Here is a 45372-nt window from a genome sequence, read left to right on the forward strand (position 1 = left end):
CAGGTTGATAGGTCAGAGGTGGAAGCGTGGCGACATGTGTAGCTGACTGATACTAATCGATCGAGGACTTAACCAAACTTTAAAAGCGTAAGCTTTACTCAGCAAACTGTTATCTAGTTTTGAGAGAGCAATCTCTTGTCTGGTGGCGATAGCGAAGAGGTCACACCCGTTCCCATACCGAACACGGAAGTTAAGCTCTTTAGCGCCAATGGTAGTTGGGACTTTGTCCCTGTGAGAGTAGGACGTTGCCAGGCCAATAAAAAGACTAGTCATTCAATGACTAGTCTTTTTTGTTTCTAAAAATTACAGCGTGAATTTAACTTTTAAATTATGTTACACTATAGTGGATTCATTTAATTTTTTATTATAAAAGTTCTTTTTGACGTTGTAAGAAACTTCTTTCAAACTGGAGGCTGCATTTTGGGTAAGAAATCAAAAAAAGTACTATACGAATTACAGGAAAATGAAACAATCGCAAGTTGTTTAGATCGGATGAAAAAAGATGGGTATATGCCCGTTCGACGAATGGAAAAGCCTATCTTTGAAGAAAAAGAAATAAATGGTAAAAAAGAGTATGTTCCGGTAAAGCAACAGATTGTTTTCGAAGGGAAAAGTCTCTAAATACGAACATTTTAATGATAAAAATAGTAAACATTCGATTTTTGGGTTGACTTTTTTCTGGTTTGGCTGTTATTATTAAGTTGTCAATTGAGATATCCGAAACCTCATATAATAGTGGGAATATGGCCCACGAGTTTCTACCCGATGACCGTAAATCATTGGACTATGAGGAGAGTACAATTACTAAATAGGTAAACATGATTCCTTTTCAAAAGGAATGTTGATACATGAAACCTAGGGTAGTTGTGGCTTTCCTTTAGTGAGCCATAACATACCCTAGGTTTTTTTATAACGTGAAAAAGGAGCTTTTATTCATGAATGTAAAAGTTGCTGTTGTAATGGGCAGTCAGTCAGACTGGAGCACTATGAAATATGCGTGTGACATTTTAGATGAATTAAATATTGAATATGAAAAGAAAGTTGTATCAGCACATCGAACGCCGGATTATATGTTTGAGTATGCTGAAACTGCTAAAGAACGAGGGATTAAAGTTATTATTGCTGGCGCTGGTGGCGCTGCTCACTTACCTGGTATGATTGCTGCAAAAACAATTTTACCTGTAATAGGTGTACCAGTTAAATCAAGTAACTTAAACGGTTTAGATTCACTTTTATCGATTGTTCAAATGCCAGGCGGCGTACCGGTAGCTACAGTAGCTATTGGAAAAGCTGGTTCTACGAACGCTGGGTTGCTAGCAGCACAAATCTTAGCAACACAGGATCCAACGTTAAGTGATCAACTTGAAAATCGTAGAGAGTCTATTAAATCATCTGTGTTAGAAAGTAGTGATCAACTTGTCTAATTTACTTATACCTCCTGGTAAAACAATTGGAATCGTAGGCGGTGGACAGCTTGGGAGAATGATTGCACTATCTGCTAAAGAAATGGGTTATTACATTGCAGTGCTTGAACCAACAGAAGATTCTCCTTGCGGTCAAGTAGCAGATATTAAAGTCATTGGCAACTATGATGATAGAAAAGCGGTTGAAAAGCTTGCTGAAGTGTCAGATGTCATCACCTATGAATTTGAAAACGTTGATGTTGAGATGATGAAATGGCTAGAAACAAAATGCTACGTGCCACAGGGCAGTCATTTACTAGCCGTTACACAAAATCGCCGTTTAGAAAAAGAAATGATTACAAAGCTTAATCTAGACGTTCCTGACTATGCAATCGTTACGACTGAAGAAGAACTTTTAAAAGCTGTCGAAACAATTGGTTATCCTTGTGTTGTAAAAACTTGCCGAGGCGGATATGACGGTAAAGGGCAAGTTCTAGTGAAAAATGAAAATAATATTCGTGAAGCAGCTGAGCTATTAGCGCAATCAGAATGTATTGTAGAACAGTGGATGAATTTAGATAAAGAAGTATCAGTTATTGTGCACCGCAATGCAAAAGGCGAAACGGTATGTTTACCAGTAGCTGAGAACATTCATAAGCATCATATTTTACACCAAACAATTGTTCCAGCACGTATTACAGCAGATCAAGAAGCGAAAGCTCTTCAATATGCGCAGGAAATAGCAAAAGGATTAGATTTAGTTGGTACGTTAGCAGTTGAGATGTTTCTAACTAAAGAAGGTCAGATTTATATAAATGAAATGGCGCCTAGACCTCATAATTCAGGTCATTATTCAATCAATGCTTGTGATCTTTCTCAATTTCAACAGCACGTAAGAGCCATTTGTAACTGGACCCTAGCACAGCCGACTTTATTAAAACCTGCTGTTATGGTTAACCTATTAGGGGAACATATTGAGAACACAATGGCAAAAATCGAATGTTTAGATGATATGCACTTGCATTTGTACGGAAAAAAAGTTGCAAAAGAGAAGAGAAAAATGGGACATATCACGGTATTAGCTGATAAGATAGATGAGGCGATAGAAAAAGCCGAATCTCTAGGAATTTGGGAAAGAACGGAGGAAGTAACAACATGATTGAACGTTATACAAGACCAGAAATGGCAGCTATTTGGACAGAAGAAAATAAATTTAAAGCTTGGTTAGAAGTTGAAATTCTAGCTTGCGAAGCATGGTCAGAATTAGGACACATTCCGAAAGAAGATGTGAAGTTAATTCGTCAAAATGCATCTTTTGATATTAACCGCATCAATGAAATTGAACTAGAAACACGTCATGACGTAGTAGCTTTCACTCGTGCAGTATCTGAAACGCTTGGTGAAGAGCGCAAGTGGGTACACTACGGTTTGACTTCAACTGACGTAGTTGATACAGCACTATCTTATTTATTAAAGCAAGCTAATGAAATCTTGCTAAGTGACGTAGAGCGCTTTGTAGAAGTACTAAAGGAAAAAGCTCAAGAACATAAGTATACGGTTATGATGGGACGTACGCACGGTGTACACGCTGAGCCAACGACTTTTGGTTTGAAAATGGGGTTATGGTACGAAGAAATGAAGCGTAACCTAGAGCGTTTAAAACGTGCTGCAGCTGAAGTGGAATTCGGTAAAATGTCAGGAGCAGTTGGAACGTTTGCTAACATCGATCCTTTCGTTGAAAAATACGTATGTGAGAAGCTAGGGATTTCACCAGCACCAATCTCTACGCAAACATTACAGCGTGACCGTCATGCACACTATATGTCAGTCCTAGCGTTAATTGCGACATCTATTGAGAAATTTGCAGTAGAAGTTCGCGGTCTTCAAAAGAGTGAAACACGTGAGGTTGAAGAGTACTTTGCAAAAGGTCAAAAAGGATCATCTGCAATGCCTCATAAACGTAATCCAATCGGTTCTGAGAACGTAACGGGACTTGCTCGCTTAATTCGCGGCTATATGGTTACAGCTTATGATAATGTACCGCTTTGGCATGAGCGTGACATCTCTCATTCATCGGCAGAGCGTGTCATCTTACCTGATGCAACGATTGCTTTAAATTACATGTTAAATCGTTTTGCAAATATTGTTAAAAACTTAACAGTATTCCCTGACAACATGAAGCGCAACATGGATCGTACACTAGGGTTAATTTACTCACAGCGTGTACTGTTAACATTAATTAATAAAGGTATGGTACGTGAAGAAGCATACGACTTAGTACAGCCAAAAGCAATGGAAGCATGGGAAACTCAAGTTCCTTTCCGTTCTTTAATTGAAGGCGAAGAGCGTATTACTCGCCACTTATCACCAGAAGAGATTGAAGATTGCTTCGATCATAAGCACCATTTAAAAAATGTAGATATGATTTTTGAACGTTTAGGTCTTTAATAAAAAAGGCAAGGCACGTCCTTGCCTTTATCTAAGAAAGTGTATCTGAATATTCTGTATGTAGAGGTGACAGCATGGAAAAGCAAGAGTTACTTTATGAAGGAAAAGCGAAAAAAATTTACGCTACTGATGAGCAAGATGTATTGTGGGTTGCTTATAAAAACGAAGCTACAGCATTCAACGGTCAGAAAAAGGCAGAGATTAGCGGGAAAGCACAGCTGAACAACCAAATTAGTAGTTTACTATTTTCAATGTTACATGAGCAAGGGATTACAACTCACTTTGTGAAGCAGCTTTCAGATCATGAACAAGCGGTTAAGAAAGTAGAGATTGTTCCGCTTGAAGTTGTTGTACGAAATGCTACAGCAGGAAGCCTTGCGAAGCGAATTGGCGTAGAAGAAGGTATTCGCTTTGAACAGCCAATCGTTGAACTTTACTATAAAGATGACGCGCTTGGTGATCCGTTAATTCTTGCAGAACATGCAATTTTCCTTAAGGCTGCAACTCAAGAAGAGATTGATAGTTTAAAGGCACAAGCACTTCAAATCAACGAAGTATTATCGGAATTTTTCAAAGATAAAGACATTTTCTTGGTAGATTTTAAATTAGAATTCGGCCGTACTTCTCAAGGCGACATTATTTTAGCGGATGAAATTTCACCTGACACTTGCCGCTTCTGGGATGTTCATACGAACGAAAAATTAGATAAAGATGTATTCCGCAGAGACTTAGGCGGTTTAACAGAAGCATACGAAAAAATCTTACAGCGAATCGGAGGATAACCCAACCATGTATAAAGTAAAAGTATTTGTCACATTAAGAGAAAGTGTATTAGACCCTCAAGGAGTAGCCGTTAAAAATTCATTGCACCGTATGTCTTATGAAGAAGTTCAAGAAGTACGCATCGGTAAATTTTTAGAGCTAACAATCGACAGCACAGATTCATTAGATGAACGCGTAAAAGAAATGTGTGAAAAGCTTTTAGTTAATACAGTAATTGAAGATTACCGTTACGAGGTTGAGGAGGTTGTCGTACAGTGAAATTTGCTGTAATTGTTTTTCCAGGATCAAACTGTGACGTAGATATGTATCATGCTATCAAAGATGAGCTTGGTGAAGAAGTAGATTACGTTTGGCACGATACAGAATCATTAGATCAATATGATGGTATCTTGCTTCCAGGCGGTTTCTCATATGGAGATTACCTTCGTTCAGGTGCTATCGCTCGCTTCTCAAATGTAATGGACGCTGTAAAAAAAGCAGCAAGCCAAGGAAAGCCAGTACTAGGCGTATGTAATGGATTCCAAATTTTATTAGAAGCAGGATTACTACCAGGTGCTATGCGCCGTAATGAAAACTTAAAATTTATCTGTAAAACAGTGAATTTAAAAGTAGCTAATAACGAAACAATGTTTACAAATGCTTATGGCAAAGATGAAGCAATTGCTATTCCAGTGGCACACGGTGAAGGCAACTACTATTGTGATGAACACACGTTACAAAAATTGATTGAAAACAACCAGATTCTTTTCCAATACGCAGGTGATAATCCAAACGGAAGTCTTCAAGGTATTGCAGGGATTACGAACGAAACAGGCAACGTATTAGGAATGATGCCTCACCCAGAAAGAGCGGTAAGCGATCTTTTAGGAAGCGCGGACGGACTTAAATTATTTCAATCAATCGTAAAGCAGTGGAGGGAACAAAATGTCGTTACTTCTTGAACCAAATGTAGAGCAAATTAAAGAACAAAAGTTATATCGAGACATGGGATTAACAGACGAAGAGTTTGCAAATGTAGAGCAACTGCTTGGTCGTACTCCTAACTATACAGAAACAGGCTTATTCTCTGTTATGTGGTCAGAGCACTGCAGTTATAAAAACTCTAAGCCTGTACTGAAAAAATTCCCTATCACGGGTGAAAAAGTATTACAAGGTCCTGGTGAAGGAGCTGGTATCGTCGATATCGGTGACAACCAAGCCGTTGTATTTAAAATCGAAAGTCATAACCATCCATCAGCGATTGAGCCTTATCAAGGAGCAGCAACTGGCGTAGGTGGTATCATTCGTGACGTCTTTTCAATGGGAGCAAGACCGATTGCACTTTTAAACTCTTTACGTTTTGGTGAATTAACATCTCCAAAGGTTCGTCATTTGTTTGAGGAAGTAGTAGCGGGAATCGCAGGTTACGGTAACTGTGTAGGAATCCCAACAGTAGGAGGAGAAATTCAGTTTGAAGCTTCATATGAAGGAAATCCGCTTGTTAACGCTATGTGTGTTGGTTTAATTAACCACGAAGACATTCAAAAAGGTCAAGCTAAAGGCGTTGGCAACACGGTTATGTACGTAGGAGCAAAAACGGGACGCGACGGTATCCACGGCGCTACATTTGCTTCTGAAGAGCTATCTGATCAGTCAGATGAAAAACGTCCTGCTGTACAAGTAGGAGATCCATTTATGGAAAAACTTCTTCTTGAAGCTTGCTTAGAGCTTATCAAGTGTGACGCTTTAGTCGGCATTCAAGATATGGGTGCCGCGGGCTTAACAAGTTCTTCAGCAGAGATGGCAAGTAAAGCAGGTTCTGGTATTGAAATGAACCTTAATCTTGTACCTCAGCGTGAAACGGGCATGACACCATATGAAATGATGCTTTCAGAATCTCAAGAGCGCATGCTCATCGTTGTTGAAAAAGGCCGTGAAAATGAAATCGTAGAAATCGTTGAAAAATACGGATTAGAAGCTGTTTCAGTTGGTCACGTAACCGACGATAAGCGCCTTCGTTTAACTCACAACGGAGAAGTAGTAGCAGATGTTCCTGTAGATGCATTAGCAGAAGATGCACCGGTATACCACAAACCATCTCAAGAACCAGCATACTATCGTGAGTTCCAAGAGCAGTCAGCATATGCTCCTACTGTTGAAAATCACAGTGATATGTTAGTAACGCTTTTAAAACAGCCTACGATTGCAAACAAAGAGTGGGTTTACAACCAATATGACTACCAAGTACGTACAAACACAGTTGTATCTCCTGGATCTGACGCGGCGGTTGTTCGTGTACGTGATACAAATAAAGCATTAGCGATGACAACAGACTGTAACTCTCGCTATTTATACCTAGACCCGGAAGTAGGCGGCCGTATCGCAGTGGCAGAAGCTGCTCGTAACCTTGTATGTTCTGGTGCACAGCCTCTTGCGATTACAGACTGCTTAAACTTCGGTAACCCTGAAAAACCAGAAATCTTCTGGCAAATTGAAAAAGCAACAGACGGTATGAGCGACGCTTGCCGTGAGCTATCGACTCCGGTTATCGGTGGTAACGTATCTCTTTACAATGAAACAAAAGGTGAAGCAATTTACCCAACTCCTGTTATTGGAATGGTTGGTTTGATCGAGGATATCAACCATATTACAACTCAATATGCGAAGAAAAAAGATGACTTAATCTATGTTATTGGTAAAGCTGAAGCAGAATTCGCAGGTACTGAGCTTCAAAAAGTACTAGAAAACGGTACGGTATTCGGCCATTCACCTAAATTAGATTTAGCAATTGAAAAAACACGTCAAGATCAGCTTCTTCAAGCAATTCGTGAAGGTGCAGTTCAGTCTGCTCACGATATTGCAGAAGGAGGATTCGCGGTAGCTCTAGCTGAAAAAGTGATGAACGGCAGCGGATTAGGTGTAAACGTAACGGTAAACGGTGAAGCAACAGCAGAGCTATTCAGTGAAACACAATCACGCTTTATCGTAACGGTTTCACCAGAGAATAAAGAAAAATTCGAAATGCTTGTACAAGATGCAGCATTAGTAGGTCGCGTAACAGAAGATGCAACATTAACTGTTAAACATCAAGAAAGTGTTCTTGTTCAGTTATCAGTTGAAGAATTAACTACTGCTTGGAAAGGAGCGCTTCCATGCTTGCTGAAATCAAAGGCTTAAACGAAGAATGTGGCGTATTCGGTGTATGGGGACATGAAAACGCAAGCCAGATTGCTTATTACGGTTTGCATAGCTTGCAACACCGCGGACAAGAAGGCGCTGGTATTGCTGTAACAGACGGTGAAAAAGTAACAGTGATGAAAGGCGTCGGCCTTGTTAACGAAGTATTTGGCCACGGAGAGTTAGAGCAACTAAACGGTAAAGCAGCAATTGGACACGTTCGTTATGCAACAGCTGGAGGCGGAGGGTTTGAAAATGTTCAACCCCTTCACTTCCGCTCTCATAGCGGAAGCATTGCGTTAGCTCATAATGGAAACTTGGTTAATGCAAATGCATTAAAGCATCAGCTGGAAAACCAAGGGAGTATTTTTCAATCAACATCTGATACAGAAGTACTGGCTCATTTAATTAAACGAAGCGGCTATGAAGATATGAAAGATAAAGTGAAAAATGCTTTATCAATGGTTAAAGGCGCATACGCATTCGTTATTTTAACAGAAGATACAATGATGGTTGCACTTGATCCTCACGGACTGCGTCCATTATCGATTGGACGATTAGGTGATGCCTATGTAGTAGCTTCTGAAACGTGTGCGTTTGATATTGTTGGAGCGGTTCATGAGCGTGATGTAGAGCCTGGTGAATTACTTATTATTAATGATGAAGGTATTCAATCAGAGCGATTCACACTAAACGTAAACCGTGCTATTTGCAGTATGGAATATATTTATTTTTCAAGACCAGATAGCAATATTGATGGAATCAATGTTCACTCTGCTCGTAAAAACCTTGGGAAACAACTTGCAGTTGAGTCACCAATTGAAGCAGACGTTGTAACAGGCGTTCCGGATTCAAGTATTTCAGCAGCAATCGGCTTTGCAGAACAGTCCGGGATTCCATACGAATTAGGTTTAATTAAGAATCGATACGTAGGCCGTACATTCATTCAGCCTTCACAAGAACTGCGTGAACAAGGTGTAAAAATGAAGTTGTCTCCCGTACGTAAAATTGTAGAGGGTAAGCGTGTTGTTATGGTAGATGATTCTATCGTTCGCGGCACAACAAGCCGTCGCATTGTTCGTATGCTTCGAGAAGCAGGAGCAACTGAAGTACATGTACGCATCAGTTCACCTCCTATTAAAAATCCATGTTTTTATGGAATTGACACATCGTCATCCTCTGAGTTAATTGCTGCTACGCGCTCTGTTGAAGAAATTCGTGAATTGATTGAAGCTGATTCACTTGTTTTCTTAAGCAACGAAGGTTTAGTAGACGCAATCGGCAGACAGTATGAAGGCAACGGCGGACAGTGTATGGCATGTTTTACTGGAAAGTATCCAACTGAAATTTATCCAGATACTGTACACCCTCATGAAAAGGTAACTTGTTAGTTTTAACGTAAAAAAGGAGTGACAACATGTCATATTCATATAAACAAGCTGGAGTTGACTTAGAAGCAGGATATGAAGCTGTTTCACGTATTAAAAAGCACGTAGAACGAACTGCTCGTGCAGGTATTATGGGAACAGTCGGCGGCTTTGGCGGAATGTTCGATTTATCTACATTGAATTTAAAAGAGCCTGTTCTTGTTTCTGGTACAGATGGAGTAGGAACAAAATTGAAACTTGCTTTTCAAATGGATAAGCATGACACAATCGGTGTGGATGCAGTGGCCATGTGTGTAAACGACGTTTTAGCACAAGGAGCAGAGCCTCTCTACTTCTTAGATTATATTGCTTGCGGGAAAGCAGTTCCTGAAAAAATTGAATCGATTGTAAAAGGAATTGCAGACGGCTGTGAACAGTCCAACTGTGCGTTAATTGGCGGAGAAACAGCTGAAATGCCAGGTTTATACGAAGAAGATGAATATGATCTTGCAGGGTTTACAGTAGGAGCGGTAGAAAAGTCAGAAATTATTACTGGAGATGAGATTAAAGCTGGACAGCTGTTGATCGGTATCTCATCTAGCGGTATTCACAGCAACGGCTACTCTCTTGTACGTAAAATTGTTGATGATCAAGGGTTAAATCTTCACGAAACTTACGCTGGTTTTAATGAAAAGCTCGGAGTTGAGTTATTAACGCCAACAAAAATATACGTGAAGCCGGTCCTAAAAGCATTACATGCAGCTAAGATTGCAGGTATGGCTCATATTACTGGAGGCGGATTTGTTGAAAATATCCCTCGTATGCTTCCTGAAGGTTTAGGTGTAGAAATCGATTACGGTTCTTGGCCAATTCCATACGTGTTTGATTTCCTTGAAGAGCAAGGCAAGCTAGACCGTAAAGAAATGTTCGAAGTATTCAATATGGGAATCGGATTTGTTTTAGCTGTTGAACCTGAAGATATGAATAAAGTCATTGAAGCAATTGAAAACGAAGGCGAAAAAGCATTTGTTATCGGACGTGTCAAAGAAGGAACAGGTGTTGAATTTGCTGGAGGGACGTTTGCATGATAAATATTGCAGTGTTTGCTTCTGGAAACGGCAGTAACTTTCAATCCATCTACGAAGCAACTCAGTCAGGTCGATTAAAAGCAAATATTGCGCTTGTTGTTTGTAATAAACCGGATGCATACGTAATTGAACGAGCAAAAGCATGTGGAATACCATGCTTTGTTTGTTCGCCTAAAAACTATGAAAATAAAGAAGCGTATGAAGCAGCAATTCTTGCAGAGCTTACATCAGCTAAAGTAGAATTTCTTGTTTTAGCAGGATATATGCGATTAGTTGGTTCGACGTTGCTTAAGCCATACAAAAATCGTATTGTTAATATCCACCCTTCGCTTTTACCTGCATTTCCTGGGATTGATGCTATTGGTCAAGCTTTTGATGCAGGAGTAAAAGTGATTGGAATTACCGTGCATTTTGTAGATGAAGGCATGGATACAGGACCAATTATTGACCAGCAGGCTATTCGCATTGAAAAAGGCGATACAAGAGAAACAGTTGAGGCCCGTATTCATGAAATTGAACATCAATTTTATCCCGCGGTACTGAATGAATTATTTGAACAAGCCGCAGTTAAATAAATAGGATGTAACCTTGTCAAAAAAGTTTTAATCCTTTACTATGGTAGAGTAGTAGTGAAAGAAAGATTTTAAATGAGAGATCGGATCAGGAGGAGTTTACAAAATGACAGCAAAACGCGCGCTTATTAGCGTATCTGATAAAGAAGGTATTGTTTCATTTGCACAAGAATTAAAGGACTTAGGAGTAGAAATTATTTCAACTGGCGGTACAAAGCGTACCCTAGAAGAAAACGGCATTGACGTTATCGGAATCTCTGAAGTAACTGGTTTCCCAGAAATTTTAGACGGCCGTTTAAAAACATTGCATCCTAACGTTCACGGTGCTTTATTAGCGTTACGCGATAATGAAGAGCATCAAGCTCAAATGAAAGAGCATAATATCTCGCCAATCGACTTTGTAGTTGTAAACTTATATCCATTTAAAAAGACAATTGAAAAAGAGGATGTAACGCTTGCTGAAGCGATTGAGAATATTGACATCGGTGGACCTACAATGCTTCGTTCAGCTGCGAAAAACTATCGTTCTGTCTCAGTTGTAGTAGATCCAAGCGATTACGCAACCGTAGTAGAAGAGTTAAAAGCTGATGGCAATGTTTCATTTGAAACCAACCAACGATTAGCAGCAAAAGTATTCCGTCACACGGCAGCTTATGATGCATTAATCGCTGAATACTTAACAAACATTACAGGTGAAACAACTCCTGAGAAATTAACAGTAACGTATGAGCGTGTTCAAGGCTTACGATACGGAGAAAATCCGCACCAACAAGCTTCTTTCTATAAAAAGCCGTTAACACAAAAAGGTTCTATTGCAACAGCTACGCAGCTCCATGGAAAAGAGTTATCATACAATAATATCAACGATGCAAATGCAGCTCTTCAAATCGTAAAAGAATTCAAAGAGCCGGCTATCGTAGCGATCAAACATATGAATCCTTGCGGTGTAGGTGTGGGTGAAACAATTGCTCAAGCTTATCAAAAAGCATACGAAGCAGATCCTACATCTATCTTTGGCGGTATCGTAGCAGCTAACCGTCCTATCGACCGTGAAACGGCTATTCAGTTAAAAGAAATTTTCTTAGAAATTATCATTGCTCCTGCGTTCGATCAAGAAGCATTAGATGTATTAACAGCTAAGAAAAACCTTCGTTTACTAACGATCGAACTTGATGAAAAGGCAGAAAAAGAAGCTTTCTTAACATCTGTAAAAGGCGGCGTGCTTGTTCAGGATGAAGATGTATTCGGATTTGATGATGCAACGATTACTGTTCCAACGAAACGTGAGCCAACAGAAAAAGAGTGGGCAGATTTAAAATTAGCATGGAAAGTTGTTAAAAATGTTAAGTCTAATGCTATTGTACTTGCAAAAGATGACATGACAATTGGCGTAGGTGCTGGTCAAATGAATCGCGTAGGCGCTGCAAAAATTGCGATTGAACAAGCTGGTGAAAAAGCACAAGGTTCAGCTTTAGGTTCAGATGCGTTCTTCCCAATGGGCGATACAGTAGAAGCAGCAGCTAAAGCAGGAATCACAGCTATTATTCAGCCAGGCGGATCAATTCGTGATGAAGAGTCAATTGCAAAAGCAGATGAATACGGCATTGCAATGGTATTTACAGGCGTAAGACATTTTAAACATTAATGAGGTGAAGAACGTGAATGTTTTAGTTATTGGAAAAGGCGGAAGAGAGCATACAATTGCATGGAAAGCTTCAAAAAGTCCACTTGTTAACGAAGTGTTTGTAGCACCAGGAAACCCAGGCATGAGAGATGTGGCAACGATTGTACCAATCGATGAAAGCAGCCAAGAAGAGCTTGTGCTATTTGCAAAAGAAAATAAGATTGGATTAACAATTGTTGGACCAGAAAATCCGCTAATTGAAGGCATTGTTGATCGATTCGAACAAGAAGGTCTTCCGGTCTTTGGACCGCGCAAACAAGCAGCGATGATTGAAGGAAGCAAAAGCTTTGCAAAAGAGCTCATGAAAAAGTATGATATTCCAACCGCAGCGTATGAAACATTTACGTCTTACGAGGAAGCAAAAGCATATGTGGAAAAGCAAGGCGCTCCAATTGTTATTAAAGCAGACGGCTTAGCAGCTGGTAAAGGTGTAACTGTTGCTTTAACAGTAGAAGAAGCTGTAGATACATTACGTGATTTTCTAGTTGACCAAAAATTTAAAGAAGCAAGTGCCAAAGTAGTTGTAGAAGAATTTTTGGATGGTGAAGAATTTTCATTAATGGCATTCGTACGCGGGACAAATGTGTATCCAATGGTAATTGCACAAGATCATAAGCGTGCTTTTGACGGCGATCAAGGTCCGAACACAGGAGGCATGGGAGCTTACTCTCCTGTTCCGCAAATCAGTGATGCAGAAGTACAAGAGGCTGTAGAAAACATCTTACTTCCAATGGCTAAAGGATTAGCTGAAGAAGGCTGTGAGTATACGGGAATTCTATATGCTGGTCTGATTCAAACACAAAAAGGACCAAAAGTGATTGAATTTAATGCGCGTTTTGGAGATCCTGAAACACAGGTTGTACTGCCCCGTATGAAAAGCGATTTAGTCGATGTGCTTCTTCGCATTTTGAAAGAAGAAAAAGTAGAAATTGAATGGGATAACGAAGCAGCTATTGGAATTGTATTAGCAGCAGCGGGTTACCCAGAAGATTATCAAAAGGGTGCGCCAATTAACGGATTGGATGCGATCAGTGAAGACGCGCTTGTTTTCCACGCTGGTACGGCTTTAGAAAACGACACATACGTTTCGAACGGCGGCCGCGTTCTATTAGTAGGTGCCAAAGGAGCAACTCTTCAAGAAGCGCAGCAAGAAGTATACAAACAAATGGCTCATATCGATGTAGAAAAAGGCTTTTTCTATCGCAAAGACATCGGCCATCGTGCATTAGCAAAAGCAGCTTTAAAATAAAAAAGGAGAGCTCCGGCTCTCCTTTTTACCTTATGAAGGATTATACGTTTCTTCGTTTCCATTTGGATGGTGTTCATGTTCATCGTGTTTTTGACACGAATCATATGCGTACGTAAGGGGGCAAAAACGCGTGATGCCTTCTGCAACTTTTAAAGCTCCCATTAACCCTAAGAAGATGTATGAATCTTTGTACGGTCTGCGAGATAAACGAGATGTTGTCCAAGAAAGAAGGGTAAAGCCCAGTGTAAGTCGAATTAATGCGTTAACAATGCCGATATTTGGTTTCATGTTTTATCACCTTTATTCATAAAATTAATAACAGTTTCTGAATGCGTTTACATCACGGATGTGTTACGATAAAAATACATAGTAAATTAGGGGGAATTTAGCATGCCGGAACAGAGATACCGCTGGAAAAGCAAACATATTAGACAGCAGCTTTTAGTATTAAACGGTCAAAAAGCACCAACTATTGTCTTAAAAGATGCAACATATTTGAACGCTCGAATGAAGCAGTGGAAAAAAGCACATATTTGGGTTTACCAAGATCGTATTGTATACGTTGGCTCAGAGATGCCTAAGCACACAGACGCTTCTACAGAGATTATAGACTGCAGTGAGAAATATGTGGTTCCTGGGTATATTGAGCCGCATGTTCACCCGTTTCAGTTATATAATCCCCAGACTTTTTCCCAATATGCAGCCAAGCACGGAACAACCACTTTATTTAATGATAATTTAATTCTCGCTTTACAGCTTGAACAAAAAACGGCATTTTCGTTGATTGAAGAAATGAAAACGTTACCACAGTCACTGTATTGGTGGTGCAGATTTGATTCGCAGACAGAAATTGATGAAGAGGCTGATATCTTCTCACATACAAACATTACTTCTTGGCTACAAAATGAAGCTGTCTTACAAGGAGGCGAACTGACAAGTTGGCCGAAGCTTTTAGACGGAGATGATTTAATGCTTCACTGGGTTCAAGAGACAAAGCGGATGAGGAAGCATATTGAAGGACATTTCCCGGGGGCGTCAGCATTTACCTTAGCAAAAATGAAATTGCTCGGGGCAGACAGCGATCATGAGTCTATGACAGGGGAAGATGTTGTTGCTCGGTTAACGCAAGGCTATGACGTTGCTTTGCGCCACTCTTCCATTCGGCCAGATTTGCCAAAACTGCTGCAGGAGTTAAAAGAGCTGCAGGTAGATTATTTTGACCATATCACGATGAATACAGACGGTTCTCCGCCTTCTTTTTACCAAAACGGCGTGTCAGATATGTTAATTACATTAGCTATTTCAGAAGGAGTTCCCGTGTTAGATGCTTATAATATGGTGTCTGTAAATATTGCCCGCTATTACAACATGGAACATTTGCACGGGCATGTAGCAACAGGCTGTGTGGCTAATATTAATATTTTAGAAGATCCTATGCGGCCTACTCCGGTATCTGTCTTAGCAAAAGGAAAGTGGATGAAAAAAGAAGGCAAAGAACAAGCATTAGCCTCGGTAGAATTTCCTTGGGGAAAGTTTGGTTTTTCACCGTTAAAGTTAGACTTTGATTTAACGATGGACGATTTTCAATTTTCAATGCCAGTAGGCGTGAAAATGAAAAATGCTGTTATTATGGAGCCGTATTCAATTCACTTAAATGTGAGCGGAGATGTATTAGCCTCTGATCATGATGAAAGCTTTTTAGTGCTGGTGGACCGAGAAGGCAAGTGGCGCATCAATACGCTGTTAAAAGGATTTGCGACAAATGTATCGGGAATGGCGAGTTCGTTTTCAAATACAGGTGATTTTATTTTAATTGGAAAATCGAAAAAAGATATGATGTGTGCATTCAAACGTATGAAAGAAATTGGCGGCGGTATTGTTATTACAGAAGGTGAGAAAGTAGTATATGAACTGGATCTTCCGTTAAAAGGAGTCATGTCGAATCTGCCGATGGAAGAGCTAAGTAAACGAGAGGTGGAACTCAAGAAAGTGCTGGGTGAGCGAGGATACAAACACGATGATCCTGTCTATTCACTGCTGTTCTTTTCGTCTACACATTTGCCTTATATTCGTATCACGCCAGTAGGAATTTATGACGTTATGAATAAAAAAGTACTTTTTCCGTCTATAATGCGTTAAAATATAAAAGTATCAAAGGAATTTGAAATTTGTATGAAATTGGCTGTCTTCATACAGAATGAATGTATGTGCAAATAAATATAGAAACTGTATTTTATAGATAGAAACAACTAGTAAAGAAAGCCAATGATAAAGGAGTTCGATACGATGCAAATCAACAAACTACGAGGAAAAGAATTAGATCAGCTATTTCAAGCGATTTTATCATTAGAAAACATTGAAGAATGCTATCAATTTTTTGATGACCTATGTACAGTTAATGAAATTCAATCATTAGCACAGCGCTTAGAAGTAGCAAGAATGCTAAGAGAAGGCAACACGTACCATAAAATTGAGACGGAAACTGGAGCAAGCACAGCGACTATTTCCCGTGTTAAACGCTGCTTGAATTATGGAAGCGATGCGTATCAAATGGTGTTAGAACGCCTTCAAGAAGATTCAAATCAAAAGTAAAGCGTATGGCTGAAGCAGCCATACGCTTATTTTTTTAATTAAAATTGAGTTGCTTCTTCAATGATATTTTTCAGGTCGCTAATTGCTACACGTTTTTGTTCCATTGTGTCGCGGTTACGAATTGTTACTTGATTGTCTTCTAATGAATCGAAGTCGAATGTAATACAGAAAGGCGTACCGATTTCATCATGGCGACGGTAACGTTTACCGATTGAACCAGCATCATCGTAGTCAATCATAAAGTGTTTTGCTAAATCTTCAAAGACAGCGCGCGCTTCGTTAGAAAGCTTTTTAGAAAGTGGCAATACAGCAGCTTTAAATGGTGCTAAAGCAGGGTGAAGCTGCATTACTGTACGAGATGAGCCGTCTTCTAACGTTTCTTCTTCATATGCATCAATCATATAAGCCAATGTTACACGGTCAGCACCTAAAGAAGGCTCGATGCAGTAAGGTACATAGCGTTCGTTTGTTTCTTGATCAACGTATTGGAAGTCTTCTCCAGAGTGTTCCATATGCTGCTTTAAGTCATAGTCTGTACGAGAAGCTACGCCCCATAGTTCGCCCCAGCCGAATGGGAATTTGTATTCAAAGTCTGTTGTTGCATTACTGTAGTGAGAAAGTTCATCATCATCATGGTCGCGAAGACGAACGTTTTCTTCTTTCATGCCAAGAGAAAGAAGCCATTTGTTACATGTTTCTTTCCAGTAGTTAAACCATTCTAATTCAGTGCCTGGTTTACAGAAGAATTCAAGCTCCATTTGTTCAAATTCACGTGTACGGAATGTGAAGTTACCAGGTGTAATTTCGTTACGGAAGCTTTTACCCACTTGGCCGATACCGAATGGAAGCTTTTTACGCATTGAGCGCTGAACGTTTTTAAAGTTTACGAAAATACCTTGAGCTGTTTCAGGACGAAGGTAAATTTCATTTGTTGATGTTTCAGTTACACCTTGGTGCGTTTTGAACATTAAGTTAAATTGACGAATTTCAGTGAAGTTAGCTGAACCACACTCAGGACATGTAATTTCATGTTCTTTAATTAAGTCAGCCATTGCATCAAATGAAAGGCCGTCTACGATCATTTCAATGCCTTTTTCTTGAAGCTTTTCTTCAATTAATTTATCAGCACGGTGACGAGCTTTACAATCCTTACAGTCGATCATTGGGTCATTAAAGTTTCCTAAGTGACCAGAAGCTTCCCATGTTTTTGGATTCATTAAAATCGCAGCGTCTAAACCAACGTTATATGGAGATTCTTGAATGAATTTTTTCCACCATGCTTTTTTAATATTGTTTTTTAATTCTACGCCAAGCGGGCCGTAATCCCATGTATTTGCAAGACCGCCGTAAATTTCAGAACCTTGAAATACAAAGCCGCGATGTTTGGCGTGAGATACGATTTGATCCATTGTTTTTGACATTCTAATTCCTCCTGTAAATGGTAGTAATTCAAGCGAAACAAAAAGAGCGGGTACAAAAAAACTCTCGTCCCTGGGCATATCAACAATATGCCCAGGGACGAGAGTTTTTCCCGCGGTTCCACCCTGGTTGATACAAAATGTATCCACCTTCGTCTGTATATACTCCAGATTGCCTTTTCCTTAAACCATTCTCTAGGCTCCCACCATCCCTAGTTCGCTTTGTGAAGAGGATTTAAGTACTATTGATCCTTCAGCGTATATCATATGAATTTTAGTAGCTATATATTAGCATATCCTATGCAGAGAAACAATAACCTTGTGCAAAATGGGCTTTTTTTGTGATGTTTTCTTCCGGAATTTGAGGATGAAACCATATCTTTTATCCATATTTTTTGAAAACAAAAAACGTGATGAAAAGTTCGGTTTTCCTTTCATTTCACCCTCTTAGTTTTGTTATAATGAACAAATGGACGAGCGCGAACTTTTAAGTGTAAAGAAATGGAGGAACCTATATGTATGATATTAAAGAGTGGAGACATGTCTTTAAATTAGATCCTAATAAAGAAATTTCAGATGCAGATTTAGAAAAAATTTGCGAATCCGGCACGGATGCGGTTCTTGTTGGAGGATCAGACGGAGTAACTTTAGACAATGTGCTGCAGCTGTTAATGCGTATTCGCCGCTACACGGTGCCGTGTGCGCTAGAAGTATCAACAATTGACTCTGTAACGCCTGGTTTTGATTCTTATTTCATTCCGACCGTTTTAAACAGCAAGGATCCAAAGTGGATTGTTGACTTACATCATGCGGCGATGAAGGAATACGGTGAAATCATGGACTGGGATGAAATTTTTGTAGAAGGATACTGCGTACTTAACCCCGAAGCAAAAGTAGCTGCGCTAACGGAAGCGAAAACCGATTTGGATGCAGAAGATGTTGTAGCGTATGCTCGCATGGCTGAACGCATGTTTCATTTGCCCGTTTTCTATCTAGAATACAGTGGAACATATGGAGACCCTGCATTAGTGGCAGAAGTGAAAAATTCGCTAAATGAGACGAAGTTATTTTACGGCGGCGGTATTGAGACAAAAGAGCAAGCAAGTGAGATGGGAGAGCTAGCTGATACAGTTATTGTAGGAAATGTTATTTATACAAATTTATCGGAAGCATTAAAAACGGTAAAAGCGGTAAAAAAGAATATTGCACAGTGAAAAATAAATAAAGTAGAATAGAGAATATATGTTCGATATAGGCGGTGAAAACGTGAATTTTTTAAGTGAAAAATTATTAACAGGATTAAACCCTCAGCAGCAAGAGGCAGTTAAAACAACAGACGGACCATTATTACTTATGGCCGGTGCAGGAAGTGGGAAAACACGCGTATTAACGCATCGAATTGCGTTTTTAATGGCGGAAAAAGAAGTTGCACCTTGGAATATTTTAGCTATTACCTTCACAAACAAAGCAGCTCGTGAAATGAGAGAGCGTGTGGCAAGTATCGTTGGCGGAGTGGCAGAAGATATCTGGATTTCAACGTTCCACTCGATGTGCGTACGTATTTTACGAAGAGATATTGATCGTATTGGCTTTAATCGCAACTTTACGATTTTAGATTCAACGGATCAGCTGTCCGTTATTAAAAACATTTTAAAAGATCAAAACATCGACCCAAAAAAATTCGATCCGCGCTCGCTATTAGGAAGCATTAGTTCAGCTAAAAATGAACTGAAAGTAGCGGAAGAATTTGATAAAACAGCAGCAGGACCATATGAAGAAGTTGTAAGTAAAGTCTATAAAGAGTATGAAAAGCGTTTAAAGAAAAACCAAGCGCTCGATTTTGATGATTTGATTATGACAACGATTCAGTTATTTAAACGAGTTCCTGAAGTGTTAACGTACTATCAGCGCAAGTTTCAATATATTCATGTGGACGAGTATCAAGATACAAACCATGCACAATATATGCTGGTTCGCTTGCTAGCCGCACGATTTGAAAATGTATGCGTAGTAGGGGATTCAGATCAGTCTATTTACCGCTGGCGCGGGGCTGATATTACAAATATCTTGTCATTTGAAAAAGATTACCCAAAAGCCAAAACCATTTTGCTTGAACAAAATTATCGTTCAACGAAAACGATTTTGGCTGCGGCAAACGGCGTCATTGCAAACAATATGAATCGTAAAGTGAAAAACTTATGGACGGAAAACGATGAAGGCCAGAAGATTTATCATTACCAAGCAATGAGTGAGCATGATGAGGCACAGTTTGTAGCACGTAAAATCAAAGAAGCAGTAGACAGCGGCAAACGTAAATATAGCGATTTTGCCATTTTGTATCGTACAAATGCACAGTCGCGTGTAATGGAGGAAGTACTGCTAAAATCCAATATTAACTATACGATTGTCGGCGGGATTAAGTTCTACGACCGCAAAGAGATTAAAGATTTGCTTGCGTACTTGCGCTTAATTGCCAACCAAGATGATGACATTAGCTTAGCTCGTATTGTGAACGTTCCAAAACGCGGAGTTGGAGCTACTTCAGTCGATAAAGTAGCCAATTACGGAAACGTTCATGACATTTCTATTTTCAAAGCGCTTGATGAAGTAGAATTGATGGGGTTAACGGGTAAAGCAACAAAGGCACTGCGTGATTTCCAATCAATGATTTCAAACTTAGCTCAAATGCAAGACTATATGTCTGTAACAGAGCTTGTGGAACAAGTATTAGAAAGAACAGGATACCGTGAAGCGCTTAAAGTAGAAAAAACAATTGAAGCACAAAGTCGCTTAGAGAATATTGATGAGTTTTTATCTGTTACAAAAACGTTTGAAGAAGCAAGCGAAGATAAAAGCTTAGTAGCATTTTTAACCGATTTAGCACTTGTTGCTGATATCGATAAGCTTGATGATGAGGAAGAAGAAGAGAACGAACAAGTGATTCTGATGACGCTTCACTCAGCAAAAGGTCTAGAGTTCCCGGTTGTTTTCCTAATGGGTATGGAAGAAGGCGTATTCCCTCATAGCCGATCATTATTCGAAGATAATGAAATGGAAGAAGAACGACGCTTAGCCTACGTAGGGATTACACGTGCTGAACAAGAATTGTATTTATTAAATGCTCAAATGCGTACACTATTTGGTAAAACAAACGTCAATCCAAAATCGCGCTTCATTGGAGAAATCCCAAGCGAGCTTGTGGAATCTTTAAATGAAACGATGCGCAAGCCTGCTGCTGGTCGTTCAGGGTCTTCAGCTTCGCCGTTTGCAGCACGCCGACAAGCGGCCGTGGCAAAAACGAAGCTTGTATCAACGGGCAGTGAGTCAATTGGATGGAGCGTTGGAGATAAGGCCGAACACAAAAAATGGGGAATTGGTACAGTTGTAAGTGTAAAAGGAGAAGGAGACTCAAAAGAATTAGACATTGCTTTTCCTAGTCCTACAGGTGTAAAAAGACTGCTTGCTAAATTTGCCCCGGTTACGAAAGTGTAATCGTGAAAAGGAGCTAGAATATGGAGTTTGAGACAGCAAAATCACGCGTTCAAGAATTACGCGACTTATTAAATCAATATGGATATGAATATTATGTGTTAGATCAGCCATCTGTTCCAGATGCAGAATACGATAAATTAATGAATGAGTTAATTGAGATAGAAGAATCATTTCCAGAATTAAAAACAGCTGACTCACCTACTCAGCGCATCGGCGGCCAAGTGCTCGATGCGTTTGAGAAGGTTCAGCATCAAACGTCTATGCTGAGTTTAGGAAATGCATTTAATGAAGAAGACCTTCGGGATTTTGACCGCCGAGTGCGCCAAACTGCCGGAGATGAGTTTTCTTATGTATGCGAACTTAAAATTGACGGGCTTGCTGTATCTCTTCGCTATGAGGATGGATACTTAGTGCTGGGGGCTACGCGCGGAGACGGTACGACTGGTGAAAATATTACTGAAAACTTAAAAACAATCCGCTCTATTCCACTGCGAATTAAAGAACCGTTATCAATGGAAGTTCGCGGAGAAGCATTTATGCCGAGAAAATCATTCGAAGCACTTAATGAAGCAAAAATGGAAAGAGATGAAGTTCCGTTTGCTAACCCGCGTAACGCAGCTGCAGGCTCACTGCGTCAGCTAGATCCTAAAATTGCGGCAAAACGTAATTTAGATATCTTTGTCTATGCCATGACTGATACAGGAGAATTAGAAATCGACTCTCACAGTGAAAGTTTGAATTTACTCGATGAGCTTGGCTTTAAAACAAATAAGGAAAGACAGACGTGTGAAACCATTGATGATGTGATTGCTTACATCGAAAGCTGGCAAACGCAACGTCCAGAACTATCTTATGATATTGATGGCATTGTTGTAAAAGTAGATTCATTTGATCAGCAGGCTGAGCTTGGAACAACGGCCAAAAGTCCACGCTGGGCTATTGCTTATAAGTTTCCTGCTGAAGAAGTTGTAACCAAGCTTGTAAATATTGAGCTGACGGTAGGCCGGACAGGTGTTATTACGCCAACAGCTATTTTGGAGCCGGTTCAAGTAGCAGGTACGACGGTACAGCGTGCGTCTCTTCACAATGAAGATTTAATTCGTGAAAAAGACATTCGTATCGGAGATTATGTCGTGGTGAAAAAAGCAGGAGATATTATTCCTGAGGTAGTGAATGTAATTGAGGAGAAGCGAACGGGAGAAGAGCAAGAGTTTACGATGCCTACTCACTGCCCGGAATGTGAAAGTGAACTGGTGCGTTTAGAAGGAGAAGTGGCGCTTCGCTGCATTAACCCAAGCTGTCCTGCTCAAATTCGTGAAGGACTTATTCATTTCGTGTCCCGCAATGCGATGAACATTGATGGACTTGGTGAAAAAGTTATATCACAATTATTTCGCGAACAGTTAATTAAAGATGTAGCGGATATTTATACGCTGACAAAACAGCAGTTAATCGAGCTTGAGCGCATGGGTGAGAAATCTGCTGATAATTTGATTTCGGCCATCGAAGCCTCTAAAGAAAATTCGCTTGAGCGTTTGCTTTTTGGTTTGGGCATTCGCCATGTCGGAGCAAAAGCTGCAAAGACGTTAGCTCAGCACTTTGAAACCATAGACAAGTTAACAAAAGCAACGTATGATGAATTAGTGGCAATTAATGAAATTGGTGCCAAAATGGCTGATGCTATTGTCGCTTACTTTACACAAGAAGAGGTTCAAGAACTTATACATGAATTAAAAGAGTATGGAGTAAACCTTACATACAAAGGACCCAAGCTTGTAAGTGTAGAAAATGTAGATTCTGTTTTTGCTGGTAAAACCGTTGTATTAACAGGTAAGCTTGAACAGCTATCTCGCAATGAGGCAAAAGCACAAATTGAAGCACTTGGCGGTAAAGTCACAGGAAGCGTAAGTAAAAAGACAGACCTTGTTGTGGCAGGGGAAGAGGCTGGTTCCAAACTGACAAAAGCTAACGAGCTTGAAATTGAAGTATGGGATGAGGCAAGGCTACTTACGGAATTAAATAAATAAGAGGTGTGTGTAGTTGAAAAAGATATTGTTACTTTCTCTTGCGGTCATGCTTGTAACTTCAGCGTGTGCACCGAACCTTTCGGACGATAAAGAGACTGTTCAACAAACCAACAACAAGAAAGAAAAAGCAGTTATTCCGAAGTATAGTATTTCAGATGATTATTACCGAACAATTCTTCCATTTAAAGCGGGAGTGGCAAGAGGCTTAGTAGCAGCAAACTTAAATAACCGCTTGGATGCGCAAGAATTTGAAACAGGCTTAATGCGCTTATCGACAGATAGCTATTCTCCGAAAAAATATGTGTATCAAGAAGGCCAGTACCTTGATAAAGATACCATTCGCTCATGGTTAAGCCGTAAGCTGAGTGATAAACAGTTTAAAGATCTTCAAAGCAAAACAAAAGATGATACGGCGAAAAAGAAGCTTAAAAACAATGGGTTAAACCCAATTGATACAGAAAAAGGCGATTTGAAAACGCGCAACGAAACAAGTCCAATGTACTTAGCGAACATTACTGAGCAAGATTACCTTATCCAAGACGGAGACGACAAGGTAAAACTTGGAGGCGTCACAATTGGCTTAGCGATGAATTCTGTTCATTATTATACAGAAGAAAATGGTTATGCACGTGAAGTGAAGCTTACAAATAAAGAGATTGAAGCGCAAGGAAAGCAAATGGCAGATGAAATTGTTAAGCGTATGCGCAACATCAAAGGCTTAGAAAATGTGCCAGTTCGAGTAGCATTATTCAAACAAAGTGCTAAGTCCTCTTTAACACCGGGTAACTTTATAGCTGTCGGAAATGCAGGTTCAAATGATACGGCCGTTGGCAGCTGGGATAATTTAGACGAGCAATATTATTTATTCCCATCATCAGATGCAACAAAAGATCACCGAGATGATGCGATGAAATTTGATGAGTTTAAAGCGCAAATCGAAGACTATTTCCCAAACTTTACAAGCGTAGTAGGGAAAGGGTATTACAAAGATGGACAGCTTCAAAAAATGACGATTGATATTCCCGTACAATTTTATGGAAAAGGTGAAATTGTAGGATTTACTCAGTACGTTGCTGGTTTAATGCTTGATCATTTCCCTTCATATATGGAAACGAGTATCTCTATTAACTCAGTAAGCGGACCGGAAGCTCTCATTGTTAGAAAAGCAGATGAAGACAAGCCGTTCGTTCATATTTACGAAGAGTAAGCAAAAAAGACACTGCGAAAGCAGTGTCTTTTTCTAATTCTATGAAATTGCCTTTTATGAAGGAATGGCGTGAGAATTTTGTCTTGTAAACTTAGCAAGATAATAAGCAGCAAATGCAAACGCATCTTGTTCGGTTGTCCGCTCTTCATACGGGCGTTTTTTATCCAGCTCAAATTCTTTCTGATAATAAGGGATGTGATCCTGAATATAGTGACGCAGCTCGTGAAAGATGGTTTCAACAAGCGGAAGGTAGTCATCAAATTTAAAAATAAATATAATACCGACTTCTCGCCAGTAAACACCTGAGGCAAACTGCAGGTATTCTGCTTCTTCTTCTCCAAGAGCGGAGACAATTTTATTGGCTTCACATGAATCACAAAAAATGATAGGAATATGAAAGGCTTTATTTAAACAAGCAAAAACATCTTTTTGCAAGGTGGACAAATCCCACTTGAATTCTTCATCTAATACAAACCATCTTCCGCTTTGCTGATACACAGGGCGCTGGTGGATGACTGACTGTATAAGTATTTTATTCAATTTTTATAGCACCTCTTTTACGGTAAAGTAGTTATTCGTTTTCTTTACTTTCCCAAAGACTAGTGAAATTAAAACATGGTGGTGTGTTCTTCTAAAGCATGTTTCTCTTTCTATCTATCTTTTCTAAAAAGAAGGTTATTTTATACCTATGCAAGAGAGAAATATTTTATGACGAAGGAAAAGTATGGAATGTTGTTTGAATGAAATAGATTTGGTATAAAATAGAAGTGATAAATGTAAGCCCTGTCTTGTCTGGCGGGGTTTTTAATATTTTAGGAACTAGTCTCAGAAATGTTGCCTGTTGCTAGTGAAGTTTGGTATTATCAGTATATTGTAGTGGGACGAATATTCGGAGGTGAAGGAACATGTCAAGAATTTCTGTTGATCAAGTAAAACACGTTGCAAACTTAGCGAGACTTGCGGTGACGGATGACGAAGCAGAACTATTTACAAAACAATTAGATGCTATTATTACATATGCAGAACAATTAGATGAGCTAGATACTACAAATGTAAAACCAACTTCTCACGTATTGGATATGAAAAACGTGATGCGTGAAGATAAGCCAGCTAAAGGCTTACCAATTGAAGACGTAGTAAAAAACGCGCCAGACCACAAGGATGGCTACATTCGAGTACCAACTATTTTAGAATAAGGAAGGAGGCTTTACGATGTCTTTATTCGATCGTAAACTTTCAGAACTACATAGCCTTTTACACAAGAAAGAAGTACGTGTACAAGATTTAGTAGACGAATCATACAAACGTATTAATGAAGTAGATGATAAAGTAGGTGCGTTCTTAGCGCTTAATGAAGACAATGCTCGTGCTTATGCAAAAGAGCTAGATGAAGCATTACAAACAAAAGATGAATTTGGCCTATTATTTGGTATGCCGATCGGTGTAAAAGATAATATTGTCACAAAAGATTTACGTACAACTTGCTCTAGTAAAATTCTAGCAAACTTTGATCCGATTTATGATGCAACAGTTGTTCAAAAACTGCAGGCAGCTGAAGCGGTAACAATCGGTAAATTAAATATGGATGAATTCGCAATGGGTTCTTCAACTGAAAACTCAGGTCTTCAGTTAACGCGCAACCCATGGAATTTAGATTACGTACCGGGTGGATCTAGCGGTGGTTCAGCTGCAGCTGTAGCAGCAGGCGAAGTTCCGTTTTCTTTAGGTTCTGATACAGGTGGTTCAATTCGTCAGCCAGCTGCTTACTGTGGTGTTGTCGGATTAAAACCAACATATGGTCGCGTATCTCGTTACGGATTAGTGGCATTTGCATCTTCTTTAGATCAAATCGGACCAATCACAAATTCTGTTGAAGATAATGCATACTTACTTCAAGCAATTTCAGGCGTAGACCCAATGGATTCTACTTCTGCTAATGTTGATGTACCGGATTATGTATCTGCTTTAACAGGTGACGTAAAAGGTCTTAAAATTGCTGTTCCAAAAGAATACTTGGGCGAAGGTGTGGGCGAAGAAGCTCGCCAGTCTGTTTTAGATGCACTAAAAGTGTTAGAAGGACTAGGCGCAACTTGGGAAGAAGTATCGCTTCCACACTCTAAATACGCATTAGCTACGTATTATCTATTATCTTCTTCTGAAGCGTCTGCTAACTTATCTCGTTTTGACGGCGTTCGCTACGGATACCGTACAGATAATGCTGAGAACTTAATTGAAATGTACAAGCAGTCTCGAAGCGAAGGCTTTGGAAACGAAGTAAAACGCCGTATCATGCTTGGAACATTTGCGTTAAGCTCTGGTTATTATGATGCTTACTACAAAAAAGCACAGCAAGTACGTACGTTAATCAAGCAAGACTTTGAGTCTGTATTTGAAAACTATGACGTTATCATTGGACCAACTACACCAACTCCATCATTTAAAATTGGTGAGAAAACAGATGATCCATTAACAATGTATGCAAACGATATTTTAACAATCCCAGTAAACCTTGCTGGAGTACCTGGTATTTCTGTGCCTTGCGGCTTATCAAATGGATTGCCATTAGGGTTACAAATTATCGGTAAGCATTTCGACGAAAGCACAATCTATCGTGTTGCTCACGCATTCGAACAAGCAACTGAGCATCATAAAGCGAAACCAGCACTGTAAGGGGTGAGATAAAGATGAACTTTGAAACGATTATTGGTCTTGAAGTACACGTTGAGCTTAAGACAAAATCTAAAATTTTCTCAGCAAGTCCAAACGCATTTGGTGCGGCTCCAAATGCTAACACAAGTGTAATTGACTTAGGTTATCCTGGCGTACTACCTGTGTTAAACAAAGAAGCAGTTGATTTTGCAATGAAAGCAGCGCTTGCGCTAAACTGTGAAATCGCAACAGATACAAAGTTTGATCGTAAAAACTATTTCTATCCGGATAACCCAAAAGCTTATCAAATCTCTCAATTTGATAAACCAATTGGCGAGAACGGTTGGATTGAAGTGGAAGTTAAAGGTGAAACGAAGCGCATTCGTATCAACCGACTTCATTTAGAAGAAGATGCTGGTAAGTTAACGCATACAGGCGATGGCTATTCACTAGTAGACTTCAACCGTCAAGGTACACCTCTAATTGAGATTGTATCGGAAGCAGATATGCGTTCCCCTGAAGAAGCATATGCTTATTTAGAAAAACTAAAATCAATCATTCAATATACAGGCGTATCCGACTGTAAAATGGAAGAAGGTTCACTTCGCTGTGATGCCAATATTTCTTTACGTCCAGTTGGACAAGAAGAGTTTGGTACAAAAGCTGAGCTAAAGAACTTAAACTCATTTAACTATGTGCGCCGCGGTCTTGAACACGAAGAGATTCGTCAAGAAAAAGTGTTATTGTCTGGTGGCTTAATCGAGCAGGAAACACGCCGTTTTGATGAGTCTACGGGTGAAACAATTCTGATGCGTGTAAAAGAAGGATCTGACGACTACCGCTACTTCCCAGAGCCTGATTTATTAGAATTACACATCGACGAAGAGTGGAAAGAACGCGTTCGTGCTTCGATTCCTGAACTTCCAGATGCTCGTAAAAAGCGCTATGTAGAAGAGCTTGGCTTACCTGCTTATGATGCAATGGTATTAACGCTAACAAAAGAAATGTCTGATTTCTTTGAAGCAACACTTGCTGCGGGCGGAGATGCGAAGCTATCTTCTAACTGGTTAATGGGTGAAGTTTCTGCTTACTTAAACTCAAACCAAAAAGAACTTTCAGATGTAGCATTAACACCTGAAGGCCTAGCTGGTATGATTCAATTAATTCAAGAAGGTACAATTTCGTCTAAAATTGCGAAAAAAGTATTCAAAGAATTAATTGAAAATGGCGGAGATGCAAAGAAAATTGTAAAAGAAAAAGGTCTTGTACAAATTTCTGATGATGCAACTTTACGTAAATTCGTAACAGATGCATTAGATGCAAACCCTCAGTCTATTGAAGATTTCAAAAACGGTAAGGATCGTGCAATTGGCTTCTTAGTTGGTCAAATTATGAAAGCTTCAAAAGGCCAAGCGAACCCACCGATGGTTAATAAAATTCTTTTAGAAGAAATTAATAAACGCTAAATTTGATAACTAAATGTGAGGTGGGTATCCATCTCACATTTATTATGAGTAAGGGCGATCGCGCTGAAGGTATGAATAAAAACCGAAACGTGAATATTGTATATCAAGGTTAATTTCTTTATAATATGTTTGTTCATGCCCCCTCTTGTTGATGATGTAATGTGAGGGGGCATTCTTTCACTGATAAAAGTAGGCAAAGATTTGTGACAAATTATCATTATTAGGATGATGAATATGAAAAGAGCGAGAATTATTTATAACCCGACATCGGGCCGTGAAATTTTTAAGAAAAACTTACCGGAAGTTTTGCAAAAGCTAGAGCAAGCAGGCTACGAAACATCTTGTCATGCTACAACTTGCGCTGGCGATGCAACAGAAGCTGCCAAAGTAGCAGTAGAGCGCCGCTTTGATGTTGTAATTGCAGCCGGTGGAGACGGTACCATCAATGAAGTCGTAAACGGTATTGCCGGACAAGACTATCGTCCGCAGCTAGGTATTATTCCTGTTGGAACAACCAATGACTTTGCTCGTGCCATTAATGTTCCGCGTACAATTGAAGGCGCTGTTGATGTTATTGTAGAAGGCGTAACGAAGCCAATTGATTTAGGCTGTGTAACAAACGACGGAGAAACGCATTATTTTGTAAATATCGCCGGAGGCGGCCGTTTAACTGAATTAACGTATGAAGTGCCAAGCAAGTTAAAAACAATGCTTGGACAGCTAGCTTACTATTTAAAAGGTATGGAAATGCTTCCTTCTATTAAACCAACATCTGTTGAAATTGAGTATGACGGAAAATTCTTTGGCGGCGAGATTATGTTCTTCCTCGTTTCCTTGACGAACTCAGTCGGCGGTTTTGAAAAGCTGGCACCAGATTCTTCTTTAGACGACGGCATGTTTGATTTAATTATTTTAAAGAAAGCAAATTTAGCTGAATTTATTCGAATTGCGACACTTGCGCTGCGAGGAGAACATATCAATGATCCTCACATTATTTATACAAAAGCGAACCGTGTTAAAATTCATACGAATGATAAAATGCAGCTAAATCTAGATGGCGAGTACGGTGGGTTATTGCCTGGGGAATTTGTAAACTTATATCGCCATGTAGAAATCTTTGTTCCAAAAGCAACAGCTGAATTGATGGAAAAAAATGAGATCGCCTAATTGCGATCTTTTTTCATGCTTTCCTTTGTTTGGCTTTCGCTCTTATGGTACAATCAGTTCAGCATTTTCAAATGACTAAAAGGATGTAACGATAAATGGAAAAATTAAAACCACCTGTAGAAAAAAATGAATATATAGATGTTGCGTTTGAAGATTTAACGCATGACGGAGCGGGTGTAGCGAAAGTGAACGGATTTCCTGTTTTCGTTCAAAATGCGCTGCCCGGCGAAAGCGGCCAAGTAAAAGTCATTAAAGTAAAAAAAGGCTATGCGTTTGGCAAGCTTATCAAGCACCATACAATTAGTGAGCAGCGTGTTGAAGCACCCTGTCCGGTATACAAGCAGTGCGGAGGCTGTCAGCTGCAGCATGTAAGCTATGAAGGACAGCTGCAATTTAAACAAAAGCAAGTAAAAGACGTCATGGCGCGAATTGGCCATTTACCTGACGTTCCGGTACATTCGACGCTAGGAATGAACGATCCTTGGCGCTATCGAAACAAAGCTCAAGTTCCCGTAGCAGAGCGAGAAGGCGGTTTGGTCGCTGGATTTTATCAGCAGCGAAGCCACGATATCATTAACATGGATGCCTGTTTGATTCAGCAGCAGGCAAATGATGATGTTGTTCAAGCTGTCAAATCAATCTGTGAAAAGCATGGGGTTTCTGCTTACCAGGAACAAAAGCATAAAGGCTCGCTTCGTCATATCATGGCGCGCTACGGACTTGTAACGGGTGAAATTATGGTTGTAATTGTGACTCGTACAGCTGAGTTGCCAAACAAAAAGCGTATTATAGAAGACATTATCGAAGCCGTGCCGAACGTGAAATCAATTGTTCAAAACGTAAACAGCAAGCGCACGAACGTCATTTTAGGGAACCAAACGCACGTACTTTGGGGAGAAGAATATATTTACGACTATATCGGCGATGTTAAATTTGCCATTTCAGCAAAATCATTCTACCAAGTAAACCCTGAGCAAACGAAAGTGCTGTATGACAAAGCGCTTGAGTATGCAGATTTAACAGGAGAAGAAACGGTCATTGACGCCTACTGTGGAATCGGAACAATCTCGTTATTTCTCGCTCAAAAAGCGAAAAAAGTATATGGCGTTGAAATCGTCCCTGAAGCGATTGAAGATGCAAAGCGCAACGCTGAGCTAAACGGTATTCACAACGCTGAATTTGCAGTAGGCGAAGCAGAAGTCGTCATTCCAAACTGGTACAAACAAGGCATCAAAGCAGACGTCATCGTCGTAGATCCACCGCGAAAAGGATGCGACGAAGCCCTTTTAAATACCATCATCGAGATGAAGCCGAAAAAAGTTGTCTATGTTTCATGCGGACCAGCAACTCTTGCGCGTGATCTAGCTATTCTAGAAAAAGGCGGCTATGAGACGGTTGAAGTTCAGCCTGTTGATATGTTCCCGCATACGACGCATGTGGAGAATGTGGCGGTGCTTACATTAAAATAAGAAAATTGTTTGAAACACCACTATCATTAGGAATGGTAGTGGTGTTTTATATTGGCTTTTATTTTTAATACAGTACGGAATATACTAAAAGATTTATAGAGAAACAAATAAAAGCAATTATAAATGGGAGTAAAAAGATTCCTAAATATACATAAGGCAAAATGGAGGAAGCAAATTGATTACGTGGGAAACGGATGAAAAAGAGGTAAGTTTAGAAACCATTTTGAATGTAGAAAAAGTATAGGATGTATTGTTTCCAATCCACTTTATTGAATGTGTAACAAAGTATCATGGTGGAGAACCTTCAGCTGATGGATTTAATGTTGGAAAGAGAGAATGTTCTTTTTACCACTTACTAAGTTTTAATCAGGAGAAAAAGGATTACATTTTAAACGTGTATCATGATATTAAATACCAGCTAGTTGATGGTATTTGCCCATTTGGAGATGACATAGCGGATAATCATGTATGTTTTGACTACCGTTCTAACTCTCAGCGGCCTATTATCGTTTTTATAAATCATGAACTAGCATACGAGAATCCTGAAAGCAGTATTTTTTTCGTCGCCCATTCATTTGAAGAATTTATTAATGGTCTATATGAAGAAGAATAAAATTAAAATAACTTTCCACCAAGAGGCTGGGACAAAAGTATTTTAACCCAAGTAAAAAACGAACCATTAATTAACATGTTTGATTCATGGTTTATTTTTTTGTTAGGGCAAATAAGTGTCGTCTGTTTCGTTCCTTCTAGCAGTTGATTGGAGGGCAAGGCGAAGACTCCTGCGGGAAAAGCGGAACAGGTGAGACCCCGCAGGAGCGCAAGCGACGAGGAGGCTCAGCGGCCGCCCGCGGAAAGCGAAGTCTTGCACGGAAATCAACTGCGGTTCCATACAAGCTCATCTATACTAGTTGTTCGCCTTTAAATTAGATTCATTTCATTATGGTGTCTCAACTTCTTTTAGGTTAAATAAGTACGGAAAAGGTAAAGTTAGCATTTTTATACCAAAAGCAGCAAAAGCTTGATATAAAAGCATTATCCGCTTGTATGTCCGTTTTATTTTGCCGTTTGTCCACCCCACCAACACAGCAAATTTCTGAATATACTTTTTTTAAGGTTTTCAATATTTTAGGAATTATAATAAAGAAGCAATAAATGAAAACATTATATTTGTGGTAAGAGGTGAAGGGACATCATGTATAGAGCAATTGCTATTATAGCGGGTTCTGTGTTAATTGGATTTGCATACAATTGGTTTTTAATCCCCCATAAAGTGCTAAGCAGCGGCATTAGCGGTATTGCTATGATTATAGGAATTTTAACGCCTGCAAGCACGGGAACAATGAATTTTTTGTTGAATTTACCCCTTTTAATTATTGGTTTTATGAAGTTAGGAAAGCGGTTTGTTTTACATACGCTGCTGTCCGTTGTGGCTTTATCAATTGCTTTATACGTGATTCCCTTGAGAGCTGTTAGTACAGATCCTATTCTGTCAGCTGTTTTTGGAGGAGTTTTAACTGGAATTGGCGTAGGGTTTGTTTTTCGTCAGTCAGCCTCAACAGGTGGATTTGATATTATTGCGATGCTTCTTACGCATAAAAAAGAATTTCCGCTTGGCGCTATATTATCAGCGATGAATGCCGTGGTCGTATTTGTTTCAGGTTTCTTTGTGAATTGGGACGCGGCTTTATATACGATGCTTTCGATTTTCGTCACAGGAAAAGTAGTGGATGCGATTCATACTCGCCACATTAAGCTCACGTTAACCATTATTACGAGAAAAGGCGAAGAAATGAAGCAGCAGCTTCTTACGAATTTGGTGCGCGGTGTGACGTTAATGAACGGTGAAGGAGCTTATTCAAGAGAAGACCGTAAAATATTAATGACGGTGATTTCACGCTATGAGCTTGCAAACCTCAAGCAGTTAATTCAATCTGTGGATCCTGAAGCTTTCGTAAATATTACGGAAACGGTAGAAGTAATGGGGCTGTTTCGACGGGATGCCTATTAATATATTTGTTATTTCAGCGCCGATTTATGATAAATAGCCATTTTTATAGTATAAAAGTTATAAAAAAAGCCTTAAGAGTAGTTCTTGAGGCTTTTTTTGCGTAAAATATGAGTAAGAAAATATCGTGTATGAAAAGTATAAAAAAGGGAATTTGATAGAGTACATAAAATATTGACATCAAAAAGGAGAGACTATATGACGGTAGAATATCAGTTAACGAAAAAGAAATATTACGAAACGTTTATGCAAGAAAATGAAAATCAGCCGCCTGTAAAAGTCCTTGGACAAGCTTATTACGAAGAGCAGCAAAAAGAGTGGTACGACTTATCGCTCATTCGCTTAGCTCAGGGAGAAGTGTACTTCCACAATCAAGATTTTGAATCCGCGATTTTTAAGTGGGAGAATGTAAATGGCGAGTTTAAGCTGTGGGCGAAGAAAAATACAGCCGACGCACATTATGAATTGGGGTTGTCTACGCTCGCTGAAGAGCTTTACCTATCCATCGAAACGGATTCAAAAGTATTAAAAGCTGAAATAGCGCTAAAGCTGTTTTCGCTTTATACGGACCATAACAATATTGAACGAGCTTATGAAGTTATTAACGAGCTGGTTGCTTCTCAGCCGGATTATCCAAACGTCACGGCGATTGCGCGAAGATTTTATGAAGAGCAAGAAGATTTTAATAGCGCAGTGGAGCTTGCAGTAGATGAGTGTATTCGAACAGAATCGCTGAATTGGTTTGCGGTATTAAAGACTTACGTAGATAAAGGATATACAGCAAACTTTATCCCTAACTATTTTTATCAAGTGATGATTTCATTTTACAAAGTGGACCAAGTATATTTCAAACAGCTTGTCTCAGCTTTATGGAAACAATATAAGAGTCAGCCTCCTTATCTTGCTTGGATTAAAACCATCAATGATATTTTCTTGAATATTGAAGTGGGTCTCTATGATTATTGGCAAGAGATTTCAACTCTTTATCAAGAGACGTACACTGACTTAATGGAAAGTGATCATTCTGTAAAGGAATTGCATGAAGTCATTCCGAACGTATTAACAAACTGGCTTAAAATTACTAATAAGTCACGTGCGTTATTTCCGTCTGCGGCCGTGCTTTCATGGAATGAAAAGTTTCCGTCAACTATTGATACCATTACAATCGAAAATGCAGGCAGATTAATTTTTGAGGCGCGTAACGACATTGATGGTCTTGAATATCACTACAAACTTTGCCATGGCATTATTAAATGGGCTAATGAAAATGGTTTAGAAGTGGGGCACACCTTTAAATGGTGGGTAGACTTTTTATTAGATGCTCATACGACACACTTATTAATTACAGGAACAAATGCTGCAACGTCTTCATTTGTGGGATCGATTACAGAAGAAAAGGTACCGCAAAATCATGAAACAACCTTTGTGTTCATTCATGATGAAGAAGAATCTATCCAGCAAATCGCTGATCAAGAAATCATTCCGATGGAAACGATTGACGGAGCGGAGCAATCTTCTCACCAGGCGCTTGTAGAAGTGAAAAAACCTTTTGCGTTCCTTGATAAGCATAATTGTTCATGCATTGTTACGCCAAGCTTTACAGAACAAGAGGCGCGTGAGCAGGATGCATTTAAATATGCTCCTTTAGCAGATGGTTTACTGTTTGTGCTTGATGCAAAAGAATCGCTGCTTGATGAAGAAAGAGAATTATTGCTGGAGATTAAAGAATATGCGCCAAATACGCCAGTTCATTTTGTCATCAACAATATGGACAGTCTTTATAATCAAGCAACGATTGAGCGAATTACAAAAGAATTTGAGGCAAGCATTGGCGCTGATTTCCCACAGGCGCATGTATTAGCCTATACGCCTCACTACGTATCGAGTCAGCACCACGGAGACTTGGCTCAGTTTATTAAAGCTAATTTCTATTACGATCCAAACGACGTTGGAGTAGAAGAGCGTGCGCGCAGACTGCTGTTCTTTATTCAAAACATGCTAAAGGGCTTAGTGGAGAAGAGAAATCACACAGAAAATCATTTGATTGAAAGTATTAAATGGAACGAAGATATGCTTGTGCGATTAAATGGCTTCTTGCATCGAGTGGATGACTTAGAACAAGAAAAAGCAAGTAGTATTGTTTCGGCTTATCACGGCATCAAAGAGGATATCAGCAAAAAGCTAAAAAATAAAATTCCTCGTTTACTCAAAAAGTCTTCAGAATTAGTGAAGGAAGACAGTGATTTTAGTACGGTTCATATTGAGCTGAATAAACAAATGAATATGCGCGTGGAAGAGCACTTGCAGCAAGATGTTCTACCTAAGTTCCGCATTTCTTTAAAGGACTGGATTGCTACATCAAATGAAGAGCTGATTGCGAGTCAAGTAGATATTGAAGAAGTAGCAGAGTCATTAAATAAGATGTACAATGAGCAAAAATTAACGTTAGCCTGCGATTTTAAAGTGCTGGACGACTGGCGCCGCGACGTTAATCGTATGGCTAATCGGGTTCAGCTGGATGAAGAAAATATTTTACTTCGCGTTAATCCAACGCAGCTTTTGTTAAAAGGAGCAGGAAAACTGTTTTCTTCCATTCTTCAAAATCAAACGCTGCTTTATAATCAATATAAAAAGTACATTGAAAGTCAAGACTATCAAGATATCACAGAATCTATGCTGGCAAAGTTTTTTATGCAATTTAATTTATTTGAGAAAAATTTAGAAGTTGATATTGAACTATTCTTTGAAAAGCCAAAAGAGGTTCTAAAAGAAACGATTGAAGAAACACAGGCGCATATTAATGAAAATCAAGACGTATTAAGTCATATGAAAGCCAATCCTGAAGTTTACTATGATCCGTTAACATTATTCCAGCTTCGCTTGCGTCAGTATGAGTTAATGGTTAAAGCTACAGAAGAAGTACACTATAACGTCTAAAAGGTGGAGCAGGATGTATTTAACGATAAAAGAAGCAGCAGAGTATCTATCTTTCCCTGAAGAATATGTACAGAAATTGATTCAAGAAGGAAAAGTAAGGGCTATATTTGATGGTGAAAACTACTTATTAAATAAAGAGCAGTTTAACACTCATTTAGAGCAAATGGAAAAGTATAAAAAACAAATTGAAGAATACCTAAATGAGCCAATCCCTGAAGATATGGACGTAAAAGATGAAGATTGAAGGCCGAAGCAGAAAACAGATGTTTTCTGCTTTTTCTTTTGGAGTGAAAGTGTTAAAAAAGGTAAGATATGAAAGAAATGTCGAAAAAAGTTGGAATTTCGTTAAAGATGTAGTCTTTTTAGATGCTTTTTTTATATAATGAAAGTATGCTAAACAAAAAGGAGAAGGTCTATGCAACGATCAAGACAGTTAAGGCTGATTTTATTGCTTGCCCTGATTGTTGTCGCTTCGTTTTTAATTATTATTGTTTCGAAAACACAAGGGATTATAAGTCAGCAAACGACAAAAAAAGTAGAAAACACAAGCGTTGCAATTCTCACCTCTGATGTACTGACAGATCAAAGCTGGGGCAGTCTAGCTTATAAAGGAAAAATCAACATCGAGCAGAAGTACCCCGTTTCGGCTCAAGTTATTAGCGAAGTAAATACGAACCAAAAAATGAAGGAAGCTGCTGAAAAAGTTATTCAAAATGGAACAAAAGTCGTAATTGGACATGGAAGAGAATTTTCTACCGTTTTTACAGAACTAGCTCCTAAGTATCCTCATGTTCATTTCGTCACCATTCACGGTACTTCAATGTATAAAAACCAAACTGTATATACATTTGATCAAACAAAAATAGAACACCTGGCAGGCACGGCAGCTGCCATGAAGACAAAAACGAAAAAAATTGGATTACTCGATACATTTGCAAAAGAAAAAAATCCAGGATTCGAACAAGGAATCAAAGCGTATGATTCATCGATTGCTTTTTATTATCGAGTTGTAAACAGCCGAGACGATGGAGCAAAAGCAGTAAAGCTGCTCCGCGAGTTAAAAGCTCAAGGTGTCGATATCGTCTATGCTAAAGGAAATTCGTATAATCAAGAAGTTATTCAAGAAGCGAAAACACAAGGAATGTACGTAATAGGATATTTAGATGATCAGGCGTACATGGGTAGGTCTGTTATTTTAACAAGTGTGATAAATGATGTTCCTCAAGCTTACAACGTGATTATGAAGAACTATTTTAGTAAAAAAGGTCTTCCATCTGGAGAAGTCAAACTTGACGCCAGGGACGGTGTTTATAAACTAGCGCCTTTTGGACCGATGTACAGTAAACAAGAAAAACAAATTTTATATTCGAAAGTTAGAATGTCTACACAGCCGAAGTAACTATGAAAAAGAAAGAGATGATTATGAATCAATTATTTCGCAACATGTCATTCCGTAGCCAAATATTAACGATTCTTCTTTTGATTACATTCATGTTAAGCGGGTTCTCTTTAGTTTTAGTGCATGCCATTGATAAATTGAATCATGTAAGCAACGAAATTAAAGATGAAGATGTTCCTCAAATGGTGTGGCTTTCTTATTGGGAAGAGCAGCTGAACATAAAAGAATACATTGTGAAAAATAATCTAAAGAACCCCACTGTCTCTTTGATAGAAGAATATCAATCATATGATACACGAGTTATCGAAAATAATGAAAGATATAAGCAGCCTGTGCCAAAATCGTTGATTCCACTAAAGGAAAAAATTGAGCTGCTGGATTTTAAGATTTCTAATAACGTGCAGGGACTGCTGAAGTACGGAGATATAGAGGGAGCAAAAGAGTATCTTAAGAGAAATTATTTGCCGGATCTGCATCAGATAAAAAAAGATATTAATAGTTCAAAAGAAGAGACGGTTGATTCACTTGATACACTATCAGATACACTGTCTGTCATTATTAAAGATTCATTAATTTTACTATTAATTTTAACAGTAAGTGCTATTGTGGCTTCTCTTTATGTTTCTTATCGTATGAGTGCAAGCCTTACGAAACCAATTGAACAAATGATTGAAAAAGTGAATGACATTGCAGACGGAGAATACGGTCTTGTTCTTCAAGACACAAAGCAAATCGAGCTGAAGCAGCTTTCGGCTTCTATCAATCAAATGTCGGTTAGTTTAGAAGATTCATTTTGGAAAATCATTAAAGATAAAGCATATCGCCAGCAGATCTTAAATTCACTGCCTGTTGGAATTATCACAATAGAAGATGAGACAAATAGTATATTTGCTAATACCTCAGCAAAACAGTTTTTAGATCTCGATGAAAAGGATATTTGCCGGTATATGAAGGAATGTCCTGAATATAATACTGAATTTTGGAGCATGTTGAATTCGGGAGAAATTCACGAAAATAAAAAAGTATTATTTGGAACGAAAGAGACGTGCTATTGCTTTTTAGCCTCTCAAACGCAGCTGTTTAATGAGAAGAACGAAAGCATTGGAAGGATTTTTTATTTCATTGATATATCGGATACCGAAGAATTAGAAAAGCGAATGCATCAGTCTGAGAAACTTGCCTTGGTTGGAGAAGTGGCAGCCGGAGCTGCTCATGAGATTCGTAATCCTCTTGCCGTGATTCATGGATTTATATCTCTTATGAATCAGTCTCTTTCTGATGAGGAGAAAAAGCGTTTTTACCTGCCTCTGCTTATGAAAGAACTAGAGAGGATTAATTACATCATTGAAGAAATGCTGTTGTTATCAAAGCCTGGGACTCCGGTGATGAAAAAAGTCAGCATGCAGGATATTATTAATGAGTTATTGCCTTTGATTACTCACTCAAGCAAATTTACAGAAAAAGATAAGCTTATTTTCGATGTGAAATTGCAGCCGCATGTATTAAAGGTAGATGAAAAACAAATCAAACAAGTTCTTCATAATTTAATTCGAAACAGTATGGAAGCCATGGATGGAGAGGGAGTTATTACAATCTACTCGCAGGTTCATGAAGATAGCTACTGTCTATACATTGAAGATACTGGAAAAGGTATTCCAGTTCATATGCAGCAGTCGCTGTACCAGCCGTTTTCCACGTCAAAAGATAGTGGCACAGGTCTTGGTCTGCCCATTGCTCAGCGTATTCTAGAAAGCCACGGAGGACAGATTAAATTATTATCTACTTCTTCCCGCGGCACAGTTTTTGTTATTAAATTTCCTCTACATTAAGAAAACAGCCTCAAAAGGGCTGTTTTTTAATGTGCTGTTAAAATAAGAGGACCGTTTTTCGTAATCGCAAGCGTATGTTCAAATTGAGCGGATAATTTACCGTCTGTTGTACGAGCAGTCCAACCGTTTTTATCCATTTTAGAATGCCATGTACCAGCGTTTACCATTGGCTCAATTGTAATAACCATACCTTCTTTTAAACGTGTACCTTTGCCAGCTTTTCCGTAGTGAAGAATTGTAGGCGCTTCGTGCATGGTATTTCCAATTCCATGTCCTGTGAAGTCGCGTACGACAGAGAATTTTTCGCCTTCTACATAGCTTTGAATAGCGTGGCCGATGTCACCTGTACGGTTTCCTGGCTGTGCTTGCTCGATTCCTTTTAAAAGCGCTTCGTATGTAACATCTACTAGACGCTGTGCTTCGTCTGAAATGTCTCCAACGGTATGAGTCCATGCAGAATCTGCTAAGCCTCCGTTTAAATTTACAACCATATCAATGGTTACGATATCCCCGTCTTTTAACGGTTTAGTTGTTGGAAAACCGTGGCAAATTTCATCATTCAAAGAAGCGCACGTTGCATATTGATATCCTTTGTATCCTTTTTGCTCCGGCGTTGCTCCGTGCTTTGCTAAGTACTCTTCAACAAATTTATCAATTTGCATTGTTGTTATGCCTGGTTTGATCATTTTAGCGATTTCTTTATGACAAGAAGCTAATAATTTACCTGCTTCGTGCATTAAATTAATTTCGCGTTCACTTTTTAATGTGATCATTGTTGTTCACTCCTTTTTTGATGTAACTTTACGAAAAAAGTTGAGCAGCGGTTATAGCGATGGAAGTCGACTATTCATCAGCCCATTCTTCTTTGTTTGAAAATCTAAGAAATACAGGAACCGTCTGCTATTGGGCGATATAAAATCATCCTTAATCATAACGCCCAATGGTAGGAAAATGCAAGATGCAGGCTTAAAAAGGAAGGGTTTGACGCTAGGCATGTAGGGAAAACTGATAAATGAACGTTGAATTGGAGCATTCTCTATAACAAATGCGGTATGATATAGTAAAATAAATGAAACAAAACAATTCTTTAGGAGGGGTATAGGAAAATGAGTGAACATGGAAAATTTATTGGATTTGCAGGTACATATACAAAAGCAGGCAGTGAAGGTGTCTATACATTTACGTTAGATACGAAGGCTAAAAAAATTGTAGAAGTAAAAGCCGTGGCTAAAATTGAAAATCCTACATACTTAAATGCAAGCAAAGACAACGAACATCTTTATACAGTTATTAAAGAAGGAGAAAAAGGCGGCGTAGCTGCTTTTAAGGTTGATCCAAACACAGGGCAATTGAAGTTTGTAAACAAACAGCTGCTAGACGGCGCGCCTCCTTGCTACGTTTCAGTGAATGAAGATAATACGCTTGTTTTATCTGCTAACTTTCATAAAGGGAGCGTTGAGACGTATTCTGTTAATGAAGAAACAGGAGAAATTGAATATGTAGCATCCGTAGTGGAACATCCTCATTCAGACCTCAAAAAAGGACAAAAAGGAAAACCACACGTACACTATGCCGATTTTACTCCTGGAGAAAAGCACGTGGCCGTTGTGGACCTAGGTATTGATGAAATTGTGACATATGAAGTGGAAGAGAATAAATTGAAGGAAGTCAACAGCCTTTCTACATCTGTTGGTTCGGGCCCTAGACATTTAACGTTCCATCCAAATGGCCGCTATGCGTATGCAATGACAGAATTCAGCTCCGAAGTTTTATTTTTAACGTATGACGCAAGCACAGGAAGCTTTACTCAACAACAAGCTACTTTAGCAATTCCGGCTGATTTTACAGAAAATAATCAAGGGAGTGCGATCCACATTTCTTCAGACGGCCGCTTTGTCTATGCAGGAAACCGCGGACATAACTCGATTGCAACATTCAAAGTAGACCAGGATTCTGGACAGTTAACATTCGTAGAATGGACAGGCACTGAAGGCGACTGGCCGCGCGATTTTGTTTTAGATCCAACGGAACAATTTATTGTGGCGTCTAATCAAGAGACAGGAAACTTGGTGCTGTTTGAAAGAGACCAAGAAAATGGAAAGCTAACGCTTCTTCAATCTAACGTTACGGTTCCAGAAGCTGTATGCGTAAAGTTCCTCCACTATAAGTAATCGATGTAGAAAGCCAGACCTGATCCAAAAACAATCAGGTCTGGCTTTCTAAACCTAAGCGGCTGTCACTCTCCTTTCGGGGTTAGTGCCATCCGCATAGGTGAACCTTTGAGGGAATAGTCAGGTAGTTCGCATTCCTAAGCGTCATTTATGATTCCAATTTTTGAAATGAGCATAATCTATATATGGAAGAAAAGCCCTTTTGGAGGGCTTTTTTTTCTGGTGTTGTAGTAGAATGAAGAGAGAAAGCATGAAGGGCTGAGGTGATAAGTGTGGAAAATATATGTGAGTATCCAATTGTACAAGCTCCTATGGCAGGAGGAGTTTCGACGCCTAAACTAGCTGCAGCTGTATCTAATAGCGGAGGGCTAGGGTTTTTAGCCGCTGGATATAAAAGTGCGCGTGAATTGGAGCAGGAAATTATAGAGATGCACTCACTTACGAAAAAACCTTTTGGAGTAAATCTGTTTGTTCCGACAAATGAAAAAGTAGCAGTTGATGCACTTGATTGTTATCAAAAAGAATTGTCAAAAGCCGCTGGATATTTGGAGTGTCAAGTTGGCATACCAAAGAATGATGATGATGAATGGAGTGCCAAGCTCGACATCATTCAAAAACATCGAGTACCTGCTGTGAGCTTTACATTTGGGTGCCCGGATCGAGAGATCGTAGCAAGCTTAAAGGGAATTGGAAGTCATATTTTCGTTACGATTACAACACCTCAAGAAGCCGAAGTGGCTTTGAGAGCAGGAGCAGATGTGCTGTGCTTGCAAGGAATTGAAGCCGGCGGCCATCGGTCTACTTTTTTAGAGAGTTCGGTGGACTTTTCGCTTATAAATTTGCTAAAAGAAGTCCGTCTAATCACTAAAAAGCCATTAATTGCTGCGGGAGGCTTGATGACGGGGTCTGACATTAAACGCGTGTTACAGGAAGGTGCTTCTGCTGCGCAGTTAGGTACGGCTTTTATTTGTTGTCCAGAAAGCGGAGCGAGTGCTCTTCATAAAGAAACCATTCTTCAAAAGCGTTTTAATGAAACAGGTGTTACAAGAGCTTTTACAGGGAAACGTGCTAGAGGATTTGTGAATGCTTTTTTTATTTCCTATGATAAATCAGCACCATCCGCTTACCCTCATATTCATTATATGACAAAGCCTATTCGAACAAAAGCTACACAAATGAATAATCCAGAGTACACTTCTTTGTGGGCAGGAACTGGATTTACGCTGGCAAAAGAACTGCCTGCACATCTTATTGTGGAAGAGCTTGTACAAGAACTAAATGAATGATGAGAATTACGGTGTTGCTTGCTTTAAGTGCAAGCAGCTGTACATAAAGAAGGTGAACTTATAGTGCAAAACAAATTTACGATTGGGCAAATGGCCAGACTGCACGATATTCCAATTAAAACACTTCGCTATTATGATGAAATTGGCCTGTTTGAGCCTTATGAAGTTGATCCGCAAACTGGATATCGTTATTATACGTTAGAACAATTTAAGAAATTAGATATCATTGTCTATTTAAAGCTGATGGGGGTTCCGTTAAAAGAAATTAAAAGAAAAATGGAGCACAGCAGCTTGGACGAATTTATTGAAACCTTAGCGGAATATCAGAAGGTAACAAAAGAAAAAATTCGTCACCTTCAAAGAGTGAATGCGCAGTTAACAACTCGAATGAAGGAATTAGAACAGACGAGACATATTAACCAAATAGGAGCCCCGTTCATCAAACACCTTCCTTCTCGTGAAGTTGTGCAAGTAAAAGCAGAGGTAGGTACGTTAGACGGAACTGAAAGTGTTCTGCGTGATTTAAAAAAGAAAATCAGTCATATTACCCCGATTATGATTGGGAAAGTAGGGTTTATACTATCTGTAGAAAACACAAAAAAACAACAATTTACAGATTACGATGGCATTTTTTTATTGGTCGAAAGCGATGTTTCTTTTAAGCATGAACTCGTTACGTTAATACCTGAAGGCGATTACGCATCTATTTATATGAGAGAAAAGAGAGATACCACAGGAGTCTATTACGATACGTTACTGAACTTTATTAAAGTCGAAGGATACAAAGCAGAAGGGCCTTTTTTAATTCGGCGAATTGTAGATTCATTTATTTCTCATCATGAAGAAGAGCGGCTGACGGAAATTCAAATTCGAATTACGTCTTGACTATCCAGTTGCTGGAGGGTTTAAGATGAGACTATTGTAAAACTGCTGAAGGGAGAGACAACAATAGATGAATCAGCAAAGTATTTCCCAAGGAATGTCTTTAAGCCGAGGAAATCGCATTTTATTTATTTTAATTTTGGGTTCACTAAGCGCATTTGGACCGTTATCAATCGACATGTATTTGCCAGCGCTGCCGACGCTTGCTAAAGAACTGCATACGTCAGCTTCTTTAGCCCAGGTCAGTCTGACAGCTTGCTTATTGGGCTTGGCATTTGGGCAAGTGGTAATGGGGCCATTCAGTGATATCCGGGGAAGGAAAAAGCCACTTGTAGCAGCATTAATCACCTATGCAGTTGCCTCTGTTTTATGCGTGTTTGCGCCTTCTATTTGGATTTTTATCGTTTTACGATTTATTCAAGGCATGGCGGGAGCAGCAGGAATGGTTATTTCAAGAGCAAGCGTGCGAGACTTGTTTTCAGGTTCGGATTTAACAAAGTTTTTCTCCATGCTCATGCTCGTAAATGGTTTAGCTCCCATTTTGGCTCCGGTTGCCGGTGGACAGCTGCTGACGGTTATGTCGTGGCGCGGAGTATTTGGTGTGTTAGCCGTAATTGGTGCACTAATGTTTTTTGCCGTTTTATTTGGCTTGAAAGAAACGCTGCCGGCTGAACGCCGTAAAGAAGGTGGATTAACAGAAGTACTGCGTACATTTAGCGTATTGCTAAAAGATAGTGTCTTCGTGGGATATGCGCTGGCGCAAGGTTTTATTATGAGCGCTATGTTTGCTTATATTTCAGGCTCTACATTTGTTCTTCAAGACGTTTATGGACTGTCTCCGCAGATGTTCAGTTTTGTTTTTGCTATTAACGGTTTTGGTCTCATTATAGCTACTCAAGTGACAGGACGTTTAGCTGGTAAAGTAAAAGAAGCTACTCTTCTCATGTATGGATTGCTTCAAGCAGCCGTTGGAAGCGTGCTTTTAGTGGCTGTAATTGCTACTCACACATCCGTTATTTTGGTCTGCATCTTGCTTTTCTTTGTTGTATCAAGCGTAGGAATTGTGAACACAACCGTTTTTTCACTTGCTATGCAAAATCAAGCTTCTAATGCAGGGAGTGCTTCAGCGCTTCTAGGATTGCTGCCGTTCTTGCTCGGAGCAGCCGTAGCTCCTCTTGTGGGACTTGGAGGAGGGCAAAATGCTCTGCCGATGGGCATTGTGATTATGGTCTGTGATTTATTAGCATTAGGTGTATACATGGCATTAGTGAAACGGAAAACTGCATCATAAAAAAGCTACTTGGCTCTCAACAGCCAAGTAGCTTTTTTTAGTTATTGAGCTTTGTGCTCGTTCTTTTCAAACGGCATTGTGACACCGAGTTTTTGAATTTCTTTTTTTGCATTTTCTAAAATGGTTTCGGCCTTAGCTTTTGTTTCAGCATCTAAACCATTTAGAAAATCTTTCTTTTTAGCAGGAAGATCTACGCCAAGTTCTTTTAATTTGGCTTCAGCTTGTTCCTTAGTCAGCGTGCCATCGCGAAGCTGATCCATAATAGCTTTGGCTTTTTTCTTAGTGGCTGCATCTAGATTGCTAAAAGGACCACCTTTATGTTCAGGGAAGTC

Annotated in this window: 39 protein-coding genes, 1 rRNA gene, 1 pseudogene and 1 riboswitch; of the genes and pseudogenes, 36 read left to right on the plus strand and 5 right to left on the minus strand. The window is 39.3% G+C overall.

What is annotated here, in order from left to right:
* The first annotated feature begins 138 nt into the window (after nucleotides 1-138).
* The 14 genes from rrf (at nucleotide 139) to purD (ending at nucleotide 13750) form a co-directional block, all read left to right on the plus strand.
* Nucleotides 139-254: ribosomal RNA gene (gene rrf, locus ACRPLY_RS25105) — 5S ribosomal RNA — on the plus strand.
* A 166-nt stretch (nucleotides 255-420) separates the two neighbouring features.
* Nucleotides 421-621 carry an NETI motif-containing protein gene (locus tag ACRPLY_RS25110; RefSeq protein ID WP_014461942.1) on the plus strand — a complete coding sequence of 67 codons (201 nt, stop codon included), beginning with the start codon at nucleotides 421-423 and terminating at the stop codon, nucleotides 619-621.
* Between the two features lie 84 nt (nucleotides 622-705).
* Nucleotides 706-807: riboswitch (purine riboswitch) on the plus strand.
* Between the two features lie 128 nt (nucleotides 808-935).
* Complete coding sequence (gene purE, locus ACRPLY_RS25115; RefSeq protein WP_013055034.1) at nucleotides 936-1424, plus strand: 5-(carboxyamino)imidazole ribonucleotide mutase; 489 nt, start codon at nucleotides 936-938, stop codon at nucleotides 1422-1424.
* The gene (gene purK, locus ACRPLY_RS25120; protein WP_115652924.1) at nucleotides 1417-2562 is read left to right on the plus strand and encodes a 5-(carboxyamino)imidazole ribonucleotide synthase; all 1146 of its coding nucleotides are present in this window, start codon (nucleotides 1417-1419) and stop codon (nucleotides 2560-2562) included. Before purE ends, purK begins: the two co-directional genes overlap by 8 nt.
* Nucleotides 2559-3851, plus strand: coding sequence for an adenylosuccinate lyase (purB, locus tag ACRPLY_RS25125; protein ID WP_013055036.1), 1293 nt, complete (start codon nucleotides 2559-2561; stop codon nucleotides 3849-3851). The genes purK and purB overlap by 4 nt, the downstream gene beginning before the upstream one ends.
* Before the next feature lie 74 nt (nucleotides 3852-3925).
* Nucleotides 3926-4633, plus strand: a complete 708-nt coding sequence (gene purC / locus ACRPLY_RS25130; protein ID WP_115652926.1) for a phosphoribosylaminoimidazolesuccinocarboxamide synthase — start codon at nucleotides 3926-3928, stop codon at nucleotides 4631-4633.
* Nucleotides 4634-4640: 7 nt separating this feature from the next.
* Complete coding sequence (purS, locus tag ACRPLY_RS25135) at nucleotides 4641-4892, plus strand: phosphoribosylformylglycinamidine synthase subunit PurS (protein ID WP_014461938.1); 252 nt, start codon at nucleotides 4641-4643, stop codon at nucleotides 4890-4892.
* Nucleotides 4889-5575, plus strand: coding sequence for a phosphoribosylformylglycinamidine synthase subunit PurQ (gene purQ / locus ACRPLY_RS25140; protein ID WP_432232145.1), 687 nt, complete (start codon nucleotides 4889-4891; stop codon nucleotides 5573-5575). The genes purS and purQ overlap by 4 nt, the downstream gene beginning before the upstream one ends.
* Complete coding sequence (gene purL, locus ACRPLY_RS25145) at nucleotides 5559-7790, plus strand: phosphoribosylformylglycinamidine synthase subunit PurL (RefSeq protein WP_182421572.1); 2232 nt, start codon at nucleotides 5559-5561, stop codon at nucleotides 7788-7790. Before purQ ends, purL begins: the two co-directional genes overlap by 17 nt.
* Entirely contained in the window at nucleotides 7766-9181 is a 1416-nt protein-coding gene (gene purF, locus ACRPLY_RS25150) for an amidophosphoribosyltransferase (RefSeq protein WP_042992377.1), read from the plus strand. The genes purL and purF overlap by 25 nt, the downstream gene beginning before the upstream one ends.
* Before the next feature lie 26 nt (nucleotides 9182-9207).
* Nucleotides 9208-10245 (plus strand): phosphoribosylformylglycinamidine cyclo-ligase, encoded by a 1038-nt coding sequence (gene purM / locus ACRPLY_RS25155; RefSeq protein WP_028412529.1) that lies wholly within the window; start codon nucleotides 9208-9210, stop codon nucleotides 10243-10245.
* Nucleotides 10242-10820, plus strand: coding sequence for a phosphoribosylglycinamide formyltransferase (gene purN / locus ACRPLY_RS25160; protein WP_014461934.1), 579 nt, complete (start codon nucleotides 10242-10244; stop codon nucleotides 10818-10820). The genes purM and purN overlap by 4 nt, the downstream gene beginning before the upstream one ends.
* Nucleotides 10821-10923: 103 nt before the next feature.
* On the plus strand, nucleotides 10924-12462 hold the full coding sequence (purH, locus tag ACRPLY_RS25165) for a bifunctional phosphoribosylaminoimidazolecarboxamide formyltransferase/IMP cyclohydrolase (protein WP_025752921.1): 1539 nt from the start codon (nucleotides 10924-10926) through the stop codon (nucleotides 12460-12462).
* Nucleotides 12463-12475: 13 nt separating this feature from the next.
* Nucleotides 12476-13750 (plus strand): phosphoribosylamine--glycine ligase, encoded by a 1275-nt coding sequence (gene purD / locus ACRPLY_RS25170; protein ID WP_325078234.1) that lies wholly within the window; start codon nucleotides 12476-12478, stop codon nucleotides 13748-13750.
* 30 nt (nucleotides 13751-13780) lie between these two features.
* Here purD and ACRPLY_RS25175 read toward each other — a convergent pair whose 3' ends face one another.
* Nucleotides 13781-14038: a YgaP family membrane protein gene (locus tag ACRPLY_RS25175; RefSeq protein ID WP_016762773.1), complete on the minus strand. Its 258-nt coding sequence runs from the start codon at nucleotides 14036-14038 to the stop codon at nucleotides 13781-13783.
* A gap of 102 nt (nucleotides 14039-14140) precedes the next feature.
* Here ACRPLY_RS25175 and ACRPLY_RS25180 point away from each other — a divergent pair, with 102 nt between their 5' ends.
* Both ACRPLY_RS25180 and ACRPLY_RS25185 read left to right on the plus strand, forming a co-directional pair.
* Nucleotides 14141-15889 (plus strand): adenine deaminase C-terminal domain-containing protein, encoded by a 1749-nt coding sequence (locus ACRPLY_RS25180; RefSeq protein ID WP_034263936.1) that lies wholly within the window; start codon nucleotides 14141-14143, stop codon nucleotides 15887-15889.
* Between the two features lie 147 nt (nucleotides 15890-16036).
* The gene (locus tag ACRPLY_RS25185; RefSeq protein ID WP_013055048.1) at nucleotides 16037-16342 is read left to right on the plus strand and encodes a YerC/YecD family TrpR-related protein; all 306 of its coding nucleotides are present in this window, start codon (nucleotides 16037-16039) and stop codon (nucleotides 16340-16342) included.
* Nucleotides 16343-16380: 38 nt separating this feature from the next.
* On the opposite strand, the gene ACRPLY_RS25190 is transcribed toward ACRPLY_RS25185, so the two are convergent.
* Entirely contained in the window at nucleotides 16381-17763 is a 1383-nt protein-coding gene (locus ACRPLY_RS25190) for a glycine--tRNA ligase (RefSeq protein ID WP_028412526.1), read from the minus strand.
* 512 nt (nucleotides 17764-18275) lie between these two features.
* On the opposite strand from ACRPLY_RS25190, the gene ACRPLY_RS25195 reads away from it, so the two are divergent.
* The 4 genes from ACRPLY_RS25195 to ACRPLY_RS25210 are packed head-to-tail and all read left to right on the plus strand — an operon-like array spanning nucleotide 18276 to nucleotide 24486.
* Nucleotides 18276-18974, plus strand: coding sequence for a heptaprenylglyceryl phosphate synthase (locus ACRPLY_RS25195; RefSeq protein WP_033580830.1), 699 nt, complete (start codon nucleotides 18276-18278; stop codon nucleotides 18972-18974).
* A gap of 52 nt (nucleotides 18975-19026) precedes the next feature.
* Nucleotides 19027-21252 carry a DNA helicase PcrA gene (pcrA, locus tag ACRPLY_RS25200; RefSeq protein ID WP_042992602.1) on the plus strand — a complete coding sequence of 742 codons (2226 nt, stop codon included), beginning with the start codon at nucleotides 19027-19029 and terminating at the stop codon, nucleotides 21250-21252.
* A gap of 20 nt (nucleotides 21253-21272) precedes the next feature.
* Complete coding sequence (ligA, locus tag ACRPLY_RS25205; RefSeq protein WP_432232146.1) at nucleotides 21273-23279, plus strand: NAD-dependent DNA ligase LigA; 2007 nt, start codon at nucleotides 21273-21275, stop codon at nucleotides 23277-23279.
* A 13-nt stretch (nucleotides 23280-23292) separates the two neighbouring features.
* Nucleotides 23293-24486: a CamS family sex pheromone protein gene (locus tag ACRPLY_RS25210; RefSeq protein WP_014461929.1), complete on the plus strand. Its 1194-nt coding sequence runs from the start codon at nucleotides 23293-23295 to the stop codon at nucleotides 24484-24486.
* 54 nt (nucleotides 24487-24540) lie between these two features.
* On the opposite strand, the gene ACRPLY_RS25215 is transcribed toward ACRPLY_RS25210, so the two are convergent.
* A complete protein-coding gene (locus ACRPLY_RS25215; protein WP_014461928.1) occupies nucleotides 24541-25026 on the minus strand; it encodes a DUF3920 family protein in 486 nt (161 codons plus the stop codon).
* A gap of 365 nt (nucleotides 25027-25391) precedes the next feature.
* Here ACRPLY_RS25215 and gatC point away from each other — a divergent pair, with 365 nt between their 5' ends.
* From gatC to ACRPLY_RS25275, 12 genes are all read left to right on the plus strand, one after another.
* A complete protein-coding gene (gene gatC / locus ACRPLY_RS25220) occupies nucleotides 25392-25682 on the plus strand; it encodes an Asp-tRNA(Asn)/Glu-tRNA(Gln) amidotransferase subunit GatC (RefSeq protein WP_013055055.1) in 291 nt (96 codons plus the stop codon).
* A 16-nt stretch (nucleotides 25683-25698) separates the two neighbouring features.
* A complete protein-coding gene (gene gatA / locus ACRPLY_RS25225) occupies nucleotides 25699-27156 on the plus strand; it encodes an Asp-tRNA(Asn)/Glu-tRNA(Gln) amidotransferase subunit GatA (protein WP_013055056.1) in 1458 nt (485 codons plus the stop codon).
* Between the two features lie 14 nt (nucleotides 27157-27170).
* Nucleotides 27171-28601, plus strand: coding sequence for an Asp-tRNA(Asn)/Glu-tRNA(Gln) amidotransferase subunit GatB (gatB, locus tag ACRPLY_RS25230; RefSeq protein WP_013055057.1), 1431 nt, complete (start codon nucleotides 27171-27173; stop codon nucleotides 28599-28601).
* 234 nt (nucleotides 28602-28835) lie between these two features.
* Entirely contained in the window at nucleotides 28836-29768 is a 933-nt protein-coding gene (locus ACRPLY_RS25235; protein ID WP_028410196.1) for a diacylglycerol kinase, read from the plus strand.
* Between the two features lie 95 nt (nucleotides 29769-29863).
* Nucleotides 29864-31237 (plus strand): 23S rRNA (uracil(1939)-C(5))-methyltransferase RlmD, encoded by a 1374-nt coding sequence (rlmD, locus tag ACRPLY_RS25240; protein WP_432232147.1) that lies wholly within the window; start codon nucleotides 29864-29866, stop codon nucleotides 31235-31237.
* A gap of 250 nt (nucleotides 31238-31487) precedes the next feature.
* On the plus strand, nucleotides 31488-31850 hold the full coding sequence (locus tag ACRPLY_RS25245; RefSeq protein WP_155010617.1) for an SMI1/KNR4 family protein: 363 nt from the start codon (nucleotides 31488-31490) through the stop codon (nucleotides 31848-31850).
* Between the two features lie 143 nt (nucleotides 31851-31993).
* A complete protein-coding gene (locus tag ACRPLY_RS25250; protein WP_165635405.1) occupies nucleotides 31994-32167 on the plus strand; it encodes a hypothetical protein in 174 nt (57 codons plus the stop codon).
* Between the two features lie 265 nt (nucleotides 32168-32432).
* Nucleotides 32433-33248, plus strand: a complete 816-nt coding sequence (locus ACRPLY_RS25255) for a YitT family protein (RefSeq protein WP_013055060.1) — start codon at nucleotides 32433-32435, stop codon at nucleotides 33246-33248.
* Nucleotides 33249-33443: 195 nt separating this feature from the next.
* Nucleotides 33444-36182 (plus strand): GTPase domain-containing protein, encoded by a 2739-nt coding sequence (locus ACRPLY_RS25260; RefSeq protein ID WP_432232148.1) that lies wholly within the window; start codon nucleotides 33444-33446, stop codon nucleotides 36180-36182.
* Between the two features lie 13 nt (nucleotides 36183-36195).
* Nucleotides 36196-36426, plus strand: a complete 231-nt coding sequence (locus ACRPLY_RS25265) for a helix-turn-helix domain-containing protein (protein WP_013055062.1) — start codon at nucleotides 36196-36198, stop codon at nucleotides 36424-36426.
* A gap of 171 nt (nucleotides 36427-36597) precedes the next feature.
* Nucleotides 36598-37581, plus strand: a complete 984-nt coding sequence (locus tag ACRPLY_RS25270; RefSeq protein ID WP_251440746.1) for a BMP family ABC transporter substrate-binding protein — start codon at nucleotides 36598-36600, stop codon at nucleotides 37579-37581.
* A gap of 23 nt (nucleotides 37582-37604) precedes the next feature.
* Nucleotides 37605-39410 (plus strand): ATP-binding protein, encoded by a 1806-nt coding sequence (locus ACRPLY_RS25275; protein ID WP_432232149.1) that lies wholly within the window; start codon nucleotides 37605-37607, stop codon nucleotides 39408-39410.
* A 26-nt stretch (nucleotides 39411-39436) separates the two neighbouring features.
* Here ACRPLY_RS25275 and map read toward each other — a convergent pair whose 3' ends face one another.
* Entirely contained in the window at nucleotides 39437-40183 is a 747-nt protein-coding gene (gene map, locus ACRPLY_RS25280; protein ID WP_025752900.1) for a type I methionyl aminopeptidase, read from the minus strand.
* Nucleotides 40184-40516: 333 nt separating this feature from the next.
* Here map and ACRPLY_RS25285 point away from each other — a divergent pair, with 333 nt between their 5' ends.
* From ACRPLY_RS25285 to ACRPLY_RS25300, 4 genes are all read left to right on the plus strand, one after another.
* Nucleotides 40517-41581: a lactonase family protein gene (locus ACRPLY_RS25285; RefSeq protein WP_432232150.1), complete on the plus strand. Its 1065-nt coding sequence runs from the start codon at nucleotides 40517-40519 to the stop codon at nucleotides 41579-41581.
* Between the two features lie 272 nt (nucleotides 41582-41853).
* Nucleotides 41854-42867 (plus strand): nitronate monooxygenase, encoded by a 1014-nt coding sequence (locus ACRPLY_RS25290; RefSeq protein ID WP_432232151.1) that lies wholly within the window; start codon nucleotides 41854-41856, stop codon nucleotides 42865-42867.
* 63 nt (nucleotides 42868-42930) lie between these two features.
* Entirely contained in the window at nucleotides 42931-43752 is an 822-nt protein-coding gene (locus ACRPLY_RS25295) for a MerR family transcriptional regulator (protein WP_033580818.1), read from the plus strand.
* A 67-nt stretch (nucleotides 43753-43819) separates the two neighbouring features.
* Nucleotides 43820-45040: a multidrug effflux MFS transporter gene (locus tag ACRPLY_RS25300; RefSeq protein ID WP_165635435.1), complete on the plus strand. Its 1221-nt coding sequence runs from the start codon at nucleotides 43820-43822 to the stop codon at nucleotides 45038-45040.
* A gap of 41 nt (nucleotides 45041-45081) precedes the next feature.
* Here the strand turns inward: ACRPLY_RS25300 and ACRPLY_RS25305 are convergent.
* Nucleotides 45082-45372 (minus strand): annotated as a pseudogene (locus tag ACRPLY_RS25305) (hypothetical protein); the annotation flags it as partial.

Origin of the sequence: Priestia sp. TGN 0903 (genome assembly GCF_050846855.1) — a bacterium.
GTDB lineage: Bacteria > Bacillota > Bacilli > Bacillales > Bacillaceae_H > Priestia > Priestia zanthoxyli.

Bases quoted from the DNA above. Each gene is read 5' to 3' on its own strand.
- purE (WP_013055034.1), top strand. From the start codon at position 936: ATGAATGTAAAAGTTGCTGTTGTAATGGGCAGTCAGTCAGACTGGAGC.
- purB (WP_013055036.1), top strand. From the start codon at position 2,559: ATGATTGAACGTTATACAAGACCAGAAATGGCAGCTATTTGGACAGAA.
- purC (WP_115652926.1), top strand. From the start codon at position 3,926: ATGGAAAAGCAAGAGTTACTTTATGAAGGAAAAGCGAAAAAAATTTAC.
- purS (WP_014461938.1), top strand. From the start codon at position 4,641: ATGTATAAAGTAAAAGTATTTGTCACATTAAGAGAAAGTGTATTAGAC.
- purL (WP_182421572.1), top strand. From the start codon at position 5,559: ATGTCGTTACTTCTTGAACCAAATGTAGAGCAAATTAAAGAACAAAAG.
- purF (WP_042992377.1), top strand. From the start codon at position 7,766: ATGCTTGCTGAAATCAAAGGCTTAAACGAAGAATGTGGCGTATTCGGT.
- purM (WP_028412529.1), top strand. From the start codon at position 9,208: ATGTCATATTCATATAAACAAGCTGGAGTTGACTTAGAAGCAGGATAT.
- purN (WP_014461934.1), top strand. From the start codon at position 10,242: ATGATAAATATTGCAGTGTTTGCTTCTGGAAACGGCAGTAACTTTCAA.
- purH (WP_025752921.1), top strand. From the start codon at position 10,924: ATGACAGCAAAACGCGCGCTTATTAGCGTATCTGATAAAGAAGGTATT.
- ACRPLY_RS25175 (WP_016762773.1), bottom strand. From the start codon at position 14,038: ATGAAACCAAATATCGGCATTGTTAACGCATTAATTCGACTTACACTG.
- ACRPLY_RS25180 (WP_034263936.1), top strand. From the start codon at position 14,141: ATGCCGGAACAGAGATACCGCTGGAAAAGCAAACATATTAGACAGCAG.
- ACRPLY_RS25185 (WP_013055048.1), top strand. From the start codon at position 16,037: ATGCAAATCAACAAACTACGAGGAAAAGAATTAGATCAGCTATTTCAA.
- ACRPLY_RS25190 (WP_028412526.1), bottom strand. From the start codon at position 17,763: ATGTCAAAAACAATGGATCAAATCGTATCTCACGCCAAACATCGCGGC.
- ACRPLY_RS25195 (WP_033580830.1), top strand. From the start codon at position 18,276: ATGTATGATATTAAAGAGTGGAGACATGTCTTTAAATTAGATCCTAAT.
- ligA (WP_432232146.1), top strand. From the start codon at position 21,273: ATGGAGTTTGAGACAGCAAAATCACGCGTTCAAGAATTACGCGACTTA.
- gatC (WP_013055055.1), top strand. From the start codon at position 25,392: ATGTCAAGAATTTCTGTTGATCAAGTAAAACACGTTGCAAACTTAGCG.
- gatA (WP_013055056.1), top strand. From the start codon at position 25,699: ATGTCTTTATTCGATCGTAAACTTTCAGAACTACATAGCCTTTTACAC.
- gatB (WP_013055057.1), top strand. From the start codon at position 27,171: ATGAACTTTGAAACGATTATTGGTCTTGAAGTACACGTTGAGCTTAAG.
- ACRPLY_RS25235 (WP_028410196.1), top strand. From the start codon at position 28,836: ATGAAAAGAGCGAGAATTATTTATAACCCGACATCGGGCCGTGAAATT.
- rlmD (WP_432232147.1), top strand. From the start codon at position 29,864: ATGGAAAAATTAAAACCACCTGTAGAAAAAAATGAATATATAGATGTT.
- ACRPLY_RS25255 (WP_013055060.1), top strand. From the start codon at position 32,433: ATGTATAGAGCAATTGCTATTATAGCGGGTTCTGTGTTAATTGGATTT.
- ACRPLY_RS25260 (WP_432232148.1), top strand. From the start codon at position 33,444: ATGACGGTAGAATATCAGTTAACGAAAAAGAAATATTACGAAACGTTT.
- ACRPLY_RS25265 (WP_013055062.1), top strand. From the start codon at position 36,196: ATGTATTTAACGATAAAAGAAGCAGCAGAGTATCTATCTTTCCCTGAA.
- ACRPLY_RS25270 (WP_251440746.1), top strand. From the start codon at position 36,598: ATGCAACGATCAAGACAGTTAAGGCTGATTTTATTGCTTGCCCTGATT.
- ACRPLY_RS25275 (WP_432232149.1), top strand. From the start codon at position 37,605: ATGAATCAATTATTTCGCAACATGTCATTCCGTAGCCAAATATTAACG.
- map (WP_025752900.1), bottom strand. From the start codon at position 40,183: ATGATCACATTAAAAAGTGAACGCGAAATTAATTTAATGCACGAAGCA.
- ACRPLY_RS25285 (WP_432232150.1), top strand. From the start codon at position 40,517: ATGAGTGAACATGGAAAATTTATTGGATTTGCAGGTACATATACAAAA.
- ACRPLY_RS25300 (WP_165635435.1), top strand. From the start codon at position 43,820: ATGAATCAGCAAAGTATTTCCCAAGGAATGTCTTTAAGCCGAGGAAAT.